The following is a 42,166-nucleotide window of genomic DNA, read 5'->3' as shown; positions in this document are numbered from 1 at the left end:
TTCTCACCTGGACGTAAATCTTCAAAAACCCGAATGTAGCCCAAAGGCTTGAGGATTGCGTCATAGAAAGCCCCCGACGCATTGATTTCGGAGACTCCGATGCTGATGTGGTGAATCATTTTCCTAGGATAGCGGGGACCCTGAAATGAGAAATGCCCACCTATAACAGTGGGCATTTGCTGGCGGAGAATGGGGGATTCGAACCCCCGAGGGCTTTCACCCAACACGCTTTCCAAGCGTGCGCCATAGGCCACTAGGCGAATTCTCCTGGTTCGGTTCTCTCAGTTTAGCCGTCTCAGGGGTCGCGTTAGAATTGAGGCTGACTCCCCGTGCGGCGTCATCTTGGTGAACTCCCCCAGGATCGAAAGATAGCAAGGGTAGCTGGGCTCTGATGGGTGTGCGGGGGGTCTTTTTATTGGTCTGTCGTACAAAGGAGCTAGGTTAGAAAAGTGAATCAAGCCCTTTACCGTCGCTATAGGCCAGAAACCTTTGCCGAACTTATTGGCCAAGTTCAAGTTACTGCTCCTTTGATGACTGCGCTTAGAACTGACCGGGTAAATCACGCTTACTTATTCTCTGGCCCTAGGGGCTGCGGTAAAACTACCTCTGCAAGAATTCTTGCTCGTTGCTTGAACTGTGCCGAGGGTCCAACCGATACACCATGTGGCAAGTGTGCAAGTTGTATTGAGCTATCACGTGATGGATCAGGATCTCTAGACGTTGTAGAAATTGACGCAGCCAGCCACAACGGTGTTGATGATGCCAGAGATCTTCGTGAGCGAGCAATCTTTGCTCCGGCAAGAGATAGATTCAAGATATTCATTCTCGATGAGGCTCATATGGTCACCCCACAAGGATTCAATGCCCTTTTGAAGATTGTGGAAGAACCACCAGCCCACGTGAAGTTCATTTTTGCTACCACCGAACCCGAGAAGGTTATTGGAACCATCCGTTCCAGAACCCACCACTATCCGTTCCGGTTAGTAGCTCCTGCGGAGATGCTGGACTACCTAGAAGAAGTTTGTGCAACCGAAAAAGTAAAGCCAGCACCAGGGGTGCTGACCCTAGTTGTTCGAGCTGGCGGCGGCTCAGTAAGAGATTCACTATCTCTACTGGATCAACTCATCGCAGGCTCAGAACTAAAGTCTGGCTCTGCTGAGATTGAGTACGACAGGGCAGCAGCCCTTCTTGGATACACCCACGCCAACTTGCTTGATGAGGTGGTCGACGCTTTTGCAACTCAGAACTCGTCGCTTGTGTTCTCAAGCGTCGATAAGGTCATTCAGTCGGGCCAGGACCCTAGAAGATTCGTTGAAGATCTTCTAGAAAAACTAAGAGACCTGATTGTTGTTCTGTCAGTAGGAGAAGAAGCTAAGTCGGTTCTAAGAGGAATCGCAGCCGATGAACTCGAGAAAATGGGTCTTCAGGCAATGAGCTTTGGTATGGCTGAGCTAACACATGCTGCAGGAGCAGTTGCTAACGCGCTTACCGAAATGTCTGGTGCAACAAGCCCCAAACTTCAGCTTGAGTTGATGTGTGCGAAGGTTCTTGTTCCAGCAAGCGATAAAACCGAAGTTGGTTCCCTTGCAAGAATCGAAAGACTTGAGCGTCGTATGGGAGTAGCTCCGGCAGCAGAACAAGTCAGTGCTCCAGTTGCAGCGTCAGCGCCAAGCGTTGCTTCAACAAAAACTGCACCTGCTGCTCCAAGAGCAGAAACCACTCAGCCAGCAAATGCTGCAGTTGCAACTCCTGTAGCGAAACCTGTAGCGGGTTCAGTTCCTGCAGTTACCAAGCAAGCTTTGATGAATGCTTGGCCAGAAATTATCGGTCAGGTCAAAAAAGAATCTAGAGCTGCCTGGATGGTTGCATTCACGCTTACGGTTATGGATCTAACCGATGATGTTCTGACGCTGAAGTTCTTGAGCCAAAAAGATCTCGATTCATTTAAGGCAGATAGTCGCTCAACGGATGCACTTCGAAAAGCAATATTTGCAGTTCTTGGAATTCAAGTGAAGTTTCGACCACACATCGAAGAGGGTGCCGAAGTTGCATCGGTAACTGAGCAGGCAGAACCTGCCACAACAGTCATTCCAGTTGTTGAGGAAAAGCAAGAAATGGAAGAAGTTGCTGAGCCAAAGGCTGCACCAACTTCTAGAAACTCCATGGTCAACGAAGACACTCGCTATGGCGAGTCTCTGCTTCGTGAAGTACTAGGTGCTGAGCCAATTCAAGACCCTAAAGCTGGCGGTCGCTAGATGTATGAAGGTGTTATCCAAGAGCTAATTGATGAGCTTGGAAGATTGCCTGGAGTCGGGCCAAAATCCGCGCAGCGGATTGCCTTTTATTTATTGCAAGCTGATGAAGAACAGGCCATGAAGCTAGCTCAGGTTTTGACCGAGGTTCGTGAGCGAGTTCGCTTTTGTGAGCAGTGTGGCAACGTTGCTGAGCAGGAGCTGTGCAACATATGCCGGGATCCGAGAAGATCCAAAGCCAGCATCTGCGTTGTTGAAGAGTCCAAGGACGTTCAGGCCATTGAGCGAACCAGGGAGTTCAAGGGTTTGTATCACGTGCTTGGCGGTGCCATCAGCCCAATAGAAGGTATCGGCCCAGATAACCTTCGCATCAAGGAGCTAGTAGCAAGACTTGCTGATCCTGAGATTAAAGAGGTAATCATTGCTACCGACCCAAACTTGGAAGGTGAGGCAACGGCCACGTATCTCACCAGAATGCTTTCTCCAATGGGGATAACTCTTTCTCGGCTAGCTTCTGGGCTTCCAGTTGGCGGAGATTTGGAATACGCCGACGAGATTACTCTTGGTCGAGCCTTTGAGGGCAGAAGGACAGTCAGCTAGACTTGAATTCTTACCTCACTGATCGAGGTAATCTCCCCAAAAAAACCCAGGAGCATCCGTTGGCACTGATTATTCAGAAGTTCGGCGGATCATCCGTGGGCGATGCTGAAAAAATCAAACTAGTAGCCAAAAGAGTTATTGAAACTCACCGTGCCGGTAACCAGGTAGTAGTTGTTGTCTCAGCGATGGGTGACACAACCGATGATTTGCTGGAACTTGCCAAGAACGTCACGGACAACCCAGAGGACACCCCTCGAGAACTAGACATGCTGCTCACCGCAGGTGAGCGTATCTCCGTTGCACTTTTATCTATGGCCATCAATTCCATGGGTGAGAAATCAAGATCTTTTTCTGGCCTACAGGCTGGAATCATTACCGACTCAACTTATGGAAACGCACGAATTGCCGAGGTAACTCCGGATCGGGTTCAAGCCGCTATCGATGAGGGCGAAATTGCCATCGTTGCTGGATTCCAAGGTTTTGATCCCACCAGCGGGGATATAACAACTCTTGGTCGCGGTGGCTCTGACACTACGGCGGTTGCTCTAGCTGCTGGTCTAAACGCTGATGTTTGCGAGATCTACAGCGACGTTGACGGCGTTTACACCGCCGATCCAAGGTCTGTTCCAAGAGCCAAAAAGATCGACGCAATTGATATTGAGTCGATGCTTGAGCTGGCCGCAGCAGGAGCCAAGATTTTGTATATCCGAGCCGTGGAATTCGCCAGGCGCCATAAAGTGAATCTTCGGGTTCGCTCTACTTTTTCTGATAACCCCGGTACTACCATTTATTCGAGCGGAGAAACCATGGAAGAGTCAATAGTCGCAGGCGTTGCGGTCGATCAGAGCCAGGCCAAGATCACTGTTGTGGGTATTCCAGACGTTCCCGGCAAGGCTGCCGAGCTATTCACCGTGGTTGCCAAAGCTGGCATCAACATCGATATGATCGTTCAAAATGTGGCTGTTTCCAATACCAAGCTCAGCGATATTTCGTTTACCCTTTTGGCTGAGGATCTGAAAAAGGCTCTCGATGCCCTTGAAGCTGAAAAAGCCAACATGGGCTTTGCCTCATTACAGTTTGACGAGACCATTGGAAAACTTTCAGTTGTTGGCTCAGGAATGAAAACTCATTCCGGTGTTTCTGCAACGCTGTTTGGTGCTTTGGCCAAAGCCAGCATCAACATCGAAATGATTTCCACTTCTGAGATTCGCATCTCGGTAGTTACCCGTAGCGATCAAGTCCTTGAAGCAGCCAAGGTTGTTCACAGCGCCTTCGGCCTTGATGGCGATAGTGAAGCTATTGTTCACGCCGGAACTGGAAGGTAACTTGTCCAAGAAACCGAACCTAGCTCTGGTTGGAGCCACCGGTGCCGTAGGCACCGTTATGGTCTCAATCATCAATGAGCGCGAAAACATCTGGGGCGAGATTCGTCTTATTGCCTCGAAAAAATCTGCTGGGAAAAATATAAAGGTTCACGGCCAAGACCTTACGGTCGTTGAGTTATCCCCAGAAGCGTTTGATGGTATCGACATTGCAATGTTTGATGTCCCAGATGAGATTGCAGAAATTTGGGCACCTGTTGCAGTTCAGCATGGTGCGGTTGTAGTTGATAACTCGGCGGCATTTAGAATGAACGATCAAGTTCCACTTGTTGTTCCAGAGGTAAATCCGGAGCAAACCAAGAACCGGCCAATTGGAATAATCTCTAATCCCAACTGCACAACCTTGACCATGATGGCTGCTCTTGGGGCACTGCATGCCAAGTGGCAGCTAACCGAACTTGTTGTTGCAAGTTACCAGGCAGTTTCTGGTGCGGGTGCTGCAGGGGTAGATCAACTACAGAAAGAATTAGCTGCCGTTGCCAACGATCCGCTTGCTGGAACCAGAAGCGGAGACGTTGGAAAGCTTTTGCAATCGGCTGGTCTAAACCAGGCCGATTCGCTTTGGTCAGTCCCGATTGCGCTAAATGTTATTCCCATGGCTGGCTCTCTAAAGGCCGGGGGACACTCTTCTGAAGAGATGAAAGTTCGAGACGAGTCCAGAAAAATTCTAGGAATTAAAGACCTAAAGGTAGCAGCCAGCTGCGTTAGAGTTCCGGTTCAGGTATCTCACTCGCTAGCCGTCCATGCTACTTTTGCCAGGCCGCTTACTGTGGCCGAAGTGCAGGCGGAGCTTGAGGCATCCCCTACTGTTGTGCTTATGGACGACCCTGAAAAGGGTATCTATCCGACCCCGAACCACGTAGCCGGCCAGGATCCAACCTTTGTTGGAAGGGTAAGGCAAGCTTTGGACTTTGAAAACTCAATCGACATGTTTGTGGTGGGGGACAACCTCAGAAAAGGCGCCGCCTTGAATACTTACGAGATTGCCGAGCTGGTCGCCAAGGAATTTTAAGTCTCAGCACTTAACTTGATTCTGATAAGTCACGGCGTGGATTTAGCAAGTGGTTTCAAGCCCAGTAGCTATCCTTGAGATATGGGACACAAAGCAATTTCAATTGCGTTACTGGTGCTCTCTCTAAGCCTTGCCGGTTGCAGCGCAGGAACCACTCCAGCAAATTCCGATGGGGAACAGTCCCTTCCAATTATTGACCCGGCACTTATTCCTCAAGAAGCTCCAGCTGATGTGGTCAAGGTAGATCCAGACCTGTTCCTTGTTGACTACGGAGACATAATTTTTAGAGTTGGGACTGGACCCACCTGGTGCACACTTAGCGAGTATGACGACATCGCAATCTGTGAACACAAGGAAACCGACGTTCGCTACGAACCACTGCCAGTTCCTGCAGATTGCATCTACACCTATGGAAATCAGATCAAGCTTCTCGGGTCACCAGCTGCCGGTGAAGCCATGGCTAAGTTTACCTGTGCCAATTCCCCATACTCGGATGCTTCAACCTCTCCGGCTCTGGCCGATGGTGAACAGATAACCGCTTTTGGATTTAGCTGCTTTGTTCAAGGGGAAACGGCGCGCTGTGAGAATTCCACCGGCGAGTTCATTGTGCTTGGGCCAGACGCCTGGGCAAAAACTAACTAGTCAATCTCTAGCAGAGTAATTAGCCTTACTTCTGGCCTGCAAAAAAATCTCACTGGCGCAAAAATAGAGTTACCAAGTCCTGCCACCACACTAAGAATTGAATTCTTGCCTTCAAAGCTCCAACCAGATGTCCCCCTGGCAAATTTATTTGGCAAATCGCTGTTAGTTGTCAGTGCTCCAATAATTGGAACTCTCACTTGACCGCCGTGAGTGTGACCCGCAAAAATAAGCTCCGCTCCTCTAAGAGTCAGCCCCCGAAGAACTTCAAGGTATGGAGCGTGAGTAAGGCCCATGGTGAAAGATTGGCTTGCGGCAAGTTCAGATAAGTTGCTCTTACCGATGTGGTGATCATCAACCCCAATGAAACGGATAGGGTTTCCCAAAACTTCGATGTTTACTGCTTTGTTGTTTAGGTTATGCCAGCCGGCTTGCTCAAAAGCATTGGTCATCTTGGTGGTTTCCAGCCTTGCCGACTTGGGTTCCTTTGAGGCTTTGAAGATGTAACTAATTGGGTTTTTTGGAACTGGTGCGTAGTAGTCGTTAGAACCATTAACGAATACGCCTGGCTTTTCTAAAAGTGGCTGGAGACACTCAAGTAATGGCCCTATCGCCTTGGCGTGGCCTAGATTATCTCCGGTGTTGACCACCAGATCAATTTGATTCTTTACCAAACCCTTAATAAAGCGTTGCTTGTTTTTCTGCCAAGGGGCTAGATGGATATCACCTATTTGAAGAACCCGAATTGCGAAACTGCCTTTGGGAAGTACCTTGATGGATTCTTGCCGGACAACAAAAAGCTGACGCTCGATAGCTATTGACCAAATTCCAATTGCAATAACGGCAAGCGCTATCCAGGTACCGGCCAGCTTAAGGGCCTTTGCTAATTATTAGCAGGATGGCCCCAAGAACCTCTGCTGACGAACCTGCGGCCGGGTTAGTTCCAACGACGTTACCGGCAGGAATCGTTGACGAAGTTACGAAGAATTGTGACTGGCTTGGCTGTGGTTCAGTTACCGCCGAGAACCCTGCAGCCAAAAGCCTGGCCTTGGCGTCGTTGACACTCAAACCTGAAACATCCGGGACCACAACGGTTCCACCACGGCTAATTGAAATAGTCACCACAGTTCCAAATGGCAATGCTGCACCGGCTGGAAAGCTGGCATAAGCGACTGTTCCTACCGGGTTTGCTGAAGTGACAGTCACATCAGATAACACGGGAGTTAAGCCAACATCTCTAAGCATTTGCTGTGCCACATCTGGCGGCAGAGCATTGATATCAGGCATGGTGATATTGGAGCCACCAAGATACATCGCGGGAGGTGATGAGAATGCCTCGCCGGGGTAAAGTTCGTTGGCAAGAGTCATGATGGTCCGCCAGATCTCATGTCGGATTACTCCACCGGGGGTGCCATCAACCGAAACGCTTGTCACGTTTTGAGTCCCGGAAACATTTCCTACCCAGGTAGCAGTTGAAACCTTAGAGGAGAATCCTGTCATCCAAGTGTGAACCATACGGTCGGTAGTTCCTGTTTTACCGGCGAGTGGGACTCCATCATCGGTTTTGGCTCGGCCACCGGTACCACCGTTCATAACGCCCTGGAAAGCATAATTGGCGGCAGCGGCCACCTCAGAACTTACCGCCCGGTTGCACTCAGTGGTAGGTATCCTCATTTCCACGCCGGTAGATCTAACCACTACGCGATCGATTGCCACTGGTGAACAGTAAATTCCGTCGTTGGCAAATCCTGCCATAGCGGCTGCCATAGTGAGCGGGGAAAGCTCATTGGTTCCAAGAATCGAAGCCTGAACGTACAGGAGCTCATTGCCATCGGCACGCTTTACTCCGAATCCTTGAGCCATGTCTCTAATGTCACAAAGATCTAAATAAGAAGCCATGCTGGCATAGGCCGTGTTGATGGACTGGGTGGTTGCTCCCAATGCGCTGACGTTCAGGAACTCAGCGCTTCCAGAGTTCTTAGGATCCCACTCGCCAACAATTCCACCACAGCGCGCGGAGAAGTCTTCGGCTTGCCAAATTCGACGTTGAGCATCAACCTGGTCGCCTAGTAAGAATCCTTTTGTTAGCCACTCGGCCAAAACGAAGACCTTATAAGTGGATCCAGTCTGGAATCCAGAGGAGCCCCCGAAAGCCTTGTCCGTGGAATAATTCACGCTGGTGGTGGTCGGGTCTTCGTCCACCTGCTGGTCAAAGATTCGGTTTTGGCTCATCGCCAAAACTCTTCCTGTTCCAACCTCAACTGAGACTGAGGCTGTTCCAAGATTCCAGCGGTTATCAATTGGCAACTCTGCCTTGACCGCGTCGTCGGTTGTGTTCTGTAAAGCGATGTCCATGGTTGAGTAAATCTCAAGGCCTCCACGACGCAGAGTGACCTCGCGGTCTTCAAGGGTGGGTCCAAACTCATCGTTGTTTCTAACCACCCAAACCACGTAGTCACAGAAGTAAGCGGTTTGCTGGTTTGCCTCACAACCGGTGTTAGTTGGAGTGATGTTTGGAGTGATTGGCTCTGCTTTATAGGTTTCTGCCTCGGCTGCAGTTATGTAACCCTCGTCACGCATGTTATTGATTACGTAGTCTCTTCGAGTTTTACCCGCCTCGAGGTTGTCGGGATTATCTGGACGGTAGGCGTTAGGTGCTCTGAGCATGGCAGTTAGCAAGGCAGCTTGCGGGACCGTTAGGTCCTTGGCACTGACTCCGAAGTAGTAATTGGAAGCCGACTCAATACCGTTGATGCGGTTTCCAAAGAATGACAAGTTCAGGTAACCAGCAAGAATGTCTTTCTTAGAAGTCACTGACTCCAGAGCGATTGCCAGGCGGATCTCACGAATCTTGCGGTCGATTGTGGTGACGGTAGCGGCTTCAATTGCAGCTTCGTCGCCGGCTAAGTTTGCTGCCTCAATCAAAGTGTTCTTCACGTACTGCATTGTGATGGTTGATCCACCAGGGCCAGATAGTCCAGTTGTTGCAACACCCAGGGTGGCCCTAACGAGCGCGATAATGTCAACTCCACCGTGCTGGAAGAACCTGGGGTCCTCGGTAGCAATGACGGCGTTGATCATGTTTGGGCTCATGTCTTCATAATCGATCGAGACCCGGTTTTCATGGTAGAAACTGGCTAGCGCTACAGGCTCGCCATCCAAGTTTCCATACAAAGTGGAGGTCTGGGAGGCGTTTACTGGCTTGATGTATTCAGGTAAACCTTCAAATGCGACCACTCCGGCCGAGGCGGCATAGCCAGCCACTGCGGCAAGGGGAGTAATAAGTGCGAAAGTCAGTAGGCCGGCAATAGCGCTCAGGCCAAAAAGTCTTCCGATTAATTTGCGCATGGGGAAAGCCATACCTTTCATGAGAATAGACTTAAGGTTACTATCAAATGCTGAGAGCAGGCTGACCATGCAAAAGTGGGAGTACATAACAACCCCCCTAATCATCCATAACACCACTCAAATCCTCAATAATTGGGGCTCCGAGGGCTGGGAATTGGTCCAAATAGTCACCGGCCCTGAAGGTGGCCTAGTTGCATACTTCAAGCGCCCGGTGAGCTAAATGTCCCAAATAGAGAAGAGAATCATCGATTTGGGCTTTGTTCTTCCAGAAACATCCAAGCCGCTAGCGGCCTATATTCCTGCCGTTCAATCCGGAAACCTGGTCTTTACCTCTGGCCAGCTTCCCATGATCGATGGCAGCTTGGCCGAAACCGGCAAGGTTGGCGGATCCGTCTCGCCAGAGCGAGCCAAGGAACTAGCTACCGTGTGTGTTCTAAACGCGCTCGCGGCAGTAAAGACCGTAATTGGCGATCTCGACAAGATCAAGCGAGTAGTTAAAGTAGTGGGCTTCGTATCCTCTACTCCCGAGTTCTCTGGTCAGCCAGGAGTAGTAAATGGTGCCAGCGAATTACTGGGCGATGTATTCGGGGATAAAGGAATCCACGCCAGAAGCGCAGTTGGGGTGGCGGTGCTGCCCTTGGACGCTCCAGTGGAAATAGAACTTATCGTCGAGGTTTAGCTGTGAAATTTGCCGTCGATGACACTCATCACGGAAGTATCAGCCAGAGTCGTAACATCTCCGACAGGTCTTCCTTCAGCCACGTCTCTAAGTAGTCTTCGCATAATCTTTCCAGATCTAGTTTTCGGAAGCTCGGCAACCACCATGATCTGTCTTGGCTTCGCGATCGGTCCAATCATTTTTGAGACATGCTCCCTGAGCACTGCTGCAACTTCTGATTCGGTTCCTGCAATGGCAACTTGATCAGCTCGCAAGATAACAAAGGCAACAACCGCCTGGCCGGTTGTTTCATCAGTTGCACCAACTACTGCTGCCTCTGCAACAAAGGGATGTGACACAAGTGCAGATTCGATTTCAGAGGTAGAAAGCCGATGTCCTGAAACGTTCATGACATCGTCCACTCGACCAAGAATCCAAATGTCACCATCGCCATCGAGCATGGCTCCATCGCCGGCGAAGTACTTGCCAGGGTATTGAGACCAGTAAGTTTCGATAAACCTTGCAGGGTCTTTCCAAATGCCGCGAAGCATCGAAGGCCACGGTTCGGTCAAGGTCAGGTAGCCTCCACCGGAGGTTATCTTTTCTCCTGCTTCGTTAACTACCTGATAGCTGATTCCAGGAACTGGCACTTGGGCAGAGCCTGGTTTGGTGGCTGTTACTCCTGGCAGCGCTGAGATCATGATGGCTCCGGTTTCGGTCTGCCACCAGGTATCGACAATCGGGCAGTTGTTTCTTCCGATTGCCTCTCGGTACCACATCCACGCTTCTGGGTTGATTGGTTCGCCAACAGAGCCTAGAACTCGAAGCGAGCTTAGGTCGTACTTGTCTGGAATCTCGCGACCGTGCTTCATGAAGGTGCGGATAGCGGTTGGAGCCGTGTAGAAGATGCTGACTTTGTACTTTTCAATGATTTGCCACCAGCGGCCCCAGTCTGGAGTGTCTGGGGTACCTTCATATATGACCTGGCTGACACCATTGGTTAGTGGCCCATAAACCACATAAGAGTGTCCAGTGATCCAGCCAACATCCGCGGTGCACCAGTAAACGTCAGTTTCTGGATGAACATCAAAGAGTGCTTTGTGGGTGAAAGCCGCCTGAGTTAGGTAACCACCCGAGGTATGCAAGATCCCCTTTGGCTTTCCCGTTGTACCGGATGTGTACAAAATAAACAGCGGGTTCTCCGCTTCAAAGCCTTGAGCTTCATGCTGATCAGAAGCACCACCGACAACATCTTCCCACCACAGATCTGTTTTGGCATTCCAGGCAACTTCGTTGCCACCGCGTCTTAGAACTAGAACGTGCTCAACACTCGGGCAAGCACCAGCTGCAATCGCCTCATCCACCGCAGGCTTTAGAGGTAGCACTTTACCTTTTCTATTTCCACCATCGGCTGTCACAACAAGCTTGGCCTCGGCGTCATTGATTCGACTGCGAAGTGACTCGGCTGAAAAGCCACCAAAGATAACCGAATGAATAGCTCCTAGGCGAACGGTTGCCAGCATCGCAATTACCGCCTCTGGGACCAGCGGCATATAAATGGCCACTCGATCTCCCTTAGAGACTCCCAAAGAAGCAAAAGCATTGGCTGCCTTTTTGACCTCGGTTAGCAGCTGGGAGTAGGTGATTTGAGAGCTGTCTCCGGATTCACCTTCAAAGTAAAGGGCAACTTTGTCACCCTTGCCGGCAAGAACGTGGCGATCGAGGGCGTTGTAACAAACGTTTAGCTCGCCGTCCTCGAACCACTTGGCAAAGGGTGGGTTTGTGAAGTCCAGGGTTTTAGTGAAGGGCTTGTGCCAGTGAAGCTCGCGAGCTTTGTCTGCCCAGAAGCCCAAGCGGTCTTTGGAGGCTTGGTCATAGAGCTCTTTTTTGGCGACTGCTTGGGAAGCAAACTCCTGGGTAGGGGGAAAGCTTCTAGATTCGTGCAGAAGATTCTCGATGTCTGACTGGTTAGGCGCCATTGCCAACTCCTTCTAGCTCACTGGTAATAATGGCACAAATGAGCTTTTATGGACTAATCCCTGCCTAGAATAAAGCGTCGGTAATTTATTACTGACTTGTGATAGTTAGATTCCCCCAATCGCTATCACCAGGCGGCAGGTTTTCCCCAAAACCTGCCGCCCCCTTATTTATCCACATTTTCCCTTCAACCCCACACAGCAGTGCTGGCTTGGCTGATTGTTAGTGGGTGGAAACTCAACTACCTACTTGGCTACTTGAACTCATCGATAACGAGCAAGTCACTGACATCTTGCTAAGCGAGTCTCAGTGCCTAATTGACTACGGAAGAGGGTTAGAGAAGCTAACAAATTTTGAATCCTCTGAATCAGAGTTGTCTGCACTTGCACGAGAGCTAATTGAATTAGGCGGCAGAAGGCTAGATCTTGCAAATCCATTTGCCGATGTTGGTTTACCCGGTGGGCTAAGAGTTCATGCAGTTCTAAAATCTGGCTGCAGTGAGCAGACTTTGATTTCTATAAGGCTGCACCAGGCCAACAAATTCTCACTCCAGGAATTGTTTTGCTCGCTTTCTGCATCCCCAATCCAACAAACAATTATTCGAGAGATTGCGGACTCTGGCGAGAGCTTTCTAATTTCAGGCCCGACCGGTTGTGGAAAAACCACTCTGCTTCGAGCGATGCTTAGTGCCAATAGTGAAAGAGTCATTGCGGTAGAAGATGTCACCGAGTTAGCTGACGAAAAGATTATCTGCCTGCAATCAAGAGCCATCAATGTAGAAGGCCAGGGCAAGATCACCTTGGAGCAGTTAGTGCGTGAAGCGCTTCGGATGAGGCCCGACCGATTAGTTGTTGGTGAGGTTAGGGGCTTAGAGCTAATGGCAATGCTCCAGGCACTTAATACCGGCCATCGCGGAGCAACTACACTCCATGCCAATAACTTTTTTCAAGTTCCAGAGAGACTTTCCACCATCAAGGCAGATCTAGCAATCTCCGATATAGCTTTTTTCAAAATGGTTGCCGCAGCTTTTGATTGGGTGATTTCTCTAGAAGCAAAAGCTGGCACTAGAAGAGTTTCAGGGATTGGCAAGTTTGCCATCGAAGCTGGTGAGCTAGTTGTGAAAGATCACCAACCACGACAAAAGCTTGCACTGGCATGAGCGCGGAGTTAGCTGTGATGGAAATAACCGCTCTGCTTCGTTCTGGAACGAGCGCAAAGGTAGCCAAGAAGCAATTGCAAACAAAAGAACTAACTGAGTTTCAATTAAAGCAATTTCATTTCATTTGGGAAGTCGCCACCGAGTCGGGTGGTCACTTAGGACTAGCCCTTGATCGACTCACAGAAGTTTTCAGGGCTCAGCAAAGACAGTTTGCGGAATTGGGCATTACATTTGCCTCTCCCAAGGCAACCGCCAATCTAATCTTGCTGCTTCCAGTTGTCGCAGTGATCTTTTCAGAACTACTTGGCCTTTCAGCACTTGGTGCTTCCTTAGGGTCAGCGCTAGGAGTGATATCGATTGGCCTAGGACTGATACTTCTAATTGTTGCCAGAATTAGTTCGCTGCGAATGCTCGAGAAGGCAAAACCTCGCGAAGCTGACCCTGGGGCTTTCTTGGATGCGGTGGTAATTGGACTATCCGCAGGGCTTAGCCCAAGAACAGCAGCCGCACTCGCCCGGACCAAATCTATGCAGCAGTTTTCAGAGGATGCGCCAGCAGATCAGCTAACTATTTTTTGGGACGCCGTGAAAGTTTCCGAGAAATCGGGAATTGCACTGAATGGATTACTGCTGGCACGAGCAGATACTCTGCGCCATAGGCTTTGGAGCAACCAGCGATCAAGCCTTGCCAAGCTTTCGGTTTCACTTCTTATCCCACTTGGTTTAGCCGCCCTGCCAGCCTTTATATTTTTAGCCGTGGTCCCAGTTGGGATAGGGCTTTTTAGCGCCATATAAAAAGGAGAGAAATGAACTGGAAATCAGAAGAGGGTGCCGCCACCGCCGAATATGCCATTGCCACCATGGCAGCGGTGGGCTTTGCGGGACTACTGGTAGTAATCATGAGAAGCGATGAGGTAAAAACCATCCTTTTTGACCTGGTCCGATCAGCCCTTACTTTTGGTGCGAGCTAGTTCCTCTCGGGGAAGCGTGACGGCGGAACTTGTCCTAACGCTTCCGGCAGTCATTCTAATTATGATCATCGCGATAGCAGCGATGAGTTTGCAATCTACCAAGCTTCAATTGATAAATGTTGCGGCAATGGTTGCAAGTGCGGTGGCTAGAGGAGAGCCAGCTGAGCTAATAGATCAACTAGTTGCAACAGCTGGTGAGCAAGTTCAATTTGAGTTAGAAGAACTCGAAGACTCGATTTGTGTGAAATTAAGTGTTGCAGCACCGATTGCTGGCTTTGAAATCGGTTTTTTGGAATTAGTAGAGAAACAGTGCGCAAGAGCCGCGGGGCAGTGAAAAATGATCACGGAGCGGGAACTATTCTCGCAATTTCGATACTGATTGTATTTTTTTCTTTGTTTGCTGCTTCATCGCTAGTTAGCGCGCAATTACTGGGATTTACTAGGCTGCAGGCCACAACAAATTCGATTGCGCTGGCTGCAGCTGATGCACTTAGAGGTGTATCCACAGGTAATCCGTGTATTGTGGCTAAAGATATTGCTAGCAATAGCCAGCTAGTTCTGGAACGATGTCGTATTGTCGGTTTCGAGGTCTTTATCGAAACCAACTCGGAAACGTTGGGGATTGTGCATAAAGCACGAGCCAGGGCGGGACCAGGGGAATGATTTAGGAGATTGATGCTAAAAGGCAACAAGCTAGTGATCGTTGAGTCGCCTGCCAAGGCGAAGACGATTGCCAAGTACCTAGGCGATGACTACACAGTCATGGCTTCGATTGGCCACATCCGGGACCTTATTGACCCAAAGAACTTACCTCCAGAAGAAAAGAAGAAAAAGGGTTCTTTAGCCAAATTCTCAATTGACATCGAAAACGACTTTGAGCCCTATTACGCAATCTCCGCTGGAAAGAGCAAAACTGTAGCCGAGCTCAAGAAGGCTTTGGCCGAGGCGGATGAGCTGTTTCTAGCAACCGATGAGGACCGCGAGGGAGAGGCCATCGCCTGGCACCTATTGCAGGTTCTTAAGCCCAAGGTTCCAGTGAGCCGAATGGTCTTTCACGAAATCACCAAGCAGGCCATTCAAGACGCACTTTTGAACACCAGAGAAGTTGACCAAAACCTGGTCCAAGCTCAAGAAACCCGAAGGGTTGTTGACCGTTTATACGGCTACGAAGTTTCTCCGGTTTTGTGGCGCAAGATCAACCGAGGTCTAAGTGCTGGTCGTGTGCAATCTCCCGCAATGAGATTGGTAGTTGAGCGCGAACGCGAACGCATGGCATTTGTTTCTGGTAGCTATCACGATGTAAAGGCACTATTTACTACCGACAAGAACAAAGAGCAGGACTTTGAAGCCAAGCTCACCTTGATTGATGGCAAGAAGATTGCTTCTGGAGATTCCTTCAACGACAAAGGTGAGATGAAAGACGGAGTCTTACTTTTGGATCAGGCAGCTTCTGAAGCTCTAGCCGAAGCGATGAGATCAAAAGATGTCAAGGTAAAAGTTGAGTCGGTCGAGTCCAAGCCTTCAACTAGAAAGCCTGCTGCACCATTTACTACCTCCACCTTGCAGCAGGAAGCTTCTAGAAAGCTACGTATGTCTGCCAAGCAGACCATGGACACCGCGCAGAGTTTGTATCAAGAAGGACACATTACTTATATGCGTACTGACTCACCAGTTCTTTCGACTCAGGCGATTCAAGCAGCCAGAGCATTAGCCATTGAAATGTTTGGAAAAGATTCCGTTCCAGACTCTCCAAGAATTTACACGGGCAAAAACAAAAACGCTCAAGAAGCTCACGAGGCAATTCGTCCCGCTGGAGAAACATTCTTGCACCCAAGCGATTTGCCAATGACCATGTCCACCAGGTCAAAAGATCTTTACGAATTGATCTGGAAAAGAACAATGGCATCTCAGATGTCCGATGCCAAAGTGTCCACAACTACCGCGAAGATTTCCGTAACTCCTGTGGCAGATGGCAAAACAGCTGAATTCAGTGCTTCTGGAACCGTTGTTATCTTCAAGGGCTTCATGGCTGCCTATGAAGAAGGTAGAGATGTCTCCCGCGATGATGAGCAGGAAGAAGAGAAAGAATCCAAGTTGCCATCTTTGGAAGTTGGCCAAGTCCTTTCGGTAGTTGAAGTAACCGCCAAGGATCACCAGACCTTGCCACCAGCGAGGTACACCGAGGCAAGCCTTGTTAAGGCGTTGGAAGAAGACGGTATCGGAAGACCTTCCACTTACGCTGCTATTTTGTCCACCATCATCAACAAAGGCTACGTAGTAAAGCGCGGCCAGGCTTTGGTACCCGAGTGGATTGCATTTACCGTGACCAGGTTCTTGGAAGAAAACTTCGTCAAATTAGTTGATTACGCTTTCACCGCTCAGATGGAAGAAAACCTAGACCAGATCGCAGCCGGAGAAATCAACCGCAGCGAATGGCTAAAGAAGTTCTACTTCGGAACTGATTCTGAAGATGGCCTACACGATACAGTGCAGAACGTTGGCGACAGCGATCCAAAGGCTGTGAACTCGATTTACCTAGCCGACAACATCACGCTTAGAACTGGAAAGTATGGCCCATACATCGAGACCATGGTCGAGCCTGGTAGCGAAGGAGCCGATGAAAACGGACGCAGAATTGTAAACATTCCAGAGGGCCTAGCTCCAGATGAACTCACCGTTGCCAAAGCCCAAGAGCTAATCGATGCACCGATTATTACTGACCGTGTTATGGGTCAAGATCCTCTTACTGGCTACGACATCTTGTTCAAAGATGGCAGGTACGGACCCTATGTGCTGCTTGAAGATCCAAATGCCGAGAAGCCAAAGACAGCCTCCTTATTCAAGTCAATGTCCCCAGAGACTTTCTCTTTTGAAGAAGCGGTTTCACTTCTTTCTCTACCTAGAACTATCGGTATTGATCCAGAAACTGAGAACCCAATCACTTCCCAAAACGGAAAGTTTGGACCATATCTCAAAAAGGGAACCGACTCCCGCTCTCTTACAAGCGAAGATCAGATCTTTAGCCTGACCCTTGAAGAAGCCCTCGAGATTTACAAGCAGCCAAAATACGGTGGCCGCAGAACTGCCGCGACTCCTTTGAAAGAATTCGGCGAAGACCCAGCCAGCGGCCTAAACGTTGTTGCCAAGACTGGTCAGTTCGGTGACTACGTCACTGACGGCGCTATAAATGCCACCATTCCAAAGGACGAAAAGCTAGATGAGCTAACCAGTGACCAGGCTTTTGAATTACTTGCCATCAGGCGTGAGAAGCTAGGACTAGAACCTGGCGAGGCAGCCCCAAAAGCTGGCAGAGCCAGCAAAAAGGCCGTTGCTCCTAAAAAGACCGTAAAGGCCGGAACTAGAAAGAAGAAATAGCATGCCCGATACTAAAGGAGTTTTTATATCCTTCGAGGGTATCGATGGCGTTGGTAAGTCCACTCAAGCTGATTTAATGCAAAGCTACCTTGCTGCCAAGGGATTAGAAGTTACTAGGACCCTTGAGCCAGGCGGATCCGAACTGGGCGTTGAAATTAGACATCTTCTATTGCACCGCAAGGGGGAAGTTTCGGTTCGTTCAGAAGCACTTTTATATGCGGCCGATAGGGCCCATCATGTTGCAAGTGTCATTAGGCCAGCTCTTGCCAAAGGTCAGATTGTTATTTCAGACAGATTCCTGGACTCATCCGTTGCTTATCAAGGGGCCGGACGTGAGTTGGACCTAACAGAGGTGCGCAACCTTTCGCTTTGGGCAGTTGATAACTTACTTCCAGATCTAACCGTGCTTCTGGATCTAGATGCCGCTGTCGCTTCCATTCGCCGAGGAAAAACCGGAGCAGAACCAGATCGACTAGAGCGCGAGAAGATTACTTTTTTTGAAGCAGCTAGAAACACATATCTAGAACTAGCCAAGAAAGAACCAAATAGATTCCACGTCGTTGATGCCAGCCAAGATCCAGATTCTATTTGGAAACTGATACAGCCTCGCTTGGACGCTTTGCTAGAAAGCAAAGGGCTTTGAACAAAGTGATGGAGTTTGAACCAGTCTGGTCCGAACTCCTTGGACAACCAGAAGCGGTTTCTCAACTTCGCCAAGCAGTAGCAAGCAAGGATTCAGGATTACAGCACGCTTGGCTCATCACTGGACCTCCAGGTTCCGGAAGGTCGAATGCTGCAGCCGCTTTTGCTGCGGCGCTGCTTTGTGAAGCAGGCGGCTGCGGAGACTGCAAGAGCTGTCGGATGGTTGGATTGGGGTCACATCCCGATGTCACAGTGCTGGCAACCGAGAAGGTAATAATCTCAATCGAAGAAATCAGAGGTCTGGTTGCAGCTTCTTATTTTGGTGGATCAATCAGCAAATACCAGATCATGATCATCGAAGACGCGGACCGCATGGCCGAGCGCTCTTCCAATGTCTTACTGAAAACCCTCGAAGAGCCACCAGCTGGAACAATCTGGATACTTTGTGCGCCGTCAGAAGCTGACATGCTTCCTACCATTCGCTCACGGGTTAGGCGAGTGGCTCTCAAGCAGCCTTCTAGTCAAACCGTTGCAGATTTATTGGTTGCCAGAGACGGTATCAACCAATCGCTTGCTTTGCAGGTTGCGGCCGAGGCTCAAGGTCACATCGGTATGGCGCTTCGGCTTGCAACCAGTACAGACGCTAGGGCCAGAAGAAAAGAAACACTGATGGCCGCCATGCAAATCGATTCAATCCCAAAAGCAATGTTCACAGCTGAGCGCTGGCTAGAACTCGCGAGAAAAGACGCAGATGCTCTAACTTCAGAAAAAGATACTGAGGAAAAAAGCGCACTGCTTGCAACTCTTGGCATCCCAGAAGGTGGCGCAGTTCCTCCGGCCCTTAGAGCAGATGTAAAAGCCCTTGAGGAAGGTCAAAAACGAAGAGCAACCAGAAGCCTGCGAGATGGCATCGACCGCATTCTGGTCGATCTAATGTCACTTTATAGAGATGTGCTGATTGTTGAACTGGGTGCAGAAGCCGAGCTGGTCAATGCAGACCTCAGAAGCCAAATTCAAGAGTTAGCAGCAACTTCAACCGCGGCAGAGGTGATTACTAGGCTCGAAGCGCTAGCCCAGGCGAGAGTGCGAATAAGCTCTAACGTTCGAGACCTAATGGTTTTGGAATCGCTCGCTGTTGCACTTAGGAGAAAAAAGTGATTTTTGGAAAACTAGCCAAGCTAGTAGCTGCTGTTTCTGTTTCGGCATTAGTACTGGCTGGTTGTGCTCCTTCGGGACCGGAACCGATAGTTCCTGACTCTAGCGGTGCACCGGCAGGATTCAGTGGGTATTACGAACAGCTAGTTGAATTTGAAGAGTGCGGCACAAGGCTTTTCTGCGCAGACGTAGCTGTCCCAATGGATTGGAATGATCCAACTAGCGAGGCTATTTCCATAGCCACCGTCTATAGGCTGGCCGATTCAGACCCGCAGGGCTTCATCCTGTTTAACCCAGGAGGCCCTGGTGCATCTGGTTACGACTGGGTCAAGGACTCTGCTGAGTATTTAGGCACTAGGGATCTTCGCTCCAACTGGAACCTTCTAGGCTTCGACCCCAGGGGAGTGGGGAGAAGTTCTGCGGTTGAGTGCATAAGTGACTCAGAATTCGACGAGTTTCTATATGGAGTTTCGGGATTTGACATTGGAACCAAGGAGGACATTGCTGTCTCCAGGGCTGCAATCGAAGATTTTTCGCAGAAGTGCTTGGAAAACACTGGAGCCCTGCTGGAATTTGTGGACACAGTCTCAGCGGCTAAGGACATGGATGTTCTAAGAGCGGTGGTCGGAGAGCCAAAGTTGAACTTTCTGGGCTATTCCTATGGATCATTACTAGGCACCACCTACGCAACTTTGTTTCCAGAGCGAGTGGGCAGGTTTGTTTTGGACGGTGCGATTGATCCAACCGTGAGTGATGCTGAGCAGACACTATTTCAACTTGAGGCTTTTGAAGCTGCTCTAACTGCCTTTTTGGAAAACTGTGACAGATACGAAGATTGTCCATTCAGTGGAAATGTTTCAGCTGACCTTTTGTCGGTAAAGCAACTGCTGGCCTCTATAGAGCAACAGCCCCTAGCAACCTCATCAGGACGTGAGCTAACAATATGGGCGGCCGTAACCGGTTTGATAATGCCGCTCTATTCGGAAAGTTACTGGCCAGAACTGTCTTCAGCATTTAGCGAAGCTTTCTCAGGCTCAGGTGACAACTTCTTATTCTTGGCAGACTTTTACAACGACAGGGGAGAGGATGGAACCTATCAAACCAACTTGATTGCAGCGAACTATGCAATCAACTGCGCGGATAGCAGTTCTATCCAAAGCATGGAAACTATTGAGGCTCAAAACAATGAGCTGCTAGAAGCGGCTCCGGTCTTAGGTCGTTACTGGCAGTTCGGAGGTTTGCGTTGCGGAAGTTGGCCTTTCCCACAAGCTGAGAAACCTACCGATTACAGCGCAGCTGGGGCACCAACGATTTTGGTTATTGGAACAACTGGAGATCCGGCAACTCCTTACTCACAGGCCCAGTCGCTTGCAAATGATATTCTCCAAGACGGCTTTTTGATGACCTATAACGGCGAGGGCCACACCATTTATGGCGGTCAGGTCAAATGCATTGATTCGGTGGTGGATAGATTCTTCCTGACCGGTGAGCTTCCAGCCAGTGACCCAAACTGTAGCTAGCAAAAATGGACGGGCAAGAAAAAACCCCGACCGCAGTCGGGGCTTCATCTACTCTTTTTAATCTAAAACAGAAGAGCAATACATAACAATACATAGATTGCGACAAAAATGCTTGGCGTGACAAAACGAATGACATCGAGCCAAGCGCTGAATCCAACAAGCAGAGTAGAAACCTTAGACTTTGACTTTAGTGTTTTCAAATCACCCAACACGGCGCGTGCTTCAGTTGCAGCTGAGTACTGAGCGAGAAAGCCAAAAATCCCTGAAGCCATCAAGATTCCAAGGGTTGCCCACTTCACAACATCTGGGGATTCAGCCAGGCCGTCATTGAGCAATGCGATTGTGACGATAAGCAAAAAAGTTGGAGCCAGTTGCGAAAAGATGATTTGATTTCTCAATCGATTCCACAGCTTTACTAGATCTAGTTCATTCACTCTGTTGCTCCTTTGAGTTTTCTTCTAGCTATAGGTTAGGACAGGAATCTGTTCTAATAAAGTAGTCAAAGGCTCATAAAGCTTTGAGCCGGACTCATTGGCCACCTTAGCTCAGTTGGTAGAGCAGCTCCCTCGTAAAGAGCAGGTCAGCGGTTCAATTCCGCTAGGTGGCTCCACCTCGGGAAAACTACAAAAAATTGAATCGTAGACTTATACCACTGGCAAATAAAAAATCTACTGGGTGAAACTTGAAATCAAGCAAAAATAACGCGCTCCAAGAACTGCTTTCCAAGCGATTTCGAAAGCTTTTGTCTGGAGACCCCAACGGAGTCCCACCTTGGCTAGCAGTTGTTGCAGAAGGCGAAGAGGCGGGCTTCTTTTTGCCCTCTGATGCCCCATGGGTAGTTCATGCAGATTTTGGAACTCTGGTTGGTGGAATTAGGGCTTTACTGATGCAGGCTTTGCACCCAGGATCTTTGACGGGAGTGAAGAATCACTCAAGGTACGAATCAGACCCACTTGGAAGACTAGCCGGAACCATCCGCTGGCTAACGGTGACTACCTTTGGGTCAAAAACAGCGGTTCAAAACGAAGCTAACCGTGTAAACAAACTCCATACTCGAGTTGTCGGGGAGTACACCAAGGGAACCGGTGAGAAGGTGCCGTATCAGGCAGCCGATAAAGACTTATTGCTTTGGGTGCACATTGCTTTCATGGAATCCTTTTTGGTCTCACACCAGATGTACTCCTGCAAAGAAATCCCCAAAGGTTCTGCACCCACTGGAGCTGATAACTATGTAGCGCAGTGGAGCGTCTCGGTGGCACCACTAGGACTTGCTACTTGCCCAATGAGCGAGCAAGAACTCGAAAGCGAAATTGATCAGTTTTACAACTCTGGATTGTTAGTTTCAACTCCAGATACAAAAAAAGTAATTGAGTTTATAAAGAACCCACCTCTTCCAGCAGTAGCAAAACTTGTTTACGGATTACTTTTCCATGCTGCTGTGTTATCACTGAGGCCAGAATTTAGAAAACTACTTGGGCTTCAAGCAAAACCGGCTTGGTTTATAAGACCAGTTACCAGATGGTCATTGAAGTTAATGCGTTTAGCTATTGGCCCAGAGTCACCTATTGAATATGGAGCAATTGCAAGACTTCAAAGAATAGGTGTGCTGAAATGACCGAATCTATCTGGGTTTGCGCCGATTACGGCACTTTTGGACTCTAATCCAGCCCTAGACGAATTCTTAGCCAGGAGTATAGTTAGAGCCTGAAATGCCAAAATTACCGAAGCTGTCGGCAACACAGCTAATTGCAGCGGCTTTTACAGCCATAATCTTTCTTGGCACATTCTTACTCATGATGCCCATCTCTTCAAAGAGTGGCTCGGTAACTAATTTCTTTGATGCCCTTTTCACTTCAACTTCAGCCGTTACCGTTACGGGTCTGACAACCTTGGACACCGCTACCTACTGGTCCACTACAGGGCATGTGATCATCGCACTTCTAATCCAGATCGGTGGATTCGGAATCATCGGTTTTGCAACCCTAGTCGGTTACTTGATTGAGGGACGAATTTCACTCAAGAACAGAATTTCAGCCACTTCTGAATCTTCAGCTACCAAGCAGCCAGACGTCAAGACACTTTTGCTAAACATCGCCAAACTTATGGTGTTTTTCCAATTAGCTCTTTTTGCCTTCCTAGCGGTTCGGATGTATACCGAATACGGCTACTCGCTAGATAAGGCACTTTCTCACGGAGCCTTCCAGGCGATCTCCGCATTTAACCAAGCAGGCTTTGCGCTTTACACAGACAGCCTTATGGGTTTTGCGGGAGATGGCTGGATTATCTTCCCAGTGTTTGTGATTGCTACCCTGGCAGGATTCGGTTTCCCGGTATTAGCCGAGATTCGCGATCGCCTGAAGCTCAGACTTTACGTTCTATTCGGCAAAGCAGCTGATTACACCATGCCTTCACAGTGGTCGCTTAACTCGAGAATCATTTTGTGGGCAAGCTTGTTCTTGCTTGTGGTGGGAGCTATAGGAATATCAATTTCGGAGTGGACTAATCCGGCAACTCTTGGGGCAATGGACCCATTGCAGAAGATTTTTGCCAGCATGTTTACCTCTTCGATGACTCGCTCAACTGGACTTAACGTTATCGACACTGCCCAGATGTATACCAGCACCTGGTTGGGCATGGACATTTTGATGTTTATCGGTGGTGCAAGTGCATCAACTGCCGGTGGTATCAAGATTGGAACGGCTGTTGTCTTGTTCTACATTGTCTATACGGAAATTCGTGGTGATGCGGCAGTAAACGTAGGTAACCGCAGACTTCCTCGATCAATGCAGCGTCAGGCCCTAACAATTGTTACCTTGTACTCGCTGGTTGTACTCGGCGCTTTGTTTGTTCTTCGCTTCACAACAAATTTCACTCTGGACGAGCTGGTTTTTGAAATTATTTCCGCAGCTGGAACAGTGGGGCTTTCAACCGGCATCACAGCCGAACTTCCTGATCACGGCAAGTTCTTACTGTCGGTGTTGATGCTTTTTGGTCGACTTGGCCCGATAGTGGTAGCCACCTCTCTGGCTCTTAGAAAGACCAAACGCCACTATGAACTGCCTAAGGAAAGGCCTCTAATTGGCTGATGCACTTGTTTCATCAGAACAACTGATTATTGTTAGAAGAGCACGGTTACTGAATTCAAGACAAATGGTTCAGCTACCGGCAACGAATGGAGAAGAAAATGCCTAACCGGCTAAAAGCTCGTGGGTCTAAAAAGCAGGGCGCTTCAACTATCGCCGTGATTGGTCTGGGTCGATTTGGTACATCGCTGGCTCTGGAACTTGTCAAGGGTGGCAGGGAAGTTCTAGGCATCGATAGCGATGAGAAGCTAGTGCAAAACATTTCAGACAGGCTCACTCATGTTATCCAGGCCGACTCGACCGATGAAGCGGCGCTTCGTGAACTGGGAATCCCTGACTTTGATTCTGCTGTGGTGGCCATCGGTAGCGATCTAGAGGCCAGCATTTTGACCGCCTCACTTGTCTTGCAGCTGGGTGTGCCACAGGTGTGGGCTAAGGCCACAAGTGTCTCTCACGGAAGAATTCTTCAGCAGCTTGGAGTCCACCATGTAATTTTCCCTGAAATGGATATGGGTAAGCGAGTAGCTCACATGGTCAGCGGCGAGACCCTGGATTACATTCAGCTGGATGAGGATTTCGTAATGGCAAAAACTGAAGCTCCGGCCAGCTTCGAAGGCAAGACTCTTTCAGAAATGCAGTTTCGTTCCCTGCACGGTGTAACGGTAGTTGCCACGCGCAAGGAAGGCGAGAGCTACATGCCTTCTTTCCCAGAAACAGTTTTGAACGTCGGGGACGTAATGATCGTTGCCGGAACAACCAAGAAGGTAGAAGATTTCTGCCGAATGGGCTGGTAGCAAGCTACCTCGTTTTAGTGGCAGACTTTACTCATGTCCTCAACCAGACTCGAACACGACCTTCTCGGCGATTACCAAGTCCCTAAAGACGCCTATTGGGGCGTTCACACCGCTAGAGCAGTGGAGAACTTTCCAATCTCCGGAGTGCCAATTGGTCACTACAGATCTCTCATTCGGGCGCTTGCCATTGTCAAACAAGCGGCCGCAGAGGCAAACTTTGGACTTGGTGAGCTAGAACTAAAAGTTAAAGATGCGATTGTGGCGGCCTCGGTTCGGGTAGCTGCTGGCGAGTTTGACACAGAGTTTGTGGTTGACGCAATCCAGGGTGGAGCGGGAACCTCTACCAACATGAACGCCAACGAGGTCATTGCCAATGTCGCCATCGAAATCCTAGGTGGCCAAAAAGGTGACTACACGATAGTTCACCCCCTCAACGATGTGAACCAGTCCCAATCAACCAATGACGTTTATCCAACCTCGCTAAAACTGGCTTTGATTTTCGAGATCAATGAGCTGCTGAAGGCAATGTCGCACCTGGAGAAGGCCTTCCAGTCCAAAGCCGTTGAGTTCAAAGACGTGATCAAAATGGGTCGCACCCAAATGCAAGACGCAGTTCCAATGACCCTGGGTCAAGAGTTCGCAGCCTTTTCAAGGATGACGATGGAGGACACTCAAAGGCTTCGCGAGGTCTTGCCACTTCTTCGGGAAATAAACCTTGGTGGAACTGCAATTGGTACTGGAATCAATGCACCTGTGGGTTACCCCCAAGAAGCTTGCCAGGTTCTTTCCAAGCTAACTGGTTTTGATTTCGTGCTCGCCGAAGACATGGTCGAGGCGACCCAGGATGCCGGAGTTTTCGTAACCGTGTCTGGAGTCCTAAAGAGGATTGCAGTGAAGCTTTCGAAGACCTCAAATGACCTTCGACTACTAAGCAGCGGACCTCGAGCGGGGCTTGATGAAATCAACTTGCCGCCAAGGCAAGCTGGGTCTTCGATAATGCCGGGCAAAGTCAATCCAGTTATTCCTGAGGTGATAAACCAAATTGCTTTTGCGGTTGTAGGAAACGACTTGACTGTCACCATGGCAGTTGAAGCAGGACAGTTGCAGCTAAACGCTTTTGAGCCAATTATGTGTCGCGCTTTGATGATGAGCATCACTCAGCTTCGCCAGGGTTGTTACGTTTTGGCCGATGCCTGCGTTTCTGGCATTACCGCCAACGTCGAAAAGCTTCGACTGAGCGTGGAAAACTCAATTGGTTTAGTCACAGCTATTAGCCCAGTTTTGGGATACGAGAACGCAACAATAGTTGCTCAGAAGGCTCTAGCTGACGAAACAAGCGTTCGTGAAGTAGTTCTTGAGCTAAAGCTCATGAGTGAAGCGGAGTTTGACGAGCTGCTTGGAAATATAGATGCGCTAGTTCGACCTAGGACTTCTTAGACTTTCTTCGCATCATTAGCCCAATAGGTGCAAACACTGCACCTAGGGCAACTAGTGCAAGGCCAACATAGAAGCCTGTTGGAATGTCTTGAGATTCTGAAGCAGTTGCCAATTCAGGCTCCGTGGTAAGAGGGAGTGCAGTTTCCTCTGAAGTCAATCCCTCAAGAACGAAATTGGAAACGCCGCTGATGGTGTGACCATCAGAGCCAACAACACTCCAGCGAAGATCATAAGAACCTACCTCGCTTAGCTCAACCTGGGCCACCAATGTTCGGTCATCGATAGCAATAGGGTGAATGACCCAGTCAGAAGAACCCTGCAATTTAGTTGCAACTTCGGCATTAGTCTCGGACTCAACCACCAAGAGGGCGTTATTGAAGGTAAGGACAGCCTCGAAACTGGAAGTTGAAATGACATCCCCAGGAGCTGGATTGATGTCAACCAGTAGGTCATGTGCGTGAGCTGGTGTTGGAATTAGTAACAGGGCCAATAGGGCAGTGAGAGTTATTTTTGTTTTCATGTACTAATCGTAAGCTATCGTTTGGGCCAGGTAATGTAAGGTCAATCACAAGCCTGATCGTCTATCTAGGGCCCATGAAACAATTGATCTATCCCCTTTATATGAACTCAGCACTTTCTCAGTTTTCTACATCGAAGATCATAACTTGACCGAATACGAGGGTAATATTGCATGTAGAGGATTTTGCTATCAAGCCTAGAAGTTGAGAGATTTGATATTACGGTCCTAAATGAATCACCCACTTTAAATCTGAATGAAACAGTTCAGATTATGGAAGTAATGAATCAGATCAGATCCCTAACCGGCATCGAATACTCAGGAGCTTAGCCAAGTTGGTAAATCGACTAAAGAATTTTCCTCACTATAGAGAGGTTCTAATCGGAGCAGGTTCTGGTCTGATTGTTCTCACTTTGCTGCTTGGAGGACTAGCCTTCACACCAGGAAGTGCGGTACCAAACGCCTCTGAGAGTGCTTCACCAACTGCTTCAGCATCTCAAGCCCCAATAAGAACATGCTCGGTATCGGAGGAGGCAGCAAACCCTTCCCTTGGGACCTTGCAAGCCGTTGTTCTAAACTCCGAAACGGGGGAGGTCTTATTCGACCGAGGAGCAGATGTTCCAGCAGCCACTGCGTCTGTAATGAAGTCTCTGACCGTGGCGGCAGCTCTTGAAAGCCTGGGACCGACCTACCAAGTAACAACGAGGGTTTTTGTTGATCCTTCAAATACCGCCAAGATATCTTTGGTTGGTGGCGGCGACATAACTCTTTCTAGAACTACTAGTGGCACAGAGTCTATTTACAAGGGTGCCCCGAAGCTGTCCACCCTGGCGGCCCAGGTAAAAGCTTGGGCAACCAGCAACGGAATTACGAGAATCAATGAGATTAATCTTGACTCTTCTTTTTTCCCAGGTTCCGGTTGGGAGAACTCCTGGCAGCGAAGCAGCCAAGTTGACGGCTGGATATCAGAAGTTACAGCTTTACAGCTTGATGGGGACCGAACGCTCCCAGATGTTCTTACCTCTCCAAAAACAGGTAGACCGGTTTTCAGTGCAGGAGAGCAGTTCAGGCTTGAACTTGGCGATCTAGCCGCGAATGCAACTTTTTCCCAAGGCTCTACACCAACATCTTTTGTTGAGATTGCCACGGTTCAGTCGCAGCCGATGAGTCAGTGGATTTCAAACATTCTGCTGACATCAGAGAATCTCCAAACCGAAGCGCTGGGAAAGATCGCAGTAATCGAAGCCGGTTCAAATGGAACATTTGAGTCACTCGACGAAGCCTACAAAGAGATCCTTGCTCCAACCGGGCTTGACTTTAGCGGCGTGAGTGTTCGAGACGCTTCCGGTCTTTCTTACCTGAACTCAGTAACACCAAGATTCATGGCAGAGCTAATGCGAAAAGTGGATGCAGAATACGGTGAACTTGGAGTTCTCAAGGCGAGCCTCCCGGTAGCTGGAAAAACCGGATCTTTGGCCTCAAGATACAAAGGTGACATTGCAGATGCCACCGGTAACATTTTGGCTAAGACTGGTTACCTAGAGGGTGTACATACTCTCAATGGAATAATCAACGCTGAAGATGGAACAACTCTTACTTTTACAATCTATGCACTAGACGACGTAGGTAGCGATGTCCGACTTGCGATTGACACTCTTGCAACAGCTTTCTACCGTTGCGGAAACACCCTGTCTAACGATTAGGAAACTCGAATGCCTAAAGCACTACTAGTTGTTGACGTGCAAAATGACTTTTGCGAAGGCGGATCACTAGCAGTTTCCGGTGGAGCCGCAGTTGCCAAAAAGATTAGTGACTATTTGAAATCTGCCGATTACAAGCTAATTGTCGCCTCTAGAGACTGGCATGATTCGGACAACAACAACTCTGGACACTTTGCTGACGCCAATACAGACCCAGATTACAAAACATCTTGGCCAGTTCACTGCGTGGCAAACAGCAATGGTGCTAACTATCATCCAAATCTGGAGCTTGATCTAATCCAGGCACATGTCTTGAAAGGCCAGGGAGCCCATGGCTACTCGGCTTTTGAGGGAGTAACTGAAGAAGGCGGTAGCCTTGCTGAACTACTAATGCTCAAGGGAATCAATCAGTTAGATGTGGTTGGCATCGCTACCGATCACTGCGTGTTGGCTTCTGCCCTAGATGCCAAGAAGCTTGGACTAACGGTGCGAGTGATTAGCTCTCTAACCGCTGGGGTTTCACCGGAATCGACTGAGCGCGCTATTGATTCATTGATTGACAGCGGTGTTGAGGTAGTAGCTAAATAGCTAGATTTCCCTCTTTGCCCCTTCATCTGCAGTGACTGTGAAAATCTCTGGCTTTTCGAATCCCTGGTCGAGGAATTTGTCCAGAACTGAGGTTGTGAGGCTCGCTACTTTCGTTGCGTCAATAAGGGCAATTGCGGCTCCACCAAAACCACCACCGGTCATTCGAGCACCAATTGCCCCTTCGGAAATTGCTGTCTCAACAGCCAAGTCCAGCTCAGATATCGAAATCTGGAAATCATCCCTCATGGAAGCGTGGGATTCAATCATTAATTGGCCTATGGATTTTGGTCCAGACACCGATAGCAATTCTACGGTTTGTCTAACCCTCTCGTTCTCTGTCACTACGTGTCTTGCTCTTTTATAAACCACATCTTCCAGGAGATCCCTTGAGGCTTCGAGGCTCTCTACGGTTACGTCTCTCAACGAGGTGACACCCATTATTTCTGCCGCTTCTTCACACGACTGGCGTCTCGTTGCGTAACCCCCATCAGTAAGGCGATGGGCAACACGAGTATCCATGACCACGATTTCTAAACCATTTTCCTTGAGCGATAAAGGGATGGGCTTAGCATCAAGTGTTCGGCAGTCCAGAAAAACTGCGTGATCAACCTGACCAAAAAACGAGGCCGTTTGATCCATAATTCCTGTTGGTGCCCCTACGATTTCATTCTCGGCCCGTTGGCCAACTTTAGCCAAAACACTTCTAGACATTCCTGATCCCCAAAGATCATTAAGAGCTAGCGCCACCGAGCACTCGATGGCCGCTGAGGAGGAGAGTCCGGATCCAACCGGAACGTTAGAATCCACATACAGATCAAAACCTTGAGGCATGGCACCTGCTTGGACGAGGCTCCAGGCAACACCAAGTGGGTAGGCTGACCAGCCAGACACCTTGTCTCGTTGGATTTCAGAAATCTCAAATTCAACCATTTCGCCAGTAAAAGAAGATGAGATTCTTGCCACCTGATCGGATCTTTTGCTAACCGCAGCGTAAGTGCGCCGATCAATGGCGAAAGGCAATACAAAACCCTCGTTGTAGTCAGTGTGTTCACCAATTAGGTTCACTCTTCCCGGAGCTGACCAAACCCCAGCTGGTGCATACCCAAACTGTTTTTCGAAATGCTCCGCCGCACTCTGGGCTGAACTAATCACAAGTTGCCCTTGAGTTGGGCCGCAATGTCCTCCGCGGGGATGTCTGCAATAAAAGCTCCCATCGCAGACTCTGATCCAGCCAGATATTTCAGCTTGTCTGCTCCTCGTCTTGGTGAAGTAATCTGCAGCTGCAACCGGGCTTTCTCTCCTCCTGGAACAAGAGGAGCCTGATGCCAAGCTGCTATGTAAGGAGAAGCAGTGTCGTAGGCCAGCTCGAATGATCGAAGTAGTTTCGAATAAACATCCGCTAGTTCCAACCGCTCGTCATTGGTCAGCTCCAAGTGGTTTCTCACGTGTCTCTTCGGAAGCAAGTGAGCTTCCATAGGCCAGCGCGCTGCAAATGGAACGTATGCAACGAAGGATTCAGAATCAATCAGCACTCGGTTTGAACTTTGCTCGAACTCCAGTAGGTCCTGAAAAAACTCACCGCCATGAGATTTGATGGACTCTAGTAGCTTTTTAGTTCTAGGTGTTACATACGGGTAGCAGTAGATCTGACCGTGCGGATGATGCAGCGTAACGCCGATTTCTTCGCCTCTGTTTTCAAAGGGGAAAACTTGCTTCACACCAGCAAGACCCTGAAGCTCTTCGGTGCGCTGAGCTAATGCTTCCAATACGGTGTGAACGCGGCTGGAAGGCATTTTTGCCAGCGAGCCATTGTGCTCGGGACTAAAAACGACTACCTCGCACCTACCAACAGCTGGCTTTGTTTCGCCAAATGGGATTGCGTTCGAAGATTCCAGAATCGGAATCGAGATACCATCCGGCAAAGCACCAAACGCTGGATTCTTGTTTTCAAATACGACCACGTCAAAGTTGTCTGGAATCTCACTCAGGTAAGTATCCGTTGCAGGACATAATGGGCACTCGTGACTTGGGGGCAAGAAAGCTCTTGTGTGACGGTGGGCGGCGACCGCAATCCATTCACCGGTTAGTGGGTCATGCTTTAGATCTGCAAGCGGGGGTCTAGCTGCCGCTTCCCTAAGATCACTTTTGCGAGTACTTGGAAGGCTTGAGCCTTTGTCGTCGAAATAGTGAATCTGCCTGCCATCGAACAGGTCAGTAGTTATCTTCGAAATGTGTCCCACCGGCATCAGTTTATCTATAACTGGATTCCGTTGTAACTTGCCTAGAAGGCAGAGCTTGGCAGGTCCTTTTCATCCTCAATGATGGCGGTAACAATTCTTTGAGCAACACTTTCTGGGGCTAGGCCAGTGGGAAAGGCTGGCGCCTGGCCTGCAATAGCCCTGGTTGCCAAACCAGTTTCGGTGTGACCTGGGCGAGCGTCAATTACTCGAATCCCATCGCGCCTTAGCTCCCTAGAGATAGCTTGGTCGAAGGCGTAGAGTGCTGACTTACTTGCCGAATAGGCAGCAAGTCCTGCCATAGGGGACTCTGCCACAACACCCGAGATGTTAACGATGAATGGATCGTTTCCACTTGCTGCAGATGCCTTCAGTAGCCCAACAAGTCCTTGAATAAGCTGCATGGGGCCGGTTACGTTTACCGCAAAAAGTTTGTTCAAAGTGGCAGCGTCAAGCTCAGCAAAATTTCCAAATGCCACTACTCCGGTGGCATTGACGATGCCGTCAATTTTCACATCAGAGTCAATCAGGTAATCAATCAAAACCCTGATTGATTCCTGGTTCGTGAGATCTACTAGCAATCTAGGGTTCGCCCCATGCGGAACTTTCTCTGCGGATTCGATTGAGGAGGAGGTAGCCATAACTGTGGCGCCGTGGCTTGCAAGCTGGGTTGTGATAGTTGAGCCCAATACGCCGGATGCTCCCAGCACAAGAATGTTTTTGCCCTTTAGTTCAGTCATGATTTATCCTCGGTAAGTTATCCAACAATAACCCGTATTTATTGATTCTTGAAACTGCCAATAGGCTTACTATCGTGTCAGTTGAATTTAGGGACCCAGCAACCAATCAGCCAGTTCGTTCCACTGAACTGGCTAGAAGGGTCCTAGCTGCTGGGTCAAAGAACTTCCCGGAGCTGCAGCAAAACATCCTCGGAGCCCCTAACTGGCGAACCTGGTACCTCCGGCTTTATGCGGACCTTGCCATCAAGGAGGGCCTCAGCGTCAAAGACACCACGGAAGTAGCAACTGCTGGCTTGGCCGAGTTCCATAAGTGTCTGTTCACGGAATCCGGTATGCCTTTGAAGCAGGCCGTATCTAAAGGGTACGAGCAGGACCTAGTTGAGACCATCGAGATAAGAGGCACTAGGCCTGTTGAGAAGATCGCCCTTGATGGCCTAACTGGATCACTGGAACAATCAGCAAAAGAGTGGGTTGCTGATGGTCTTGCAGAGCCTGGACTAATTGAGAGCTTTCGCTTTCTCGACCAGAACCAATCCCTCGATCTGACTCAAGACATCCTGTTTGCAGTTGCAGGGGCAGCTGAGTTTGCTCCAACCGAACACTGGTTGCGTTGGGGTGGAACCGTTGCGGTGGTAGCAAGACCGAACCCAGCCAGCTGGCAGAAACTTATTTCCATGGCGCGAAACTCGGGTGGCACCATGCTGGTGCCAATTCGAAGAAGCCTTGTATCCAAGCCAGTTGCAAACTTGAGTGATGAAGAAATTGCTGCCATCGCAGGGTTAGATATTTTGGAGCACTACGCAGAAATTTCTAGCTGGATGGGGAAGCTCTCACCAAAACCAAGCAGAAGATTTGTTCTAGGTCTCTTCGCCTACACGCCAAGTGTGAATCACATTCGAGTGCAGGGTGTTCAAGAATCTTTGGCAGCGGTTGCCATGGAGAAACTTGCCCCTAGCAAGCTAGCTCTGAGCTGGCTTGCAACCCCAACAGACTCAGCTCCTGGACCTGCCTCAATTGGCGAGAGAGCTATTACTCGCTTTGGCTCGAGGCCTGCGTCTCGGATCATCCGAGACAGCTTGCTCGGGTTAATCAACGCAGCTAGAGCGGCCAAACCAAAGTTCTACGAAGGAATCGGCGGAGAGAAGCTTGCATTGATTGACGCTTCGGTCCAGCAGCAGGGACCTAGCTATTCATTTTCAAAAAGGACCCAGCGTTGGAGAGCATATCTTGCTCACTACTTAGGCGTAAAGGTTTCCTATGCAATCTCACCTCCAGCCAGGACTAATTCAGTTCTCCGGCACAAAATCCTTAGGGCCAGTTACCAGGGTTCCCCACTCTTTGGAGTCAAGCCTTTTGAGGTGAAGATAGCTAAGTCTGCCGCGGCGGCGGTTCTAGCTAGGGATCTAAACGATTCATCAAGCTTTTCAAACAAGGAAACCACCACCGAGTTACATGCCTTCTCTGCAGTTCACGGCGGGCTTTGGGGTCTGGCCTATCGACCAAGGAGTATTTGGATTGCTGCTACCGTGCTTGGCTTACCAGCACTTCTTCGCAAAGGCTACTAGCCACTAACCGTTCAAATAATTTGGGCAAAACAAAAGGCGCCGGTTTCCCGACGCCTTTTGTTTAGTTTGAACTAAGGGTTACTTGCCCTTGAATTCTGCTGCTGCGAATGCCTTGTCGTCCTCGGCGCTCTTCATACGAGCGATCGAGAAGATCATTAGGCCGAATAGACACTTAGCCAAGATGTCGGCAATGGTGTATCCGGTTTCACGAAGGACAAAGCCCTGCTCGTCGAATCCAGTAGCGTTCATGTTTGCAATGAAAGCTAGTGGGTAGACACCCCAGGTAGCAAGAAGAAGAAGGCGTAGTTCCTTGATTCTTCTCTGAACCTGCTTGGACTGCTTGGTAAGAGACTTACCAAGCTCTACGAACAATACGTACAAGATGTAAACGAATGGGATTGTTGATAGAGCACCCCAAATAGATGCATCTAGTCCACCGATGTCAAGTCTTGCATCGCCTGGGTAACCCAAAGCAATCATCAAGGCAGCGGCTGGCACTAGACGAACTAGTAGGTCCCTCTGGGCTGTCTTAGCCAAAGCAAGAACCGCAACGGTCTCAACTAGTAGCAGTGGAACAGTTAGGAACCAGTCAACGTAACGGTAGCCCACGTTGTAAGACATCCATCCTGCACCTTCAGGTCCGAATGCATCAATAAAGCTGTCGAACATTCTGAAGTAGTGGTAGGCGGCGATACCTGTAACTGTTGCAGACACCAAAACCGCCATGCGGTAGCGAGGCAGTACGCGCTCACGAGCCACAATCAAGAATATGGTGGTGAAAAGCATGCTCGCAATTCCAAGCGAGAACATGTTGTAGGTCAGGAGGTAGCCTCCTGAAGTTAGATCAACCATTTACTTTTGTTTCCTTTCAGCTGATGGAGGTAAGACCTACAAAGATTCATCGCTGATGAGTTCCATCGTCGATGCCCCCTTGCATGACTTACACGTCATTCAACTTATCACCGCCCTCAGCAAATACTCGGGTTGAAAACTGCCCATATTCGACACAAAACCAGTAGTTTTTTAGCCAAAATCTCCAATATTTGGCTAGTTTTGGGCGTTTTGGCCCAGGCTGACATTAGAACCAGATACCCAGGCAGGCCCTAGGTTGCTGGCTAAGCTGACCTTATGATCGAGTCTCCAGTTCTCCACCCAGACCGCAACCTAGCCATGGAGCTGGTTCGGGCTACCGAGGCAGCAGCCATTAGGGCATTCCCATATATAGGTAAGGGTAAAAAGAACGAATCTGACGGGGCAGCCGTTGATGCCATGCGGGCTTTCCTGGGAACAGTGAATTTTGAGGGTTTGGTGGTTATTGGGGAGGGCGAGAAAGATGACGCCCCGATGCTATTCAATGGCGAACTGGTAGGTAACGGCCAGGGCCCCAAGGTCGATATAGCAGTAGACCCCATAGACGGGACTTCCTTGACTGCCGCTGGCCGAAACAATGCCATATCCGTCATCGCGGTAGCAGATAGAGGCTCAATGCTTGATGCCTCGGCTGTATATAAGATGAACAAACTTGTGACAGGACCTGCCGGAGTTGGGGTTTGTGATATCAGACTTCCAATTGGGGAAAACATCAGAGCCTACGCAAAAAGCGCCGGTAAAGCGGTTGATGAGATGGTGGTTGCAGTATTGGACCGCGAATACAACAGCGAGCTAATCCAGCAAATCAGAGATGCGGGAGCCGCCACCAGGTTGCTACTAGATGGTGACGTAGCTGGAGGTATACAGGCAGCTCGCGGAGATTCGAGAATAGATATCTGTGCAGGTGTTGGAGGATCACCCGAGGGAATCGTGACGGCGTGTGGCATTAGAGCCCTTGGCGGCTTTATGCAGGGGATCTTGACACCAAGAGAAGATTTTGAGCGTGAGCGCGGAGCTGCCGCTGGACTCAAGTTTGACTACGTATATGAGATGAACGAGATGGTCTCTTCGGATAACACCTTTTTTGTTGCTACCGGTGTCACAGACGGAGCCTTGCTTTCAGGGGTCAAGAAAAAAGACAACATGATTTTCACAGAGTCCATAGTTATTCGGGGTAGGTCAGGAACTGTTAGAAAAGTTTTTGCCGAGTACCAAGCTTCACGCTGGATTTAGAGACAACCAAAAGAGTCTGTAAATGAATTTTGGAAAAAGTAAATGGCCGGTGAATAAAATCCACCGGCCATTTCTTGTTACTTAACTTAGAACTGCATACCTCTAGTTAGCGCACCATCGATAAGCAGGTTTGCTCCGCTGGTTCTAGAGGAAACTGGGCTCGAGATGAATACGACTCCCGATGCAATTTCCTCTGCGGTTCCCATTCGGCCGGTTGGGTTTAGGCCCATCGCGAACTTGAATAGGTCAGGGTTTCCACCCTCGATTGACTGCCATACTCCGCCTGGGAAGTAGGTGTTTCCAGGAGACACGCTGTTCGCCCGGATACCCTTCTCCGCAACTGAGAATGAAAGACCAGCCATGTAACCGATGATTGCTGTCTTAAAGGTTCCGTATGGACCCGAAGCAAAGTCTGCCTCGCGACCAGAGACGCTGGAGATTGCAACTAGGGACTTCACCTTGCTTTTTTCAAGGTGAGGAATCACCGCCTTGCAAAGGTTTACTGTTCCCATCAAGTCGACCCGATAGGAGGTATCCCAGTTCTCGTCTTCGTCTGGAATTGCTAGCGCACTTACGTTAGCAACTGCCATGTCGATGCCGCCAAACTCCTTGGCAGTCGAGTCAACCCAGGCACGAAGTGCCTTGGCGTCTCCAACATCCAAAACAGTTCCTTTGGCTTTGACACCCTTGGCTGTTATTGCCTTCTCGGTTGCAGCAACCTCGTCAGCGTTTCTTGCACAAAAGGCCACGTTGGCTCCTTCTGCGGCAAATGCTTCGACAATTGCACGGCCGATACCTTTGGTACCGCCGGTGACAATTGCTACTTTGCCCTTGATTCCTAGATCCATTTGTAACTCCTAATTTGTATTAGCTGCGAAATGGCTTGCCGAGAGGTAGGACTTGCTTGCCCCACATCTCGTTTAGTAGAACAGCAAATGCCATGTACATAGCCAGAGCACCGGTCACGATACCTTCGTATCCGCCGAATAGGCTTAGGGCTGCGTTTCCGGTAAGTGCTCCGATACCAAGTGATCCAAGAAGAACCACTGTCAGCATCAGGATGATAGTTAGAACCTTTGGTGCAACCATGGATGCAAACACCAAGAAGAGAGTGAAAATCATCCAGACGACCAGGTAGAAACCAATCGCGACGCTAGAAACGGTCCACCACTCGATAAATGAACCGAGGTTAAGTAGGCCGAAAGATAGCCATAGGAATGAGTAACCACCAAAGGCCACAACTCCGAAAGTGTCACCGAGCTTGAATAGCATGGAAGCGACCAAGGTCTGAGCGGCACCTCCAAAAAGCAGTGCCATAGAGATAATCATTCCGTCAAACGGGATAATCCCACTGTTTGCAAGACTCAGCAAAACAGTAGTCATTCCATATGCCAGCAATCCCAGTACTGCTGGGTTAGCTTGTTTTTCCATTTGCATGGACCTCCTTGTCCAATAAAAAAGAGAAAGCGGTTGCTTTCCCTCCCCCTTTTCGCCGCTTACTTAACCGACTTGGCTAGTTCGCGGAGTCTTTGGTGCATACCTTCGTACGCACTGCTTTTTGGCATTAGCTTCTTTGGAATCTTGGTAACTACGGAGTAGTTGGTATCCACTGCGTTTGCAATGGGAGAAAGCGAAACCTGAGTTACCAGCTGGTAGGCATCCATGTAGTGGATGCCTAGAAGCTCACTGAGCCAGCGAACCATTTCAACCTGGCCGATACGCCAGGCATCTTCCATGGGCCTGGAAGATCCAACGACCATCCAATAGTCATCGTTTTCAAGTCTTGGCCAAAGCGGAGCGTTGCCCTTGATTAGCTCAACCAGAATCACTGAGTCCATGGCACCTTCAACCGCCGTGCCACAAGACTCTCCTTCGCCCTGACGGTAGTGACCATCGCCGATGGAGAAAAGCGCTCCGTCGACATTGACTCCAAGATAAACAGTCGTTCCAACCTTCATCTCAGGGGTGTCCATGTTGCCGCCGAAGCGCTCTGGTACCAGGCTGGTGCGGACCTCACCAGCAGGCGGGGCAACCCCAACGGTTCCTAGCATGGTCTCGATTGGCAGCGCAATTTCAAGATCACCAAAGCGAGACTGGAAACCAACCTCGTTGCGAACAGTGTCTACGTGGTAAATCCAAGTTGCCTCTGGCAATGGTTCGTGAAGCATTGCGGTTCTGTCAGTTGCAGACAGGCCACCAAAGAAAGGGATAGTGGACGAGGCACCAAAGTTTCGAGCAGGTGTTAGGTCAACAATGTGCAGAACCAAAGTGTCACCTGGTTCGGCACCTTCAACATAGAAGGGTCCGGTTTGTGGGTTCACGTAACGTATGTCGATTTTTTGACTAGGTAAATCATCGACGGTGGTTAGGGCAAAGTTGAACGCATCTTCGGACCAGAGCCTCATTAGCGTTCCTGGCTTTATGGTCATAACCGGCTTGGCGCCACCAAAGGTGTATGTGTACTGAGATCTCTCTGGCTTAAAACTGATTTCTTGCATTGCCCTTATCTCCTTGTTTACTTATCGCTAATTGGGACTAGATCTCTAAGTTGGGTGACGTGTGAGGAATTGAGCTCTTCGAGGCTAGAAACACCCAGTAACTGCATGGTTCTTTTCACTTCACCCGTGAGGATTTCAAGTGCTCTAACAACCCCGGCGTGACCTCCTGCCATAAGACCGTAAAGATACGCTCTGCCGATCATTGTTGACTTGGCACCCATAGCTACCGATGCGACGATGTCAGCCCCAGACATGATGCCGGTGTCGATTATTAGCTCAACATCTCGACCAACTTCTTTAGCCACCTTTGGTAGCAGGTGGAAAGGAATCGGAGCCCTATCTAGCTGGCGACCGCCGTGGTTAGAAAGCACAATTCCATCAACACCGTATTTGGTTAGTGCCACGGCATCCTCAACCGACTGCACACCTTTTATAACAAGTTTTCCTGGCCACTCACTTCGGATCCATTTCAAATCCTCAAAAGTCACTGTCGGGTCAAACATTTTGTCGATGAGCTCACCAACAGTTCCACCCCAGTTGTTTAGTGAGGCAAACTCAAGTGGCGGGGTGGTGATGAAGTTAATCCACCACTCCGGTCTTGGAATGGCGTTCGTGATTGTCTTTAGCGTCAGCGCTGGAGGAATAGACATTCCATTTCTCTTGTCACGCAATCTAGCTCCAGCAACTGGAACATCCACTGTGACCACCAAAGTGTCAAAGTTGCTTGCTTTGGCACGACGAATTAGTTCTAGTGACTGATCTCTATCGGTCCAAAGATAGAGCTGGAACCACCTGCGACCAAGAGGCTGAACTGCTGCAATTTGTTCAATGGAAGCAGTTCCCATTGTTGAAAGCGTGAATGGAATTCCAAACTCAGCTGCAGCTTTTGCTCCGGCCTCTTCACCTTCGGTATGCATCATCCTGGTGAAACCTGTTGGGGCGATAATCAATGGAAAAGCGCTTGGACCACCTAGAACTTGGCTTGAAGTGTCGACCTTGGAGACATCCCGAAGAATATTTGGGTGAAACTCGATGTTTTGAAATGCTTTCCTCGCCCTTGAGAGTGAGAGCTCTTGCTCTGCTGCACCGTCGGTGTAATCAAATGGAGCCTGAGGAGTTCGACGTTTTGCGATGTCTCGAAGATCATTAATTGTGAGGGCTTTATCAAGACGACGTTTTTTGGCATTTGGCTCAAAGCGCTTAAAGCGCATAAGTGGGGCCAAATCTTTAGGACGAGGGAATCTTCTTTGAACCACTCGAGCCTCCCTTTGAATTGAGATTGACTGAAGCCTACATCAACTCAGAGGGTGTGCAACTGGCCAGATTCTAGGAGCACAACTGATGGTGCAAGGGTAAGCTCTCCTCATGAAACCCATCGGAAAACCGGCATTTATTGCGGCCATCATCGGTCCGGTTCAGTCGGTTCTTGGCTGGAGCATCGCCGGGGCACTTTGGGTGGGATACGATCCGGTCCGGCAGACCATCAGCGATTTAGCCGCCAACGAATCCCCGGTTCAGCTTGTGATGTCCAGTTTCTTCATTCTTGGGGGAGTGCTTACTCTCATTGCTTCGATTTATGCCAGAACCTTTGCCTTTCCAGGAAGAGTTGCTTTATTCCTTGCCGCGATAAGCACCTTTGGGCTAACCATCTTCCCCACACCTCTTATTGGTTACTCAATCTGGCATCGAGTGTTTGCAATTGCCTCCTTTGTTTTATCTGCCGGCTGGCACCTATTCGCGATGAGAACCCGCAAGGATGCGCCTTGGATCTTGAAGCCTCCGGCAGCCATTATTGGCACGGCGCTGCAAGTGGCACTGGCTCTGTGGTTCCTAAGCAGCTGGACTGATCCGAATACGACCAATGTAGGGGTCTGGGAGAGGGTCGTTGCTGTGAGTCAAGCACTTTACATATCAGCAGTAGTTATTGTTATATATATCGGACAGAGGAAAAAGAACATCCGATAGATTTGCAGTAGATAAGAAACCCTAGAGAGAAGAGGAAATCATGGCTCAGAAAGAACAGAAACCACAAAAGAACAACAAGAAGGCCCCTGCCAAGAACCTAAAAGAGAAGCGTCTTGACAAGCAGGCCAAGGCAGCAAACAAAAAGAACTCATAGGGGTTAATGGGCTACTGAGAAACTGTAAGTTTCTCAAAGCTGCGGAATCTCTAACTTCTTTCCTGCCATTTGGGCTGACTCATGGGCCAGAATTCCTGGAAGGGTAAATCGAGCAGCGTCGTACACGTTCATAGGAGCTTTACGTTGCCCCACTGCGTCCATTACGAAATCGTCAACCATGAATTGGTGCGAGCCTCCATGGCCATTTGACAAACCAGCAAACTCTTTTGGAAGCGAGCTTCTGTCATGGATTTTCGCAAAGCCGCCGTCCCACAAATTTGGTGAAACGTAATCGGCTTTGAGTGAATGTGGGTTCTCAACATCCGAAAAAGTGCTGACTTCTTCTGTGACTATGTCGAATGTGTGCTTTGTAGCCCACGAGGCATAACCAACTTGTTGCTCGAAAGATCCTTCTGTCCCAAAAATGCTCATCCGAACAGTTGGCTCTAGGGGAGATGTTCCGACTCTCCTGAGCTCAGCGATTCGCAAAACCCCACCATCGCTTGTCTCAAATAGTGCCACTTGGTTGCTCTGATTGTTTTTCCACATGCTCACGTTGGAATCAAAGATTCCATCATTCGCTGTGTCCTGAAGGCCAATGCAGGTAACAGATGTCGCATGCGCGCCAGTTATCGAGAGAATTGCACTCACTGAGTGAGTTGAGTAGAGCATTGGCGGGAAGCTAGCTGTGGATTTCCAATCATCTCCACCGTTTGCAGCGTATGCCTCACTAAAACCGTGTGACATGTCATGCAGGTACTCGCCTTCACCGTAGACGAACTTCCCGATCTGACCATCGTTATATTTATTTCTCGAGAAAACCACAGCTGGGTAGTAGTAACTGGTTTCAGCCATAAAGTATGTGAGGCCCGACTTGCCGGCAGCTGCAACAAGTTGGGTTACCTCGTCTTGGGTTATTCCCATAGGAACGGCTGTGTAGACGTGGCGGCCGTTCGCTATTGCTTCAAGAGCTATTTGGGCGTGAGTCCAACGCGGTGTAAAAATGGCAACTGCGTCAAAATCGCTCTTCCAGAAATCCGAGAGTCTCTCAAATGTTTGGATAATTGAGGATTCTTTTGCTACCCTGTCGCGTCTTTCCGGGTTTGGCTCAACAAGGCCCACTTCATCCACAAAGGGGTGCGCCTGGAATAGGTGAATAAAGGAGGAAGAAAACTGTCCGCCACCGATGATTCCAACTCGTAGTTTTTTCAATCTGACTCCTTTTCACCCTAGGCAGAAAGTTCCATTCTTACAGATTGCTCCAGTGGTTCGCCCTAATTAAGACCAATGTTTTTCAAATGTGTGGGAGCCGCTATCGAAAACAGAGAGTAGGCCCCGTCGGGATCGAACCGACGACCCACGGATTAAAAGTCCGTTGCTCTAACCAACTGAGCTAGAGGCCCCTGAACGCCCTTGTTGCCAAGGGAGCCCCCAAAGTCTAACAGCTACGCAAGGCTCATTACTGGCTCAAGCCTTAGAGGAGCTTAGGACTCTCCAACCACCAGCCGTTACCGACACCTTACTTCCGCTGGCAAAACTCTCACCCGAGATTAGATCTGTCGCTGATTTAGAAATCTGAGCGCTGCTATCTGACATGGCGTTATTCATCAAGAAGAAAAACTCGGTGGTTTGGTTTTCTCGCTTGGCAACCTCCACCCCAGCTCCGCCAACTACCTCAATAGAGGCAATTCCGAGTGGAGAGAGAATCTCTTGCAATAGGGATTTCATCAGGGCGTGATCTGGTCTGCAGCTAAGAATCCAGGTGCTGTTTGTACCTATCTTCTTTTTCACAACCGCGGGGAGATCGCCTAGGGCGCCGCCGTTGTATCTAAGAACCACCTCTGCACCCGGAGTTAGCTTCATGTACTCTGCCCAGCCATCGGACTTACCTACGAGCTTTCCAGAGCCATCAACTAGATCGACTGCTCCATCGGCGTATAGCGGCGACCACTGCTCTGAATAGGCACCGAACAAATCTCTAAGGTCAATCAGGTGACCGCCTGGACGAACTCCCTCATCCTCATCAACCGCCACGCTAAAGGCCCCCAGAACAAAGTTCACTCCCGAAGAGATTGCCTTTCGGATGTTGCTTACGG

At 49.4% G+C, this 42,166-nt stretch carries 40 protein-coding genes, 3 tRNA genes, 1 other RNA gene and 1 pseudogene; 28 read left to right on the top strand and 17 right to left on the bottom strand.

Annotated elements, in window-relative coordinates; translation table 11 throughout:
- Positions 1–180 precede the first annotated feature (180 nt).
- A tRNA-Ser gene (locus tag AC9UFE_RS04725) sits at positions 181–268 on the bottom strand.
- Positions 269–318: 50 nt separating this feature from the next.
- Between AC9UFE_RS04725 and ffs the strand changes: the two genes are divergently transcribed.
- From ffs to AC9UFE_RS04695, 6 genes and pseudogenes are all read left to right on the top strand, one after another.
- Positions 319–415, top strand: an RNA gene (ffs, locus tag AC9UFE_RS04720) — signal recognition particle sRNA small type.
- Between the two features lie 34 nt (positions 416–449).
- Positions 450–2,018: pseudogene (locus AC9UFE_RS04715) on the top strand (DNA polymerase III subunit gamma and tau); the annotation flags it as partial.
- Positions 2,019–2,255: 237 nt separating this feature from the next.
- Positions 2,256–2,852, top strand: a complete 597-nt coding sequence (gene recR, locus AC9UFE_RS04710) for a recombination mediator RecR (protein WP_509546177.1) — start codon at positions 2,256–2,258, stop codon at positions 2,850–2,852.
- 59 nt (positions 2,853–2,911) lie between these two features.
- Positions 2,912–4,177 carry an aspartate kinase gene (locus AC9UFE_RS04705; RefSeq protein ID WP_509546174.1) on the top strand — a complete coding sequence of 422 codons (1,266 nt, stop codon included), beginning with the start codon at positions 2,912–2,914 and terminating at the stop codon, positions 4,175–4,177.
- A gap of 1 nt (position 4,178) precedes the next feature.
- Positions 4,179–5,246: an aspartate-semialdehyde dehydrogenase gene (locus tag AC9UFE_RS04700; protein ID WP_509546171.1), complete on the top strand. Its 1,068-nt coding sequence runs from the start codon at positions 4,179–4,181 to the stop codon at positions 5,244–5,246.
- Between the two features lie 81 nt (positions 5,247–5,327).
- The gene (locus AC9UFE_RS04695) at positions 5,328–5,888 is read left to right on the top strand and encodes a hypothetical protein (RefSeq protein ID WP_509546168.1); all 561 of its coding nucleotides are present in this window, start codon (positions 5,328–5,330) and stop codon (positions 5,886–5,888) included.
- On the opposite strand, the gene AC9UFE_RS04690 is transcribed toward AC9UFE_RS04695, so the two are convergent.
- Positions 5,885–6,631: a metallophosphoesterase gene (locus tag AC9UFE_RS04690; protein ID WP_509546183.1), complete on the bottom strand. Its 747-nt coding sequence runs from the start codon at positions 6,629–6,631 to the stop codon at positions 5,885–5,887. The two genes, AC9UFE_RS04695 and AC9UFE_RS04690, sit on opposite strands and share 4 nt — an antisense overlap.
- 124 nt (positions 6,632–6,755) lie before the next feature.
- Entirely contained in the window at positions 6,756–9,233 is a 2,478-nt protein-coding gene (locus tag AC9UFE_RS04685) for a transglycosylase domain-containing protein (protein ID WP_509546165.1), read from the bottom strand.
- On the opposite strand from AC9UFE_RS04685, the gene sp36 reads away from it, so the two are divergent.
- The gene (sp36, locus tag AC9UFE_RS04680; RefSeq protein ID WP_509546162.1) at positions 9,232–9,453 is read left to right on the top strand and encodes a Sp36 family protein; all 222 of its coding nucleotides are present in this window, start codon (positions 9,232–9,234) and stop codon (positions 9,451–9,453) included. The genes AC9UFE_RS04685 and sp36 overlap by 2 nt on opposite strands.
- Positions 9,454–9,912 carry a RidA family protein gene (locus tag AC9UFE_RS04675; RefSeq protein WP_509546159.1) on the top strand — a complete coding sequence of 153 codons (459 nt, stop codon included), beginning with the start codon at positions 9,454–9,456 and terminating at the stop codon, positions 9,910–9,912.
- On the opposite strand, the gene acs is transcribed toward AC9UFE_RS04675, so the two are convergent.
- Positions 9,909–11,870 carry an acetate--CoA ligase gene (acs, locus tag AC9UFE_RS04670; RefSeq protein WP_509546156.1) on the bottom strand — a complete coding sequence of 654 codons (1,962 nt, stop codon included), beginning with the start codon at positions 11,868–11,870 and terminating at the stop codon, positions 9,909–9,911. The genes AC9UFE_RS04675 and acs overlap by 4 nt on opposite strands.
- Positions 11,871–12,097: 227 nt before the next feature.
- Here acs and AC9UFE_RS04665 point away from each other — a divergent pair, with 227 nt between their 5' ends.
- Genes AC9UFE_RS04665 through AC9UFE_RS04625 form a run of 9 tightly spaced genes read left to right on the top strand, consistent with a single transcriptional unit; the run spans position 12,098 to position 20,689 of the window.
- Positions 12,098–13,027 carry an ATPase, T2SS/T4P/T4SS family gene (locus tag AC9UFE_RS04665; protein ID WP_509546154.1) on the top strand — a complete coding sequence of 310 codons (930 nt, stop codon included), beginning with the start codon at positions 12,098–12,100 and terminating at the stop codon, positions 13,025–13,027.
- Positions 13,024–13,821 (top strand): type II secretion system F family protein, encoded by a 798-nt coding sequence (locus AC9UFE_RS04660; protein WP_509546151.1) that lies wholly within the window; start codon positions 13,024–13,026, stop codon positions 13,819–13,821. Before AC9UFE_RS04665 ends, AC9UFE_RS04660 begins: the two co-directional genes overlap by 4 nt.
- Positions 13,822–13,832: 11 nt before the next feature.
- Positions 13,833–13,997: a DUF4244 domain-containing protein gene (locus AC9UFE_RS04655; RefSeq protein ID WP_509546148.1), complete on the top strand. Its 165-nt coding sequence runs from the start codon at positions 13,833–13,835 to the stop codon at positions 13,995–13,997.
- A gap of 16 nt (positions 13,998–14,013) precedes the next feature.
- Positions 14,014–14,331: a hypothetical protein gene (locus tag AC9UFE_RS04650; protein WP_509546145.1), complete on the top strand. Its 318-nt coding sequence runs from the start codon at positions 14,014–14,016 to the stop codon at positions 14,329–14,331.
- On the top strand, positions 14,307–14,660 hold the full coding sequence (locus AC9UFE_RS04645) for an Rv3654c family TadE-like protein (RefSeq protein ID WP_509546142.1): 354 nt from the start codon (positions 14,307–14,309) through the stop codon (positions 14,658–14,660). The genes AC9UFE_RS04650 and AC9UFE_RS04645 overlap by 25 nt, the downstream gene beginning before the upstream one ends.
- 12 nt (positions 14,661–14,672) lie before the next feature.
- Complete coding sequence (gene topA, locus AC9UFE_RS04640) at positions 14,673–17,372, top strand: type I DNA topoisomerase (RefSeq protein ID WP_509546139.1); 2,700 nt, start codon at positions 14,673–14,675, stop codon at positions 17,370–17,372.
- 1 nt (position 17,373) lies between these two features.
- Positions 17,374–18,015, top strand: a complete 642-nt coding sequence (tmk, locus tag AC9UFE_RS04635) for a dTMP kinase (protein WP_509546136.1) — start codon at positions 17,374–17,376, stop codon at positions 18,013–18,015.
- A 5-nt stretch (positions 18,016–18,020) separates the two neighbouring features.
- The gene (locus AC9UFE_RS04630) at positions 18,021–19,172 is read left to right on the top strand and encodes a DNA polymerase III subunit delta' (protein WP_509546180.1); all 1,152 of its coding nucleotides are present in this window, start codon (positions 18,021–18,023) and stop codon (positions 19,170–19,172) included.
- Positions 19,169–20,689 carry an alpha/beta hydrolase gene (locus tag AC9UFE_RS04625; RefSeq protein ID WP_509546133.1) on the top strand — a complete coding sequence of 507 codons (1,521 nt, stop codon included), beginning with the start codon at positions 19,169–19,171 and terminating at the stop codon, positions 20,687–20,689. The genes AC9UFE_RS04630 and AC9UFE_RS04625 overlap by 4 nt, the downstream gene beginning before the upstream one ends.
- 62 nt (positions 20,690–20,751) lie before the next feature.
- Here AC9UFE_RS04625 and AC9UFE_RS04620 read toward each other — a convergent pair whose 3' ends face one another.
- Positions 20,752–21,123, bottom strand: a complete 372-nt coding sequence (locus tag AC9UFE_RS04620) for a hypothetical protein (RefSeq protein ID WP_509546130.1) — start codon at positions 21,121–21,123, stop codon at positions 20,752–20,754.
- A gap of 100 nt (positions 21,124–21,223) precedes the next feature.
- Here AC9UFE_RS04620 and AC9UFE_RS04615 point away from each other — a divergent pair.
- The 5 genes from AC9UFE_RS04615 (at position 21,224) to AC9UFE_RS04595 (ending at position 26,003) form a co-directional block, all read left to right on the top strand.
- Positions 21,224–21,299 (top strand) — tRNA-Thr (locus AC9UFE_RS04615).
- A gap of 72 nt (positions 21,300–21,371) precedes the next feature.
- Complete coding sequence (locus tag AC9UFE_RS04610; RefSeq protein ID WP_509546127.1) at positions 21,372–22,304, top strand: oxygenase MpaB family protein; 933 nt, start codon at positions 21,372–21,374, stop codon at positions 22,302–22,304.
- Positions 22,305–22,398: 94 nt separating this feature from the next.
- Positions 22,399–23,775, top strand: coding sequence for a TrkH family potassium uptake protein (locus AC9UFE_RS04605; RefSeq protein ID WP_509546124.1), 1,377 nt, complete (start codon positions 22,399–22,401; stop codon positions 23,773–23,775).
- A 98-nt stretch (positions 23,776–23,873) separates the two neighbouring features.
- Positions 23,874–24,566 (top strand): potassium channel family protein, encoded by a 693-nt coding sequence (locus AC9UFE_RS04600; protein ID WP_509546121.1) that lies wholly within the window; start codon positions 23,874–23,876, stop codon positions 24,564–24,566.
- A 33-nt stretch (positions 24,567–24,599) separates the two neighbouring features.
- Positions 24,600–26,003, top strand: coding sequence for an aspartate ammonia-lyase (locus tag AC9UFE_RS04595; protein WP_509546118.1), 1,404 nt, complete (start codon positions 24,600–24,602; stop codon positions 26,001–26,003).
- Here AC9UFE_RS04595 and AC9UFE_RS04590 read toward each other — a convergent pair.
- The gene (locus AC9UFE_RS04590; protein ID WP_509546115.1) at positions 25,990–26,523 is read right to left on the bottom strand and encodes a copper resistance protein CopC; all 534 of its coding nucleotides are present in this window, start codon (positions 26,521–26,523) and stop codon (positions 25,990–25,992) included. The genes AC9UFE_RS04595 and AC9UFE_RS04590 overlap by 14 nt on opposite strands.
- 183 nt (positions 26,524–26,706) lie before the next feature.
- On the opposite strand from AC9UFE_RS04590, the gene AC9UFE_RS04585 reads away from it, so the two are divergent.
- The 3 genes from AC9UFE_RS04585 to AC9UFE_RS04575 are packed head-to-tail and all read left to right on the top strand — an operon-like array spanning position 26,707 to position 28,808.
- Positions 26,707–26,850, top strand: a complete 144-nt coding sequence (locus tag AC9UFE_RS04585) for a hypothetical protein (RefSeq protein ID WP_509546112.1) — start codon at positions 26,707–26,709, stop codon at positions 26,848–26,850.
- A gap of 5 nt (positions 26,851–26,855) precedes the next feature.
- Positions 26,856–28,223, top strand: coding sequence for a D-alanyl-D-alanine carboxypeptidase/D-alanyl-D-alanine-endopeptidase (locus AC9UFE_RS04580; RefSeq protein ID WP_509546109.1), 1,368 nt, complete (start codon positions 26,856–26,858; stop codon positions 28,221–28,223).
- Between the two features lie 9 nt (positions 28,224–28,232).
- Entirely contained in the window at positions 28,233–28,808 is a 576-nt protein-coding gene (locus tag AC9UFE_RS04575) for an isochorismatase family protein (protein WP_509546106.1), read from the top strand.
- Here AC9UFE_RS04575 and galK read toward each other — a convergent pair whose 3' ends face one another.
- From galK to AC9UFE_RS04560, 3 genes are read right to left on the bottom strand one after another with little or no spacing between them, the layout of a single operon-like run.
- Positions 28,809–29,960, bottom strand: a complete 1,152-nt coding sequence (gene galK, locus AC9UFE_RS04570; RefSeq protein WP_509546103.1) for a galactokinase — start codon at positions 29,958–29,960, stop codon at positions 28,809–28,811.
- Positions 29,957–31,054, bottom strand: coding sequence for a galactose-1-phosphate uridylyltransferase (gene galT, locus AC9UFE_RS04565; protein ID WP_509546100.1), 1,098 nt, complete (start codon positions 31,052–31,054; stop codon positions 29,957–29,959). The genes galK and galT overlap by 4 nt, the downstream gene beginning before the upstream one ends.
- A 35-nt stretch (positions 31,055–31,089) precedes the next feature.
- Positions 31,090–31,785, bottom strand: coding sequence for an SDR family NAD(P)-dependent oxidoreductase (locus tag AC9UFE_RS04560; RefSeq protein WP_509546097.1), 696 nt, complete (start codon positions 31,783–31,785; stop codon positions 31,090–31,092).
- A 74-nt stretch (positions 31,786–31,859) separates the two neighbouring features.
- Between AC9UFE_RS04560 and AC9UFE_RS04555 the strand changes: the two genes are divergently transcribed.
- A complete protein-coding gene (locus AC9UFE_RS04555) occupies positions 31,860–33,350 on the top strand; it encodes a hypothetical protein (RefSeq protein WP_509546094.1) in 1,491 nt (496 codons plus the stop codon).
- Positions 33,351–33,428: 78 nt separating this feature from the next.
- Here AC9UFE_RS04555 and AC9UFE_RS04550 read toward each other — a convergent pair whose 3' ends face one another.
- Positions 33,429–34,202: a bacteriorhodopsin-like gene (locus AC9UFE_RS04550; RefSeq protein WP_509546091.1), complete on the bottom strand. Its 774-nt coding sequence runs from the start codon at positions 34,200–34,202 to the stop codon at positions 33,429–33,431.
- A 276-nt stretch (positions 34,203–34,478) separates the two neighbouring features.
- On the opposite strand from AC9UFE_RS04550, the gene glpX reads away from it, so the two are divergent.
- Positions 34,479–35,453, top strand: a complete 975-nt coding sequence (glpX, locus tag AC9UFE_RS04545) for a class II fructose-bisphosphatase (protein ID WP_509546088.1) — start codon at positions 34,479–34,481, stop codon at positions 35,451–35,453.
- 86 nt (positions 35,454–35,539) lie between these two features.
- On the opposite strand, the gene AC9UFE_RS04540 is transcribed toward glpX, so the two are convergent.
- The 4 genes from AC9UFE_RS04540 to AC9UFE_RS04525 form a co-directional block, all read right to left on the bottom strand.
- Positions 35,540–36,301 carry an SDR family NAD(P)-dependent oxidoreductase gene (locus tag AC9UFE_RS04540; protein ID WP_509546086.1) on the bottom strand — a complete coding sequence of 254 codons (762 nt, stop codon included), beginning with the start codon at positions 36,299–36,301 and terminating at the stop codon, positions 35,540–35,542.
- Between the two features lie 19 nt (positions 36,302–36,320).
- Positions 36,321–36,884 (bottom strand): acetate uptake transporter, encoded by a 564-nt coding sequence (locus tag AC9UFE_RS04535; RefSeq protein WP_509546083.1) that lies wholly within the window; start codon positions 36,882–36,884, stop codon positions 36,321–36,323.
- A 65-nt stretch (positions 36,885–36,949) separates the two neighbouring features.
- On the bottom strand, positions 36,950–37,951 hold the full coding sequence (locus AC9UFE_RS04530) for an acetamidase/formamidase family protein (RefSeq protein WP_509546080.1): 1,002 nt from the start codon (positions 37,949–37,951) through the stop codon (positions 36,950–36,952).
- Positions 37,952–37,968: 17 nt separating this feature from the next.
- Positions 37,969–39,207, bottom strand: coding sequence for an alpha-hydroxy acid oxidase (locus AC9UFE_RS04525; protein ID WP_509546077.1), 1,239 nt, complete (start codon positions 39,205–39,207; stop codon positions 37,969–37,971).
- A 109-nt stretch (positions 39,208–39,316) separates the two neighbouring features.
- Here AC9UFE_RS04525 and AC9UFE_RS04520 point away from each other — a divergent pair, with 109 nt between their 5' ends.
- Entirely contained in the window at positions 39,317–39,916 is a 600-nt protein-coding gene (locus AC9UFE_RS04520; protein WP_509546074.1) for a DUF998 domain-containing protein, read from the top strand.
- Between the two features lie 187 nt (positions 39,917–40,103).
- Here AC9UFE_RS04520 and AC9UFE_RS04515 read toward each other — a convergent pair whose 3' ends face one another.
- The 3 genes from AC9UFE_RS04515 to AC9UFE_RS04505 form a co-directional block, all read right to left on the bottom strand.
- Complete coding sequence (locus AC9UFE_RS04515; protein WP_509546071.1) at positions 40,104–41,282, bottom strand: Gfo/Idh/MocA family protein; 1,179 nt, start codon at positions 41,280–41,282, stop codon at positions 40,104–40,106.
- A gap of 117 nt (positions 41,283–41,399) precedes the next feature.
- Positions 41,400–41,473, bottom strand: a tRNA-Lys gene (locus tag AC9UFE_RS04510).
- A gap of 64 nt (positions 41,474–41,537) precedes the next feature.
- Positions 41,538–42,166 (bottom strand): beta-galactosidase trimerization domain-containing protein (locus AC9UFE_RS04505; protein ID WP_509546068.1); only part of this gene is annotated, 629 nt, incomplete at its 5' end.

Source organism: Rhodoluna sp. (genome assembly GCF_044239955.1).
In the GTDB taxonomy this organism is placed as follows: Bacteria; Actinomycetota; Actinomycetes; order Actinomycetales; family Microbacteriaceae; genus Rhodoluna.
The sequence above is the reverse complement of the archived record's forward strand: the minus strand, read 5'-3'. Positions and strand labels throughout refer to the sequence as shown.

Excerpts from the sequence above, each read along its gene's own strand:
- AC9UFE_RS04655 (WP_509546148.1), top strand. The coding sequence starts at position 13,833 with ATGAACTGGAAATCAGAAGAGGGTGCCGCCACCGCCGAATATGCCATT.
- AC9UFE_RS04600 (WP_509546121.1), top strand. The coding sequence starts at position 23,874 with ATGCCTAACCGGCTAAAAGCTCGTGGGTCTAAAAAGCAGGGCGCTTCA.
- AC9UFE_RS04660 (WP_509546151.1), top strand. The coding sequence starts at position 13,024 with ATGAGCGCGGAGTTAGCTGTGATGGAAATAACCGCTCTGCTTCGTTCT.
- glpX (WP_509546088.1), top strand. The coding sequence starts at position 34,479 with ATGATCGAGTCTCCAGTTCTCCACCCAGACCGCAACCTAGCCATGGAG.
- AC9UFE_RS04520 (WP_509546074.1), top strand. The coding sequence starts at position 39,317 with ATGAAACCCATCGGAAAACCGGCATTTATTGCGGCCATCATCGGTCCG.
- AC9UFE_RS04550 (WP_509546091.1), bottom strand. The coding sequence starts at position 34,202 with ATGGTTGATCTAACTTCAGGAGGCTACCTCCTGACCTACAACATGTTC.
- galT (WP_509546100.1), bottom strand. The coding sequence starts at position 31,054 with ATGCCGGTGGGACACATTTCGAAGATAACTACTGACCTGTTCGATGGC.
- sp36 (WP_509546162.1), top strand. The coding sequence starts at position 9,232 with ATGGGGAAAGCCATACCTTTCATGAGAATAGACTTAAGGTTACTATCA.
- AC9UFE_RS04685 (WP_509546165.1), bottom strand. The coding sequence starts at position 9,233 with ATGCGCAAATTAATCGGAAGACTTTTTGGCCTGAGCGCTATTGCCGGC.
- AC9UFE_RS04535 (WP_509546083.1), bottom strand. The coding sequence starts at position 36,884 with ATGGAAAAACAAGCTAACCCAGCAGTACTGGGATTGCTGGCATATGGA.
- AC9UFE_RS04675 (WP_509546159.1), top strand. The coding sequence starts at position 9,454 with ATGTCCCAAATAGAGAAGAGAATCATCGATTTGGGCTTTGTTCTTCCA.
- tmk (WP_509546136.1), top strand. The coding sequence starts at position 17,374 with ATGCCCGATACTAAAGGAGTTTTTATATCCTTCGAGGGTATCGATGGC.
- AC9UFE_RS04590 (WP_509546115.1), bottom strand. The coding sequence starts at position 26,523 with ATGAAAACAAAAATAACTCTCACTGCCCTATTGGCCCTGTTACTAATT.
- AC9UFE_RS04540 (WP_509546086.1), bottom strand. The coding sequence starts at position 36,301 with ATGGATCTAGGAATCAAGGGCAAAGTAGCAATTGTCACCGGCGGTACC.
- topA (WP_509546139.1), top strand. The coding sequence starts at position 14,673 with ATGCTAAAAGGCAACAAGCTAGTGATCGTTGAGTCGCCTGCCAAGGCG.
- AC9UFE_RS04560 (WP_509546097.1), bottom strand. The coding sequence starts at position 31,785 with ATGACTGAACTAAAGGGCAAAAACATTCTTGTGCTGGGAGCATCCGGC.
- AC9UFE_RS04530 (WP_509546080.1), bottom strand. The coding sequence starts at position 37,951 with ATGCAAGAAATCAGTTTTAAGCCAGAGAGATCTCAGTACACATACACC.
- AC9UFE_RS04595 (WP_509546118.1), top strand. The coding sequence starts at position 24,600 with ATGTCCTCAACCAGACTCGAACACGACCTTCTCGGCGATTACCAAGTC.
- AC9UFE_RS04605 (WP_509546124.1), top strand. The coding sequence starts at position 22,399 with ATGCCAAAATTACCGAAGCTGTCGGCAACACAGCTAATTGCAGCGGCT.
- AC9UFE_RS04695 (WP_509546168.1), top strand. The coding sequence starts at position 5,328 with ATGGGACACAAAGCAATTTCAATTGCGTTACTGGTGCTCTCTCTAAGC.
- acs (WP_509546156.1), bottom strand. The coding sequence starts at position 11,870 with ATGGCGCCTAACCAGTCAGACATCGAGAATCTTCTGCACGAATCTAGA.
- recR (WP_509546177.1), top strand. The coding sequence starts at position 2,256 with ATGTATGAAGGTGTTATCCAAGAGCTAATTGATGAGCTTGGAAGATTG.
- AC9UFE_RS04575 (WP_509546106.1), top strand. The coding sequence starts at position 28,233 with ATGCCTAAAGCACTACTAGTTGTTGACGTGCAAAATGACTTTTGCGAA.